41 protein-coding genes and 1 pseudogene (2 of these 42 running past the window's edge) are annotated in these 57,671 nt (G+C 69.6%); 24 read left to right on the top strand and 18 right to left on the bottom strand.

Annotation, left to right across the window (positions count from 1 at the left end; genetic code table 11):
- From HOV91_RS07640 to HOV91_RS07660, 5 genes are all read left to right on the top strand, one after another.
- Positions 1-10,967 carry the 3' portion of a non-ribosomal peptide synthetase gene (locus HOV91_RS07640; RefSeq protein ID WP_174184745.1) on the top strand. 2,332 nt of this gene lie to the left of the window's left edge, so only the last 10,967 of its 13,299 coding nucleotides appear in the window; its start codon lies beyond the left edge, outside the window; its stop codon occupies positions 10,965-10,967.
- Complete coding sequence (locus tag HOV91_RS07645; protein ID WP_174184746.1) at positions 10,964-11,950, top strand: ATP-binding cassette domain-containing protein; 987 nt, start codon at positions 10,964-10,966, stop codon at positions 11,948-11,950. Before HOV91_RS07640 ends, HOV91_RS07645 begins: the two co-directional genes overlap by 4 nt.
- Positions 11,947-12,765: an ABC transporter permease gene (locus HOV91_RS07650; RefSeq protein WP_174184747.1), complete on the top strand. Its 819-nt coding sequence runs from the start codon at positions 11,947-11,949 to the stop codon at positions 12,763-12,765. The genes HOV91_RS07645 and HOV91_RS07650 overlap by 4 nt, the downstream gene beginning before the upstream one ends.
- The gene (locus HOV91_RS07655) at positions 12,765-13,583 is read left to right on the top strand and encodes an ABC transporter permease (protein ID WP_174184791.1); all 819 of its coding nucleotides are present in this window, start codon (positions 12,765-12,767) and stop codon (positions 13,581-13,583) included. The genes HOV91_RS07650 and HOV91_RS07655 overlap by 1 nt, the downstream gene beginning before the upstream one ends.
- A gap of 159 nt (positions 13,584-13,742) precedes the next feature.
- On the top strand, positions 13,743-14,615 hold the full coding sequence (locus tag HOV91_RS07660; RefSeq protein WP_174184792.1) for a dioxygenase family protein: 873 nt from the start codon (positions 13,743-13,745) through the stop codon (positions 14,613-14,615).
- A 53-nt stretch (positions 14,616-14,668) separates the two neighbouring features.
- Here HOV91_RS07660 and HOV91_RS07665 read toward each other — a convergent pair whose 3' ends face one another.
- The gene (locus HOV91_RS07665; protein WP_174184748.1) at positions 14,669-15,061 is read right to left on the bottom strand and encodes a DUF7144 family membrane protein; all 393 of its coding nucleotides are present in this window, start codon (positions 15,059-15,061) and stop codon (positions 14,669-14,671) included.
- Positions 15,062-15,567: 506 nt separating this feature from the next.
- Between HOV91_RS07665 and nrdF the strand changes: the two genes are divergently transcribed.
- Positions 15,568-16,530, top strand: coding sequence for a class 1b ribonucleoside-diphosphate reductase subunit beta (nrdF, locus tag HOV91_RS07670; protein ID WP_174184749.1), 963 nt, complete (start codon positions 15,568-15,570; stop codon positions 16,528-16,530).
- Positions 16,531-16,647: 117 nt separating this feature from the next.
- On the opposite strand, the gene mgtE is transcribed toward nrdF, so the two are convergent.
- Entirely contained in the window at positions 16,648-18,012 is a 1,365-nt protein-coding gene (gene mgtE, locus HOV91_RS07675; RefSeq protein WP_174184750.1) for a magnesium transporter, read from the bottom strand.
- A gap of 696 nt (positions 18,013-18,708) precedes the next feature.
- Here mgtE and HOV91_RS07680 point away from each other — a divergent pair.
- From HOV91_RS07680 to HOV91_RS07695, 4 genes are all read left to right on the top strand, one after another.
- Entirely contained in the window at positions 18,709-19,791 is a 1,083-nt protein-coding gene (locus HOV91_RS07680; RefSeq protein ID WP_174184751.1) for an ABC transporter substrate-binding protein, read from the top strand.
- Positions 19,788-20,645, top strand: a complete 858-nt coding sequence (locus tag HOV91_RS07685) for an ABC transporter ATP-binding protein (protein WP_174184752.1) — start codon at positions 19,788-19,790, stop codon at positions 20,643-20,645. Before HOV91_RS07680 ends, HOV91_RS07685 begins: the two co-directional genes overlap by 4 nt.
- Entirely contained in the window at positions 20,638-21,528 is an 891-nt protein-coding gene (locus HOV91_RS07690; protein WP_174184753.1) for an ABC transporter permease, read from the top strand. The genes HOV91_RS07685 and HOV91_RS07690 overlap by 8 nt, the downstream gene beginning before the upstream one ends.
- A 177-nt stretch (positions 21,529-21,705) precedes the next feature.
- Positions 21,706-22,653 carry a TauD/TfdA dioxygenase family protein gene (locus HOV91_RS07695; protein ID WP_174184754.1) on the top strand — a complete coding sequence of 316 codons (948 nt, stop codon included), beginning with the start codon at positions 21,706-21,708 and terminating at the stop codon, positions 22,651-22,653.
- A gap of 203 nt (positions 22,654-22,856) precedes the next feature.
- Here the strand turns inward: HOV91_RS07695 and HOV91_RS07700 are convergent, their stop codons facing one another.
- Positions 22,857-23,387, bottom strand: coding sequence for a hypothetical protein (locus tag HOV91_RS07700; RefSeq protein ID WP_174184755.1), 531 nt, complete (start codon positions 23,385-23,387; stop codon positions 22,857-22,859).
- A gap of 278 nt (positions 23,388-23,665) precedes the next feature.
- Here HOV91_RS07700 and HOV91_RS07705 point away from each other — a divergent pair, with 278 nt between their 5' ends.
- Positions 23,666-24,658 carry an LLM class F420-dependent oxidoreductase gene (locus HOV91_RS07705; protein WP_174184756.1) on the top strand — a complete coding sequence of 331 codons (993 nt, stop codon included), beginning with the start codon at positions 23,666-23,668 and terminating at the stop codon, positions 24,656-24,658.
- A gap of 379 nt (positions 24,659-25,037) precedes the next feature.
- Here the strand turns inward: HOV91_RS07705 and HOV91_RS07710 are convergent, their stop codons facing one another.
- The 5 genes and pseudogenes from HOV91_RS07710 to HOV91_RS07730 all read right to left on the bottom strand — a co-directional run bounded on the left by HOV91_RS07710 (position 25,038) and on the right by HOV91_RS07730 (position 31,224).
- Entirely contained in the window at positions 25,038-25,859 is an 822-nt protein-coding gene (locus HOV91_RS07710) for an SAM-dependent methyltransferase (RefSeq protein WP_174184757.1), read from the bottom strand.
- Positions 25,860-26,079: 220 nt separating this feature from the next.
- Positions 26,080-29,418: pseudogene (nrdE, locus tag HOV91_RS41220) on the bottom strand (class 1b ribonucleoside-diphosphate reductase subunit alpha); the annotation flags it as partial.
- A gap of 32 nt (positions 29,419-29,450) precedes the next feature.
- Positions 29,451-29,912 carry a class Ib ribonucleoside-diphosphate reductase assembly flavoprotein NrdI gene (gene nrdI / locus HOV91_RS07720; protein ID WP_174184758.1) on the bottom strand — a complete coding sequence of 154 codons (462 nt, stop codon included), beginning with the start codon at positions 29,910-29,912 and terminating at the stop codon, positions 29,451-29,453.
- A 30-nt stretch (positions 29,913-29,942) separates the two neighbouring features.
- The gene (nrdH, locus tag HOV91_RS07725) at positions 29,943-30,176 is read right to left on the bottom strand and encodes a glutaredoxin-like protein NrdH (RefSeq protein WP_043729459.1); all 234 of its coding nucleotides are present in this window, start codon (positions 30,174-30,176) and stop codon (positions 29,943-29,945) included.
- A 427-nt stretch (positions 30,177-30,603) separates the two neighbouring features.
- Positions 30,604-31,224: an NAD(P)H-dependent oxidoreductase gene (locus tag HOV91_RS07730; protein ID WP_174184759.1), complete on the bottom strand. Its 621-nt coding sequence runs from the start codon at positions 31,222-31,224 to the stop codon at positions 30,604-30,606.
- 144 nt (positions 31,225-31,368) lie between these two features.
- Here HOV91_RS07730 and HOV91_RS07735 point away from each other — a divergent pair, with 144 nt between their 5' ends.
- The gene (locus HOV91_RS07735; RefSeq protein ID WP_174184794.1) at positions 31,369-31,974 is read left to right on the top strand and encodes a TetR/AcrR family transcriptional regulator; all 606 of its coding nucleotides are present in this window, start codon (positions 31,369-31,371) and stop codon (positions 31,972-31,974) included.
- A gap of 22 nt (positions 31,975-31,996) precedes the next feature.
- Positions 31,997-32,821 carry an NAD(+) synthase gene (gene nadE / locus HOV91_RS07740; RefSeq protein ID WP_174184760.1) on the top strand — a complete coding sequence of 275 codons (825 nt, stop codon included), beginning with the start codon at positions 31,997-31,999 and terminating at the stop codon, positions 32,819-32,821.
- Positions 32,822-32,825: 4 nt separating this feature from the next.
- Here nadE and HOV91_RS07745 read toward each other — a convergent pair whose 3' ends face one another.
- From HOV91_RS07745 to moaA, 5 genes are all read right to left on the bottom strand, one after another.
- Positions 32,826-34,055 (bottom strand): RNA polymerase sigma factor, encoded by a 1,230-nt coding sequence (locus HOV91_RS07745; RefSeq protein WP_174184761.1) that lies wholly within the window; start codon positions 34,053-34,055, stop codon positions 32,826-32,828.
- Positions 34,056-34,057: 2 nt separating this feature from the next.
- Complete coding sequence (locus HOV91_RS07750; RefSeq protein ID WP_174184762.1) at positions 34,058-34,771, bottom strand: YciI family protein; 714 nt, start codon at positions 34,769-34,771, stop codon at positions 34,058-34,060.
- Between the two features lie 106 nt (positions 34,772-34,877).
- Positions 34,878-35,246 (bottom strand): iron chaperone, encoded by a 369-nt coding sequence (locus HOV91_RS07755; RefSeq protein ID WP_174184763.1) that lies wholly within the window; start codon positions 35,244-35,246, stop codon positions 34,878-34,880.
- 36 nt (positions 35,247-35,282) lie between these two features.
- Positions 35,283-35,525 carry a MoaD/ThiS family protein gene (locus HOV91_RS07760; protein WP_174184764.1) on the bottom strand — a complete coding sequence of 81 codons (243 nt, stop codon included), beginning with the start codon at positions 35,523-35,525 and terminating at the stop codon, positions 35,283-35,285.
- The gene (gene moaA / locus HOV91_RS07765) at positions 35,518-36,576 is read right to left on the bottom strand and encodes a GTP 3',8-cyclase MoaA (RefSeq protein ID WP_174184765.1); all 1,059 of its coding nucleotides are present in this window, start codon (positions 36,574-36,576) and stop codon (positions 35,518-35,520) included. Before moaA ends, HOV91_RS07760 begins: the two co-directional genes overlap by 8 nt.
- Positions 36,577-36,753: 177 nt before the next feature.
- Between moaA and HOV91_RS07770 the strand changes: the two genes are divergently transcribed.
- From HOV91_RS07770 to HOV91_RS07785, 4 genes are all read left to right on the top strand, one after another.
- A complete protein-coding gene (locus HOV91_RS07770) occupies positions 36,754-37,998 on the top strand; it encodes a molybdopterin molybdotransferase MoeA (protein WP_174184766.1) in 1,245 nt (414 codons plus the stop codon).
- Positions 37,995-39,035: a bifunctional molybdenum cofactor biosynthesis protein MoaC/MoaB gene (moaCB, locus tag HOV91_RS07775; RefSeq protein ID WP_174184767.1), complete on the top strand. Its 1,041-nt coding sequence runs from the start codon at positions 37,995-37,997 to the stop codon at positions 39,033-39,035. Before HOV91_RS07770 ends, moaCB begins: the two co-directional genes overlap by 4 nt.
- A complete protein-coding gene (locus HOV91_RS07780) occupies positions 39,022-39,456 on the top strand; it encodes a molybdenum cofactor biosynthesis protein MoaE (RefSeq protein WP_174184768.1) in 435 nt (144 codons plus the stop codon). Before moaCB ends, HOV91_RS07780 begins: the two co-directional genes overlap by 14 nt.
- 169 nt (positions 39,457-39,625) lie before the next feature.
- Complete coding sequence (locus HOV91_RS07785) at positions 39,626-40,648, top strand: AraC family transcriptional regulator (protein WP_174184769.1); 1,023 nt, start codon at positions 39,626-39,628, stop codon at positions 40,646-40,648.
- Here HOV91_RS07785 and HOV91_RS07790 read toward each other — a convergent pair.
- From HOV91_RS07790 to HOV91_RS07800, 3 genes are all read right to left on the bottom strand, one after another.
- Complete coding sequence (locus tag HOV91_RS07790) at positions 40,638-40,829, bottom strand: hypothetical protein (protein WP_174184770.1); 192 nt, start codon at positions 40,827-40,829, stop codon at positions 40,638-40,640. The two genes, HOV91_RS07785 and HOV91_RS07790, sit on opposite strands and share 11 nt — an antisense overlap.
- 186 nt (positions 40,830-41,015) lie before the next feature.
- Positions 41,016-42,050 carry a CobW family GTP-binding protein gene (locus HOV91_RS07795; protein ID WP_174184771.1) on the bottom strand — a complete coding sequence of 345 codons (1,035 nt, stop codon included), beginning with the start codon at positions 42,048-42,050 and terminating at the stop codon, positions 41,016-41,018.
- A gap of 93 nt (positions 42,051-42,143) precedes the next feature.
- Positions 42,144-43,490: an N-acetylmuramoyl-L-alanine amidase gene (locus HOV91_RS07800; RefSeq protein WP_174184772.1), complete on the bottom strand. Its 1,347-nt coding sequence runs from the start codon at positions 43,488-43,490 to the stop codon at positions 42,144-42,146.
- Positions 43,491-44,046: 556 nt separating this feature from the next.
- Between HOV91_RS07800 and HOV91_RS07805 the strand changes: the two genes are divergently transcribed.
- The 3 genes from HOV91_RS07805 (at position 44,047) to HOV91_RS07815 (ending at position 45,814) form a co-directional block, all read left to right on the top strand.
- The gene (locus tag HOV91_RS07805; protein WP_174184773.1) at positions 44,047-44,418 is read left to right on the top strand and encodes an Rv1352/Rv1906c domain-containing protein; all 372 of its coding nucleotides are present in this window, start codon (positions 44,047-44,049) and stop codon (positions 44,416-44,418) included.
- Positions 44,419-44,479: 61 nt separating this feature from the next.
- Entirely contained in the window at positions 44,480-45,229 is a 750-nt protein-coding gene (locus HOV91_RS07810; RefSeq protein WP_174184774.1) for an SDR family oxidoreductase, read from the top strand.
- Positions 45,230-45,412: 183 nt separating this feature from the next.
- Positions 45,413-45,814 carry a PaaI family thioesterase gene (locus tag HOV91_RS07815; protein WP_174184775.1) on the top strand — a complete coding sequence of 134 codons (402 nt, stop codon included), beginning with the start codon at positions 45,413-45,415 and terminating at the stop codon, positions 45,812-45,814.
- Here HOV91_RS07815 and HOV91_RS07820 read toward each other — a convergent pair.
- Positions 45,811-46,932, bottom strand: a complete 1,122-nt coding sequence (locus tag HOV91_RS07820) for an MAB_1171c family putative transporter (RefSeq protein ID WP_174184776.1) — start codon at positions 46,930-46,932, stop codon at positions 45,811-45,813. The genes HOV91_RS07815 and HOV91_RS07820 overlap by 4 nt on opposite strands.
- Before the next feature lie 794 nt (positions 46,933-47,726).
- Here HOV91_RS07820 and HOV91_RS07825 point away from each other — a divergent pair.
- Positions 47,727-48,452: a TetR/AcrR family transcriptional regulator gene (locus HOV91_RS07825; RefSeq protein ID WP_174184777.1), complete on the top strand. Its 726-nt coding sequence runs from the start codon at positions 47,727-47,729 to the stop codon at positions 48,450-48,452.
- Between the two features lie 21 nt (positions 48,453-48,473).
- Here HOV91_RS07825 and HOV91_RS07830 read toward each other — a convergent pair whose 3' ends face one another.
- On the bottom strand, positions 48,474-49,022 hold the full coding sequence (locus HOV91_RS07830) for an ester cyclase (RefSeq protein WP_174184778.1): 549 nt from the start codon (positions 49,020-49,022) through the stop codon (positions 48,474-48,476).
- Positions 49,023-49,480: 458 nt separating this feature from the next.
- Between HOV91_RS07830 and HOV91_RS07835 the strand changes: the two genes are divergently transcribed.
- The 3 genes in view from HOV91_RS07835 to HOV91_RS07845 are tightly spaced (each overlapping or abutting the next) and all read left to right on the top strand, a layout consistent with a single transcriptional unit that may run on beyond the window.
- On the top strand, positions 49,481-55,807 hold the full coding sequence (locus tag HOV91_RS07835; RefSeq protein WP_174184779.1) for a type I polyketide synthase: 6,327 nt from the start codon (positions 49,481-49,483) through the stop codon (positions 55,805-55,807).
- Positions 55,804-57,231: an aminotransferase class I/II-fold pyridoxal phosphate-dependent enzyme gene (locus HOV91_RS07840; RefSeq protein ID WP_174184780.1), complete on the top strand. Its 1,428-nt coding sequence runs from the start codon at positions 55,804-55,806 to the stop codon at positions 57,229-57,231. The genes HOV91_RS07835 and HOV91_RS07840 overlap by 4 nt, the downstream gene beginning before the upstream one ends.
- Positions 57,228-57,671, top strand: the 5' portion of a protein-coding gene (locus tag HOV91_RS07845) for a CRTAC1 family protein (RefSeq protein WP_217439822.1). 1,569 nt of this gene lie beyond the right edge of the window; 444 of the gene's 2,013 nt are visible here — the first part of the coding sequence; it begins with the start codon at positions 57,228-57,230; its stop codon lies off the right edge, out of view. The genes HOV91_RS07840 and HOV91_RS07845 overlap by 4 nt, the downstream gene beginning before the upstream one ends.

Consider the following 57,671-nt stretch of genomic DNA (forward strand, 5'->3'; position numbering starts at 1 on the left):
TCGGCGGACTGGCCCGCGACGTGTCGGCCGTGGTCCTCGACCCGTGGCTGCGGCCGTTGCCGCCGGGTACCACCGGTGAGCTGTATCTCGCCGGTCCCGGCGTGTCCCGCGGTTATCACCGGCGTAACGGGCTCACCGCGGACCGGTTCGTCGCCAACCCGTACGCGACCGGCGAACGCATGTACCGCACCGGGGACCTGGTGCGCTGGGTCGAGCACGACGGACGCGTCGAACTGGAGTACCAGGGCCGCAGCGACTTCCAGGTGAAGGTGCGCGGCTTCCGCATCGAGCTCGGCGAGATCGACGCCGCCTTGCAGCGGCATCCCGACGTGGACTTCGCGCTCACCCTCGGCGTCGAAACCGGTTCGGGCGCCACCGCGCTTGTGTCGTACGTGCTGCCGAAGCCGGGAGCGGAGATCCATCCGGAGGCGCTGAAAGCGGCTGCCGGGGAATCGCTTCCGGCTTATATGGTGCCCGCGGTGGTCATGGTGCTCGACAGCCTTCCGCTCACTCCGCTGGGCAAGGTGGACCGCAAAGCGCTGCCCGCTCCGGAATTCGGCGCACGCACCACCACGAGCCGACCGCCGTCCACGCCGCGCGAGGAGACGCTCGCCGCGCTGTTCGCGCAGGTGCTCGGCGTGGAATCGGTGGGCGTCGACGAGAGCTTCTTCGCGCTCGGCGGCGACAGTATCGTCTCGATCCAGCTGGTGTCCCGGGCGAAGGCGGCCGGGCTCGGGTTCAGCGCGCGCGACGTCTTCGAGCGCAAGACCGTCGCGGCGCTGGCCGCGGTGGCCACCGACGTGCCGGTCGCGGTGGTGCACGAACTGCCCGGCGGCGGAGTCGGCGAAGTGGAGCTCACGCCGATCGTGCACGCGATGCTCGAGCCGGGTGACACCTGGCGGCGGTTCGCCCAAGCCGTGCTCATCGAGCTGCCTTCCGGCATCGAGCGCGCGAGTCTGGTCGCCGCGCTGCAGGCGCTGCTGGACCGGCACGACGTGCTGCGCTCGACGCTGCGCCGCGCAGGCGACGGCTGGAGCTGGGTGGTCGCCGAACCCGGCGCGGTGGACGCGGGCGGCTTGCTCGAGGTCGTGACGGAGGACGGGGATCTCGACGCGATCTGCGAGCGCGCCTTGCAGCGTGCCGCCGACCTGCTCGAGCCGGAGACGGGCGCGATCGCGCGCTTCGTGTGGATCGAGCGCGCCGAGTCCGCGCCGCTGCTGTGGCTGGTGCTGCACCATCTGGTCACCGACGGCGTTTCCTGGCGCATCCTGCTGCCGGATCTGGCCACCGCCGCGCTGGGCGCACCGCTCGCGCCGGTGGGCACCTCGTTCCGGCGCTGGGCCTACGGACAGCGTGCGCACGCGGCCACCCGAACCGCGGAATTGCCGCTGTGGCAGCGCATCCTGGCCACGCCCGATCCGGCGCTCGGTGCGGCGCCGATGGATCCCGCCCTCGACGTAGTGTCCACCATGGCGCACCGGACCACCGTCGTTGCGCCCGATATCGCGCGGACCGTGCTCACCGTCGCGCCGGATCGTTTCCACTGCGGCGCCGACGACGTGCTGCTGGCCGGGCTCGCGCTGGCGGTGGCCCGGTGGCGCGGGCGCACCGCGACGCTGTTCACCCTGGAGGGCCACGGCCGCTCGGAGACCGTCCTGCCCGGTGCCGACGTGGCCCGGACGGTGGGCTGGTTCACCAGCGTCTATCCCGCCGCGGTCGACCTGACCGGCATCGATCTGGCGGACGCGTTCGCGGGCGGCGCCGCGGCGGGCGCCGCGATCAAGGCGACCAAAGAGCAGTTGCGCGCCCTGCCGGACAAAGGCATCGGCTTCGGGATGCTGCGCTACCTGGTGCCGGACACCGCCGCGGCGCTGGCGGACGGGCCGACGCCGCAGATCAGCTTCAACTACCTCGGTCGCGCGTCCACCGGCGGCGAGGACCAGGCGTGGCTGCCGCGCCGGTTCGCCGCGACCCAGGACGACCGCGCGCCGCTGGCCGCCGCGGTCGACATCAACGCCGTGCTCACCGACGCGGGCCTCGAGGTGACCTGGGCCTACGCCGGACGGCTTTTCGAGGAGGCGGATGTCGCCGAACTCGCCGCGCTGTGGGAGCGGGCGCTCGGCGCGCTGGCCGAACACGCCGGAAGCCCGAGCGCGGGTGGACGCACACCGTCGGACTTCGACCTGCTCACCGTCACCCAGGCGCAGATCGACACCTGGGAGCGCGACTATCCGAACCTGGCCGACGTGTGGCCGCTCTCGCCGCTGCAATACGGCCTGCTCTTCCACGCGCTCTACGACTCCGACACCGCCGACGGTTACACGGTGCAGTCCCTGCTCACCTTGGCCGGCACCGTCGACGCGGCCCGGTTGCGCCGCGCCGCGCAGGCGTTGGTGGCCCGTCACGAGAACCTGCGCGTCGCCTTCGTCGAGACCGAGGACGGTCCGCGCCAGCTCGTCCTGGCCGACGCCGAGATCGACTGGCGCGAAGCGGATCTCACCGGCATCGCCGACGCGGACGAGCGGGCCGCAGAACTCGATCGGCTGATCGCGCTGGACGCGCGCACCCGGTTCGAACTCACCCGTCCTCCGCTGCTGCGCTGCGCGCTCATCCGGATCGACTCCGATACCTATCGTTTCGTGCTCACCAATCACCACTTGGTGCTCGACGGCTGGTCGACGCCGCTGCTCGTGCGCGAACTGCTCACCCTCTACGTCACCGACGGTGACCTCGCGGCCCTGCCGCCCGCGCACTCCTATCGCGAGTTCCTGTCCTGGCTGGCGACCAGGGACGACGCGCGATCCCTCGCGGCGTGGACCGAATCGCTGGCCGGCGTCGACACGCCGACGCGCGCCGTGCCCACCCTCGCGGGGATCGAATCGACCGAGACCGGGATGATCTCCGCCGACCTCTCCCGTGCCACCGTTGCCCAGCTGGAGACCGCGGGCCGGGAAGCGGGCGCCACGGCGAACACTCTGGTGCAGGCCGCCTGGGCGATGCTGCTGACGATGCTCACCGGCCGCACCGACGTGATCTTCGGCGGCACCGTCTCCGGACGGCCGCCGGAACTGGCCGGGGTCGAGGAGATGGTCGGCCTGTTCATCAACACGCTGCCGGTGCGGGTGCGGCTCGATCCGGCGGAGAAGGTGTCCGACCTGCTCGCGCGCCTGCAATCCGAGCAGGCGCGGCTGATGGACCACCAGCACGTCGGACTGGCCGCCATCCACCAGGCCGTCGGCCTGGCCGAATTGTTCGACACACTGACCGTGTTCGAGTCCTACCCCATCGATCGCGAGGCGCTGTCGCAGGCGCTGGACATCGCGGGCATGCGGGTGCTCGACGTGGAAGGCACCGACGCGACGCCGTATCCGCTGAATCTCATGGTGATCCCGCTGCGCGGCGACGACGGTGGCGACACCCTGCGGGTCACGCTGAAGTACCTGGCCGACCAGCTTCCGGCCCAGGCGGCGCGGCCCCTGCTGGATCGCTTCGTCCGGTTGCTCGGCCAGCTCGCGGACAACCCGCACGCGCTGGTCTCCCAGTTGCAGTACTGCGACGACGCCGAGCGCGCCGCGCTGGTCCCGGTGCGCGGTCCGGCGTCGGTGCCGCAGGCCACACTGCCCGAACTGCTCACCGCTGGCGCGCGCATCGATCCCGAGGCGATCGCGATCACCGCCGGTGAGCTCACCATGTCCTACGGCGAACTCGACGCCTGGTCCAACCGCTACGCCCGGGTGCTGCTGCGCCGCGGAGTCGGGCGCGAAGTGTTCGTCGTGCTGGCGCTCACCCGCTCGCTGGAATCGGTGATCGCCGTGTGGGCGCTGGCCAAGACCGGCGCGGCGTTCGCTCCGCTGGACCCGAACTACCCGGTGGAGCGCATCGAGCACATGCTCAGCGACTCCAAGGCGCCGATCGGCGTGACGGTCACCGCGACCGGCGAGACGCTGCCCGGCACCATCGACTGGCTGCTGCTCGACGATCTCAACACCATCCGGCGGGTGATGACCGTCTCCGAAGCGCCGATCACCGACGAGGAGCGCGGCGGCCCGATCGACCTCGACCAGACGGCGTACCTGATCTACACCTCCGGTTCCACCGGCAAGCCCAAGGCCGTGCTGCTCAGCCACCGCGGCATCGCGAATCTCGTGGACGCGCAACGGGAGACGCTCGGATTGGACCACACCGCCAGCGCGTTGCAGGTGGCGTCGCCGAGCTTCGACGCCTCGGTGTTCGAGCTGCTCATCGCGCACGGCGCGGGGGGCAGACTGGTGGTGTCGCCGCCGGACGTCTACGGCGGGACGGAACTGGAAAACCTGCTGCGCACCCAGCGCGTCACGCACGCGGTGATCACGCCGTCGGCGCTGGCGACCATGGAACCCGGCGGCCTGGAACACCTGCGCGTGCTGGCGGTCGCGGGCGAGGCGGCGACGCCGGAGCTGATCGAGCGGTGGTCGCCGGGCAGGCGCATGGTGAACCTGTACGGCCCGACCGAATTCAGCATCTGGGCGACCGGACCAGGCGAACTCGTCGCGGACGAGCCGATCACGATCGGCGGTCCCATCCGCGGGGCGGCGACCATGGTGCTGGACGCGTGGCTGCGTCCGGTGCCGGTGGGGGTGCCCGGCGAGCTGTACCTGGCCGGTCCCGCGCTGGCCCGCGGCTACTTCAACCGCTTCGAGATGACCGCGAGCAGGTTCGTCGCCGACCCCTTCGGCGAACCGGGCGAGCGGATGTACCGCACCGGCGACATGGTGCGCTGGGTCGACAACGACGGCGGCTACGAGCTGGAGTATCTGGGCCGCAGCGACTTCCAGGTCAAGATCCGCGGTCTGCGCATCGAGCTGGGCGAGATCGACGCGGTGCTCTCCCGCGACGACGAGGTGGAGTACGCGGTGACCATCGGGCGCACCGGCCCGGCCGGCACCACCGTGCTGGTCTCCTACGTGCTGCCCGCCGAGGGCGTTCGCCTGGACGTCGATCGGCTGCGCGCCCAGGTGGCCGCCGAATTGCCCGGCTACATGGTGCCGGGCTACCTCGTCGTGCTCGACTCCATCCCGCTCACCCCGGTCGGCAAACTCGACCGCAAAGCCCTTCCGGTACCGGATTTCTCGGAGAGTCACCGGCCCTACCTCGCACCGAGCACGCCGGTCGAGGAGACGGTGGCCGCGGTGTTCGGCGAGGTGCTCGACCGCGAGCGCGTCGGCGTCGACCAGTCGTTCTTCGAACTCGGCGGCAACTCGCTGAGCGCGACCAAGGTGGTGGCGCGGGTGAATGCGGCGCTCGGATCGCGGATCGCGCTGCGCGACCTGTTCGACGCGCCGACGGTCGCCCAGCTGTCGGCCCGGGTGATCCCCGCCACCGGCGCGGCGGCGGGCCGGTTCGTCCTCGCGCCGCGGCTGCGGCCGGATCGCGTTCCGCTGTCCCCCGCGCAGCAGCGCATGTGGGTGCTCAACCGGATGGATCCGGCCTCGCCCGCCTACAACATCGCGGTGGCGCTGCGGCTCACCGGTGATCTGGACGTCGAAGCGCTGCGCGGCGCCCTCGCCGACGTGGTAGAGCGGCACGAGAGCCTGCGCACGCTCTACCCGGCGGACGCGGAGGGCCCGCGCCAAGTGGTGGTCGGCGTCGACGTCGCCGTGCCCGCCATGCCGGTGGCCGACACCGAGGACGGCCCCGCGCTGCGCGAGCGGATCGGCGAGCTGGCGGGCGCCGGATTCGATCTCGCCACCCAACCGCCGCTGCGGGTGGGGCTGTTCCGGCTGCACGGCGGCCCGGAGCCGTCGGTGGGTGCCGGGCCGGTGTCGTCCGGTCCTTCCACCGGTGCCGCGCCGGTCTCCTCCGGCCCCGCGGCCGGGAACGCACCGGTGGCGTCGAGCTATGCCGCGACACCTGGCGCGATCGTGACCGCCACGCCCCCGGTGCACGTCGTCGTGCTGGTGGTGCACCACATCAGCGCGGACGGCGCGTCGATGGCTCCGCTGGCCGCCGACTTGGTCGCCGCCTACTCCGAGCGGGCCTGCGGCGGGCACGCCGCCCGCGTCCCGCTGCCGGTGCAGTACGCCGACTTCGCGCTCTGGCATCGCGAGGTGCTCGGCGACGAGGCGGACCAGCAATCGCTGGCGGCGCGCCAGATCGGGTTCTGGCGCGAGACCCTGGCGGGCGCGCCCGACGTGCTGGAACTGCCCGCCGACCGGCCGCGCCCGGCAGTGCAGACCATGCACAGCGCCGACCTCGGCTTCACCGTCGACGCCCGGACGCACCGGGCGCTGGTGGACTTCGCGGCCGCGCACGGCGTCAGCCCGTTCATGGTCGTGCACGCCGCACTCGCGGCCCTGCTCGCCCGCCTGGCCGGCACCGACGACGTGCTGATCGGCACGCCGGTCGCCGGTCGCGGCGAGGAGGCGCTCGACCAGCTCGTCGGCATGTTCGTCAACACCCTGGCACTGCGCACCCCGGTCGATCCCGGCCGAGGCTTCGCGGCGTTCCTGGACACCGTCCGGTCCGCCGACCTGGACGCCTTCGCCAACGCGGACGTGCCGTTCGAGCGGTTGGTCCAAGTGCTGGATCCGGCTCGCTCGACCGCGCACCACCCGCTGTTCCAGGTCTCGCTGTCGCTGCAGAACTTCGTCGAACCGGTGCTGGAGTTGCCCGGCCTGCGATTCGAGGTGGAGGACTTCGATCGCGACGCCTCCCAGTTCGACCTGACCCTGGATCTGCGCGAGCGTTTCGGCGACAGCGGTCCGGCGGGCATCGACGCCGTGCTGACCTACGCCACCGACCTGTTCGACGAGGCGACGATGGCCGTGTTCGCCACCCGGTGGCGGCGGGTGCTCGCCGCGGTGCTGGCTCGGCCCGACGTGCGCATCGCCGACATCGACATCCTCGACGACGCCGAACGCGCCACCCTGGTGCCGGTGCGCGGTCCCGCGGCCGCCGCGACCACGACCCTGCCGCAGCTGCTGGCCGAGACGGTGCGGCGGTACCCGGATCGCCCCGCCCTCGTGGCCGGCGGGCACGCCACCACCTACGCCGAGATCGACGCGCACGCCACTCGCCTGGCCCGGATCCTGCTCGAGTCCGGCGGCGGTCCGGAAAGCGTTGTGGCACTCGGCCTGCCGCGCTCGCCGGAATTGCTCACCGGGATGTGGGCCGCCGCGAAGGTGGGCGCGGCGTTCCTGCCGGTCGATCCGAAGCATCCGGTCGACCGCATCGACCACATGCTCACCGACTCCGGCGCGACACTCGGCCTGACCCTCGCCGCGTTCCGGCCGATGCTGCCCGACAGCACGAACTGGCTGGTGCTCGACGACCTCGCCCTGGTCGAACGCTGGAGCGCCGCGAGTGGCCGTCCGCTGAGCGAGCGCGATCTGCCCGGCCCCATCCGGCCGGACAACGCGGCGTGGATGATCTACACCTCCGGCTCGACGGGCACGCCGAAGGGCGTCGCGGTCTCGCATCGCGGCATCGCCGATCTGGTCGCTGCGCAACAGGATTCGCTCGGATTGGACGAGCGTTCCCGGGTGTTGCAGGTGGCGTCGCCGAGTTTCGACGCGTCGGTGTTCGAGGCGATCATGGCGTTCGGTTCCGGCGGCGCGTCGGTGGTCGCCCCGCCGGACGTGTTCGGCGGCAGCGCGCTCGCCGAACTGATCGACGCCGAGCAGGTCACCCACATGGTGATCACCCCCTCCGCGCTGGCCACCCTCGATCCCGCCGAGGTGACCAGCATCCGGGTGCTCGCGGTGGCCGGTGAGGCGGTCGGCGCCGAGCTGGTGGAGCGCTGGGCCACCGGCCGCGCCATGGTCAACCTGTACGGTCCGACCGAGTCCACCATCTGGGCAACGGGTTCCGCGCCGCTGGCCGTGGGCGCCCCGGTGTCCATCGGCACGCCGGTGCAGGGCGCGCGAGTGCTGGTCCTCGACGATCGGCTGCGCCCGGTTCCGTTCGGCGTAGCGGGCGAGCTGTATCTCGCCGGACCGGCGCTGGCGCGCGGGTACCACGCGCGGCCCGGCCTCACCGCGGCTCGTTTCATGGCCGACCCGTTCGGCGCGGCGGGCGAACGGATGTATCGCACCGGCGATCTGGTGCGCTGGATCCGCGGCGACGCGGGACCGGAGCTGGAATATCTGGGCCGCACCGACTTCCAGGTCAAGGTGCGCGGCCAGCGCATCGAGCTCGGCGAGATCGACGCGGTCCTCGGCCGCGCCGACGGCGTGGACTTCGCGGTGACGCTCGGCGTGCCCGGCCCCACCGGGGCGACCGCGCTGGCGGCCTACCTCGTCCGCACGCCCGGGTCCGAACTCGACGTGGCGAAGGTGCGGGCGTTCGCCGCCGACATCCTGCCCGGTTACATGGTGCCCTCGGCTTTCGTCGTGCTGGACGAGATCCCGCGCAACGCGGTCGGCAAGCTGGACCGCAGGGCGCTGCCCGCCCCGGAGTTCACCGCCGACCGCACCGAGTACCGTGCGCCGGGCACGCCGACCGAACAGCAGCTGGCCGCGATCTTCGGCGAACTGCTCGGCGTGGCGCGAGTGGGCGCCGACGATTCGTTCTTCGCGCTCGGCGGCGACAGCATCCTGGCGATCCAGCTGGTCTCGCGGGCCAAGCAGCAGGGCATCACCTGCACGCCCTTGCAGGTGTTCGAGCACCGCACGGTCGCGGCGCTGGCCGCGGCCGTGGACGCGGCCGGCGCCGCGGTGACGCTGGAGGAGTTGCCCGGCGGCGGTGTGGGCGAGCTGCCGCTCCCGCCGATCGTGCACTACATGCTGGAACGCGGCGGGAACTACGACCGCTTCGCCCAGACCGCGGTCCTGGAGCTGCCGGTCGGGATCGAGCGGTCCCAGATCGTCGCGGTGCTGGCCGCCGCGGTGGACCGGCACGACATGCTGCGCGCAAGGCTGATCACCGACGGCGACGCGCCGCGCCTGCTGGTCGGCCCGCCCGGCTCGGTCGACGTGGACGCGCTGGTGCGCCGTATCGAGTTCGCCGCCATCGACCCGATCGAACTGCACGAGTTCGCCATGACCGAGCTGGACGCCGCGGCCGATCGGCTCGATCCGGCCGACGGCGTCATGCTGCAGTTCATCTGGCTGGACCCGGTGGGCGACGCGGGCGCGCGCACCGGTTCCGGTCGGCTGATCGTGCTGGCGCATCACCTGGTGATCGACGGTGTGTCCTGGCGCATCCTGGTGCCGGATCTGGTGGCCGCGTGGGCCCAGATATCGGCAGGCAGCACCCCGGTACTCGCGGAGACCGGCACGTCGATGCGGCGGTGGGCCCACGCGCTGGCCGACGAAGCGCATTCCGAACACCGGGTCGCCGAACTGGCGTACTGGCGCGACGTGCTGGCCGGACCCGACCCGGTGATCGGCGGCCGCGAGCTGGATCCGGCCGTCGACCGAACCGGCGGTTTGCGGATGGTCGAGCGCGCGGCGTCCGCCGAGGTCACCTCGGCGTTGCTCACCACCCTGCCCGGCTTGTTCCAGGGCAGCGTCAACGACGCCCTGCTGGCCACCTTGGCGCTGGCGCTGGTGCGCTGGCGCGCCTGCGATCCGTCGACGCTGGTGCGTCTGGAAGGGCACGGCCGCCAGGAGGAAGTGGTGCCCGGCGCCGACCTGTCGCGCACCATCGGCTGGTTCACCAGCATCTACCCGGTACGTCTCGACCTGTCCGGAATCGACATCGATGAGGCGCTCGCCGGCGGGCCCGCGATGGGCACCGCGATCCGCGCCGTCAAGCATCAACTGCTCGCGGTGCCGGACAAGGGCATCGGCTTCGGCCTGCTGCGCTACCTCAACGCCGAGACCGCGCGGCAGCTCCCGCGACGCCTGCCGGGGCGAGTCGGCTTCAACTATCTCGGCAGATACTCCACCGGCGATATTCCGGCCGGACTCGAAGGGCTGGGCTGGCTGCCGACCGACGAGCTGGGCGACGTGCACGTCGCCGAAGATCCCGGCGTACCGCTGCAATCGGCGATCGATGTGAACGCCGTGGTGATCGGAGACCGGTTGCGGGCGAGCTTCGGCTTCCCGTCCACCCTGCTCGACCGGGACGAGGTCGACGAGCTGGCCGACCTCTGGCTGGCCGCGCTGGGCGCGGCGGCGCGCTTCGCCGCGTCCCCGGCGGCGCGATCCGCCGCCGAAGAGGAAGCCGCGGCGACGGCACCGGCCGTTCCCGCGGCCGGTGGGCTCGGGTTGGACGTGGTGCTGCCGATCCGGCTCGGCGGTGCGGAACCCGCGCTGTTCTGCATCCATCCGTCGTCCGGAATGGCCTGGACCTACCTCGGTTTCGCGGACGCACTCGCACCCGGCCGCCCGATCTACGGTCTGCAAGCGCCCGACCTCGGCGGACACGAGCCGCCCGCGCGCTCGATCGAGGACTTCGCCGAGCGCTACGTGCGCGAGATCCGGGCACTGCAACCGCACGGGCCCTACCACCTGCTCGGCTGGTCGTTCGGCGGCCTGATCGCCCACGCGGCGGCGGCGCGGCTGAAGGCCGAAGGCGCCGAGGTCGGCGTGGTCGCGCTGCTGGACGCCGACACCGCCGACATCGACGGCGACAGCATCGAGCGGCTCACCGCCGGGTCGTTCGTCAACAGCTTCGGCGCGGTGTTCGGCATCCACGACGTCCCCGCCGACGCGACCGCACAGCAGGCGGCGGACCTGATCCGCGAACGGCTCGGCGGCGTCTCGCTGATCGACGCCGCCACGCTGGAGCGGATGGCCGGGTCCTACAACGCCGCCGCCCGCACCAGAACCGGCTACCGCAGACCCGTGTACGACGGCGACATCGTGTACTTCAGCGCGACCGTCGACACCTCCGACATCTTCGGTCCCGACGGCTGGCGGCCGTACGTGACCGGCGAGATCATCAACCACGACATCGAAGTCACCCACGACGAATTGACGGCGCCAGCGGTGCTGCCGATCATCGCGCGCGTGCTCGATGCACATCTGGGAGGCCGAGGATGAATCCCGACCAAGGAGTCGTCGTCGAGGGGATCGAGAAATCCTTCGGCGCCGTCAAGGCACTACGCGGAGTCGATTTCACGGCCGAGCCGGGCGAGGTGCTCGGCATCCTCGGACCGAACGGCGCGGGCAAGACCACCATGGTGAACGTCCTGTCCACGCTGATCCGGCCGGACCGCGGCCGCGCCACGGTCGCCGGGTACGACGTGGTGGCCGATCCGGCGGCGGTGCGCCGCAGCATCATGCTCACCGGGCAGTACGCCGCGCTGGACGACATGCTCAGCGGCTACGAGAACCTCGTGATGTTCGGCAGGCTGATGGGCCTGCGCAAGCGGGCCGCCCGCGCCCGCGCGGACGAACTGCTCGCCGAGTTCGATCTCGAGCGCGCGGCGAGCCGCCGGGTCGGCACCTACTCCGGCGGCATGCGCAGGCGCATCGACATCGCCTGCGGTCTGGTCGTGCGCCCCGACGTGGTGTTCCTCGACGAGCCGACCACCGGGCTGGACCCGCGCAGCAGGCAGGGCGTGTGGGATCTGGTCTCCGGTTTCAAGAAGGCGGGCATCACCACCCTGCTCACCACCCAGTATCTGGAGGAGGCCGACGCGCTCAGCGACCGGATCATCGTCATCGATCACGGCGTGGTCATCGCCCAGGGCACCGCCGACGAGCTGAAGTCACGGACCGGCGGCAGCTACTGCGAGGTGGTGCCGCTGGATCTGAAGGATCTGCCCGCCATCGCCGCGGCCCTCGGTTCGCTGCTGCCGCCGGGCAACCGGGCAGCGCTGACGCCCGACTCCGATCGGATCGCCGTGCCCGCTCCGGACGGCGCGAAAACGCTCGCCGAAGCGTTGCGCCGACTGGACAGCGCGGGCGTCGAGCTGGTGGACATCGCGCTGCGCCGTCCCTCACTCGACGACGTCTTCCTCCAGCTCACCGGTCATCTGGCCACCGCGGAGGACACCGTGCGGCCGGAGGTGGTGTCGTGACGACGGCGACCTGGCTGTCCCAGACCCGGGCGGCCCCGCTGCGACCGCAACAGTGGTGGGTGCTCACCTCCCGGCTGATCGTGCCGTCGGTGCAGACCGGCGAAGTGCTCACCTCGGTGCTGGCGCCCGCGGCGTTCACCGCCAGCTTCTACATCCCGCTCAAGACCATCATGACCGTGATCGGCACCGGATTCAGCAGCTACGCGCAGTTCATGATGCCGCTGGTGATCCTGCAGGCCGCCGCGTTCACGGCCGTCTCGGCGGCCTTCCGCGCCGCCACCGATTCGGTCGCCGGGCTCAACCGGCGCTTCGGCGCCATGCCGATCGGCCCGTTGGTCCCGGTCGCGGCGCGGCTGTCCGGCAGTGTCTTCCGGTTGGCGATCGGGGTGATCACCGCGTTGATCTGCGGTCACGTCATCGGGTTCCGCTTTCACCTCGATGCCGCGCACACGCTCGGTTTCGTGCTGTTCTCGCTGCTCATCGGCCTCGCGCTGATCTGGGGCGGCGACGTGATCGGCACCGTGTCGCGCAACCCGGAGGCGACCGCCCAGGCGCTGGTGCTGCCGCCGTTGATCTTCGGGATGCTGTCCACCGGGATCGCGCCCGCCGATCAGTTCCCGGAGTGGGTGCAGCCGTTCGTGCGCAATCAGCCGGTCTCGCAGTGGGCCGTCGCCCTGCGCGCGTTCGCCGGTGACAGCGGACCGAACGCGGGCCAGGTGAGCTGGACGCTGCTGGGTCCGCCGCTGGCGTGGGCGCTCGGCATCCTGATCGTCTGCGTTCCGCTGTCGATCCGGCTCAGTTCGAGGAGGGCATGATGGTACTGCTGGCGGATCGCCCGGACCGGCAGCGCACCGGTTCGGAGATGTCGCTGTCGGCCCTGGTGATGCACACGCTGATCCAGACCCAGCGGTTGCTGCTGCGCTGGGCGCGCAATCCGGTCACGCTGCTGGAGACGCTGATCGTCCCGTGCCTGCTGCTGGTCATGCTCAATACCGTGATCGGCGGGCAGATCCGGAAGTTCACCGGCGAGAGCGCGCTGTACGGCTCGGTGCCCATGGTGGCCTTGGTCGGTGCGCTGTCCGGCGCGGTGGCCGGAGGCGTCCTGCTCGGCCGCGAACGCGACGCGGGGCTGCTCGCCCGCTTCTGGGTGCTGCCGGTGCACCGCGCCTCCGGCCTGGCCTCGCGGGTGCTCGCGGAGGGCTGCCGCATCTTCGTGTGCACCCTCGCGGTGGTCTCGGTGGGCGTCGTGCTCGGGTTCCGCTTCCACGAGGGTGTCGCGGCGTCGATCGTCTTCCTGTTCATCCCGGTGCTCTTCGGCCTCGCCTTCGCCACCATCGTCACCTCGGTCGCCGTCTTCACCGCGAAATCGACGCTGGTGGAGGGGATCACCATCCTCACCTCGCTGATGATGTTCTTCAGCACCGGATTCGTCCCGCTGATCGCCTTCCCCAAGTGGATCCAACCGGTGGTGCGAAACCAGCCCATGTCGGTGGCGGTCGACACCATGCGCGCGCTCGCTTCCGGCGGCCCGCTCGCCCGCTCGCTCACCCTCACCGTCGTGTGGTCGCTCGGCGCGATCGTCCTCTTCGCGGTGCCAGCGACCATCGGCTACCGCCGGGCCAGCAGGCGCTGAACGCCGACCGCCCGTCCACAGCCGACTCCCAGCCCGGCCCCAGCCTGCACCGAGCGCCCGTTCCTAACGTCGCGGGGGAACGACCTCCTCGACGAAAGGCAGCTAGTGGGCGCACGAAGCGGTGAGACGCACGAGCACGATCTCGGCCTCGCACACGACATGAAGGTGATGGTGTCCCGGCGCCGCGCCCTGTTCTTCCTCGGCGCGACCGCGGGGGCGGCGGCGGTGGCGGGTTGCGCGCCGGGATCGAGCGGGACGGCGTCCACCACGACCGGGACCGCGGCCGCGACCACCACGCAATCCGGCGCGACCGCGGCCGCCCCGCAGGAAACCGCGGGACCGTATCCGGGCGACGGGTCGAACGGGCCCAACGTCCTGGTCGAGTCCGGTGTGGTGCGCAGCGACATCACCACCTCGTTCGGCTCGTACTCCGGTGTCGCGCAGGGCGTCCCGATGACGCTCGACCTGACGCTGCGCGACCTGGCCGAAGGCGGCGCCGCCGGGGCGGGCATGGCGGTGTACGTGTGGCACTGCGACCGGGACGGCAATTACTCGCTCTACAGCGAGGGCGTCACCGAGCAGAACTATCTGCGCGGCGTGCAGGTGGCCGGCGCCGACGGCAAAGTGAACTTCACGTCGATCTTCCCGGCCTGCTACTCGGGCCGCTGGCCGCACATCCACTTCGAGGTCTACGACTCGCTGGAAACCGCCGTCGCGGGCCAGAACGCGCGACTGACCTCGCAGATCGCGCTCCCCCATGAATCCTGCGAGGCGGTGTTCGCCCACGACTCCGGTTACGCGCGCAGCGTCACCAACCTGAGCCAGGTCACGCTCGCCTCCGACAACGTCTTCGGCGACGGCTGGGACGCCGAACTGGCCACCGTGACGGGCGCGCCGTCGTCGGGCCTGCGGGTCTCGCTCACAGTGGGCGTCGCCGAGAAATCCAAGAACACTCAGTCGGGTAACGCCCCCGGTGCGCAGCCGGGTGGGCGACCGCCCGGCGGCGCACCCGGCGGTCGGCCGCCACGGTAGGCAACGGCTGGTTCGCGGCGTCCCTTACCCGCCGTGGGGCTGGTCCCGCGGCGTTATCCGGCGGCGAGTTGCCTGGCCAGCGCCCAGATGACCAGAACGTCGACGCCGATCAGCACCAGCGCCCAGAACGGGTAGATCGACACGAACAGGAAGTTGTCCAGAATGCTGATCGCCGCCAGGACGAGACCGGCGAGAAAGGCCAAGGGCTTTCCGGTCACGATGCCGAGGCCCGCGATCACCACCAGCACCCCGATCGACAGGTGGATCCAGCCCCATGCGGCGACGCCGACCAGGAACACCTGGTCCTCGGTCACCACGAAGACCTCGCGGCCGCCGATCGCCGCGACGGCCGTCAGCAGGTGCAGCACACCGGCGACGAGGATGAGCACGCCTGCGAAGATCGTCATGTCGCCGAGTACCGGACGGGTGGTGATCGGACTGGTCATAACCCTCACTCCTTCCAAACGCGTGGGACACCCTCGGCCCAACGTAGCCGCTCGGCAGGGCCGATCGGCGCAGGTGAGCGGGCGGGTCAGACCGGGACCGCGACCAGAACTCCCACTGGGCGCCCGGTGACTTGCGGCACTGTCCGCCGCGCGGCGCCGCCGCGAATCGGTGAATCGGCGCGTCCGGCAACGCTTTCGCGGCCAGGGAAATACACGCACCCGGACCTGTGTGCCGGGTTGCCGACCCCGCGCCCTCACCATGCGCCAACCATATGGCAAACTTTCAGCGATCAATTCGGGTCACCGGCACCGGTGTGGTGACCCACCGGGGCGTGCCGCACAATAGGGGGCCGCGCGCGGCGCGTCGCCGCCTTCTCACACCCGGCGGACGTGCGCCGCGGCGACACAAGGTGTTGTGCTACGCGGACATGTCACCCACAAGGAGTAGTGTTCCGGGGGTAGACATTCCGTGACGGCAGCGTGCTCGGGAAAGGCGTGGAGGCAGGATGAAACTGATCGATCGGGTGTCGGCCATCAACTGGAATCGGGTGCCCGACGAAAAGGACGCCGAGGTCTGGGACCGGCTGACCGGCAACTTCTGGCTGCCGGAGAAGGTGCCGGTCTCCAACGACATCCCGTCGTGGAACACCCTCACCGCCGACGAGAAGCAGCTGACCATGCGGGTCTTCACCGGCCTGACCCTGCTGGACACCATCCAGGGCACGGTCGGCGCGGTGAGCCTGATCCCCGACGCGCTGACCCCGCACGAAGAGGCGGTGCTGACCAACATCGCGTTCATGGAGTCGGTGCACGCCAAGAGCTACAGCTCGATCTTCTCCACACTGTGCTCCACCCGCGAGATCGATGAGGCGTTCCGCTGGTCGGAGGAGAACCGCAACCTGCAGCGCAAGGCCGAGATCGTGCTGTCGTACTACAACGGCGACGATCCGCTCAAGCGCAAGGTCGCCTCGACGCTGCTGGAGAGCTTCCTGTTCTACTCCGGCTTCTACCTGCCGATGCACTGGTCGTCGCGGGCCAAGCTCACCAACACCGCCGACATGATCCGGCTGATCATCCGGGACGAAGCGGTCCACGGCTACTACATCGGCTACAAGTACCAGAAGGGCCTCGAGCTGGTCACCCAGGCCGAGCGCGAGGAATTGAAGAACTACACCTTCGAGCTGCTGTTCGAGCTCTACGACAACGAGGTGGAGTACACCCAGGACCTCTACGACGAGGTGGGCCTCACCGAGGACGTCAAGAAGTTCCTCCGCTACAACGCCAACAAGGCGCTGATGAACCTCGGCTACGAGGGCCTGTTCCCCAAGGACGAAACCGAGGTGAACCCGGCCATCCTCTCGGCGCTGTCCCCCAACGCCGACGAGAACCACGACTTCTTCTCCGGTTCGGGCTCGAGCTACGTCATCGGCAAGGCCGTGAACACCGAGGACGAAGACTGGGAGTTCTGAGCGAACCCGCGTCGAGCCCGGTGCCCGCGATGCGATCGCGGGCACCGGGCTCGCGTCGTTTCTCCGGCGACCGCCCGGTGCGCTCTCGCGGCGTCACTCGGGCCGCAGCGCTGACTCTCAGATTCCGAGCACCAACTTGGCCGTCGTGAAGTAGATGATCAGGCCGGTGGCGTCGACCAGGGTGGTGACCATCGGGGCGGAGACGACCGCTGGATCGATACGCAGTTTCTTGGCCAGCAGCGGCATGGTGCCGCCGATGGTGGCCGCCCAGCCGCAGATCAGGATCAGGGTGATGCCGACGACCAAGGCGATGCGCGGTCCGACGAACAGGGCGCCGATCGCCAGGCCCACCGAGGCCAGCAGCGAGCCCAGCACCAGGCCCACCCGGCATTCCCGCCAGATCACCTTCAGCAGATCCGACGCGCGGACCTCGCCGACCGCCACCGCACGCACACAGGCGGTGGCGGCCTGCGCGCCCGCGTTGCCGCCCGCGCCGATCAGCAGCGGGATGAACAGCGCCAGGTGCGCGGCCTGCTGCAAGGTGCCCTCGAAGAAATCGGTCACGCTCACCGTGAGCGTCGCGGCGAACAGCAACAGCAGCAGCCACAGCGCGCGGTAGCGGGCCAGCTGGAACACCCCGGCGGCCATGTAGTGGCCCTCCCACGGCGCGGAACCCGCCTGCCGCGCGACGTCCTCGCTGTCGGCGGCCTCGATCACCTCGACTGCGTCATCGATGGTGAGCAGCCCGACCAACCGGTCCTCGCTGTCGACCACCGGCAGGTTGATGTCGTTGGTCTCGCGCATCAACCGGGCGGCCTTCTCCGCCGAATCGGTGGCGCGCGCGAAGGCGGGTTCGGTGACGACCAGTTCCGACACCATCGTCTCGGGCTTGCTGAGCACCAACTCCCGCAGTTCGACGATCCCGGTCAGCCGCCTGCCCGCGTCGACGACGGGCAGGGTGTACACCGTCTCGGCGTTGCCGCCCTTGGTGCGCACCATACCGAGCGCTTCGGCCACCGTGAGGTCGCGCGGCAGCGCCACCACCTCCGGCGTCATGTACTGGCCCGCCGAACCCTCCGGGTAGCCGAGCAGGCTCGCGGTCATCCGCCGCTCGCGCGGACTCAGCCCGGCCAGTGCCTTCTTGGCGACCTTGGCGGGCGCCTCGCGCAGCATGCGGGCGCGGTCGTCGGGCGCCATGCCCTCGACCAGGTCGCGGAAGCTCTGATCGCGCAGCCCCTGCAGGATCTGCTGCTGGTCCACCGGCTCGAGTTCCTCGAACACGGCAAGCGCCAGATCCTTGTCGAGCAGGCGGAACGCCATACCGGCGCGCACCGCGTCCATGCGGGCGAGCTGGTCGGCGATGACGTGCGGCGGATGGTTGCCGAGCCAGTCCAGCGCGGCGTCCACGCGACGGGTATCGACGATGTCCTGCAGGGATTCGGACAGCGTCGGACGTACTTCGATGATGTCGGTCTGCGACATGGGGGGACCTCAGCACATGCGTGAGTGAACGGAGAACGCGGAATTCACACCGCGGGCGCCGGCCCCTGCCGTCGCGACTCGATCAGGAATGCGAAGGGGCGGCGCCGCGCGGCCTTCGACTGGGAGGTTCGCTGCGCATCGCTACCCCACCTCCCTCTCGTCGTCGCCGCGGATCTCGGAATCCGCACCATTCGGCTCAACATCGCACGGACGCGAAAACGTCCTCGTGCAGCTTACCTCGCTTCGGAGACAATGATCACCTTACGACCTGCCGTTGTGACCGAAGCCGCTTTACGCCCAGCACAACCCCTCGTGCACCGAGCCCGCGACGGCACGGCCGAAAACCCTGCCGTGCCGGAATCACAGGGTTACACGCAGTCGGCGTCGAACTGTTGCTCCCATGGCTGGGAACCGGAACAGTGTTTGTCAAGCAGGCGTACAGACCTTCCCGGCCCCCGCCACACCTCAGCAACAGCTCATGGAAGTCCCGAATGTCGACAGCAACCGCATTGATCCGCCGCCGCGCGGTCGACTTCATGCGCGTTCCGCACGGAATCTGTTGCCGCTGAAGCAGCGCGGCCCAGGTCTGTGACCGAATCCCGCGCGGTCAGCCACCTCCGCATCGCTCCGCTGTGGTGTCGCCGGATGCCGGGCATCGAATCGCACGGCGTCCTCTCGTCTTCGAAAGAACGAACAATGCCTATCCCCCTACCCACCCGGCGCGTCGTCCGCGCGCTCTCCACCGCTGTCGCCGTGCTCACCGGCCTGTCAGTGCTCACCGGATGCGGCGAGTCCGCGCCCGCCAAGACCGCCGACGGCAAGACCGTGCTGCGCTACCAGGGCAGCACCGGCCAGGTGACCCCCTTCGAGCTGGCCGACGACCTCGGCTTCTTCACGAAGATCAGCCTGCACTGGGAGGGCGACACCACCAGTGGCCCCGCCAATATCCAGGCCGCGGCGACCAACCAGGTCGATTTCGGCAGCGCGTTCAACGGCGCTGTGGTGAAGCTGATCGCGGGCGGGGCGAAGGTCACCTCGGTGCTGAGTTCCTATGGCGCGGACGAGCAGTCGTTCACCGGCTACTACGTGCGTGACGACTCCCCCATCACCTCGGCCCGCGATCTGATCGGCAAGAAGGTCGCCGTCAACACCCTCGGCGCGCACCACGAATTCATCACCAGGGAGTGGCTGCACCAGCAGGGTCTCACCGCCGACGAGGTCGAGCAGGTGCAGTTGGTCGTCGTGCCGCCGGCCAACACCGAGGACGCGTTGCGCAAGGGGCAGGTCGACGTCGGCGCCTTGGGCAGCGTCTTCCGTGACACCGCCCTCCAGCGCGGCGGTCTGCACCCGCTGTACACCGACAAAGCCATTTTCGGCACGTTCGACTACGGCACCTACGTCTTCCGCAACGATTTCATCGCCGGGAACTCCGAAGCCGTGGCGGACTTCGTGCAGGGCACCGCCCGCGCGATCCGCTGGTTGCAGGTGACGCCGCGTGATCAGGTGCGCGAGCGGTTCGTCCAGATCATCGGCAAGCGCGGCCGCAACGAGAACACCAGCTTGGTGCCGTACTGGCTCAGCTCCGGCATCCCGGTGCCTGGCGCGGTGGTGGCCGAGAAGGAACTGCAGATCTGGATCGACTGGCTGGTGCGCAACGGCGAACTGCCGAACGGCAAGTTGCAGGCCAGGGATCTGTACACCAACAAGTTCAACCCGTACGCCAACGGCAAGTATCAGCCGGAGGCGGGACCGACCGGAGAGGTGGTGGCCGCGAAATGACCACGGCGACAAAACTATCGCTTACCGGAGTGCACAAGCAGTTCGCGGTGCGCGGCTCCCGGGAGCGGTTCACCGCGCTCGAGGACATCTCGCTGGAGCTGCGCGAGGGCGAGTTCCTGGTCCTGGTCGGGCCCAGCGGCTCGGGCAAGTCGACGCTGCTGGACCTGCTCGGCGGACTGAGTAAGCCGACATCCGGTGAGATCCTGCTGGACGGCAGGCCGATCACCGGGCCGGGCCTGGACCGCGGCATCGTCTTCCAGCAGTACGCGCTGCTGCCCTGGCGCACGGCCCGGGCGAATATCGAATTCGGTTTGGAAGCCAAGGGTTTGCGCCGCAAGGCGCGGCGCGAGCTCGCCGAGCACTATCTGGAACTGGTCGGCCTCTCCGGTTTCGGTGATCGCTACCCGCACGAGCTGTCCGGCGGCATGAAGCAACGGGTCGCGATCGCGCGCAGCCTCGCGTTCGATCCCGAGGTGCTGCTGATGGACGAGCCGTTCGCCGCGCTCGACGCGCAGACCAGGGAGTCGTTGCAGGACGAACTGCTGCGCATCTGGCGGGCCACCGGCAAGACCGTCCTGTTCATCACCCACGGCATCGACGAGGCGGTCTATCTCGGCCAGCGGGTCGCCGTGCTGACCTCGCGGCCCGGCCGGATCAAGGCCATCGTCGACGTCGAGATCGATCGGGACACCGACGACGACATCCGCTCGTCCGAACGCTTCCGGGACTACCGCCACGAGATCTGGACGCTGCTGCACAGCGAAGTCCAGCGGGCGGCGAGCCTGGAACTCGAGTCCCTGTCCGAGCACCCGGCCGATGCCGAATCCACCATCGAGAGGACGGCCCATGTCTAGCGCCATCCAGCTGAGCGAGCGGCCGGTGCACGCGCACACGGCCGCGCCCACCCGACCGATCCCGGTGCGACCGGCCGAGGCGGAACCCACCACCGTGGGGCAGGCGCTGCGGGCGGTGCGCCGGTTGGCCTGGCGGGTGTTCAAACCGACGGTCGTGATCGCGCTGTTCTTGCTGCTGTGGCAGGTCGCTCCGACTCTCGGGCTGGTGGACGAGGTGTTCCTGCCGCCGTTCTCCGTGGTCGCCCAGGCGTTCGCCGACCTGGTGGCCAGCGGTGAGATGTGGACCCACCTCTCCGCAAGCCTGAATCGGTCGCTGGCGGGGTATTCGCTCGCGTTGCTCGCCGGTATTCCGGTGGGCATCGCGATCGCCTGGTACAAGCCGGTGGCGGACTTCCTCAACCCGATCCTCGAGCTGTTCCGCAACACCGCGGCGCTGGCGTTGCTCCCGGTCTTCCTGCTGATCCTGGGCATCGGCGAGACCTCGAAGGTCGCCATCGTGCTCTACGCGAGCTTCTTCCCGATCCTGCTGAACACCATCACCGGTGTGCGCACCGTCGATCCGCTGCTCGTCAAATCCGCCGCTTCGCTGGGGTTCTCACCGCTGCGCCTGTTCCAGAAGGTGATTCTGCCCGCGGCGCTGCCGTCCGTCTTCACCGGACTGCGGATGGCGGCCGCCAGTTCGATCCTCGTGCTGCTGGCCGCCGAGATGTTCGGGGCCAGGGCGGGGCTGGGCTACCTGATCACCGCCGCGCAGCAGAACTTCGCGATCCCGAACATGTACGCGGGAATCCTCGCCATCTCGCTGCTCGGCCTCGGCTTCAACGGCCTGCTGGTCACCCTCGAACGCCGCCTGTCGCGGTGGCGGGCACCGGCGAACGGCTGACCATGACCGCCCCTGTCCAGGCTCGCCGCGCGCGGAACGCGGTCGTCGTCCGCGCGCTGACCAGGCGACGCGTCGTCGACTTCATGCGGACGTGCGGCAGCGCTTGTCGCCCGACCGAACACCCGCATCTCCGGCTGGAGCCGACCCTGATCCGCTATCCCGAAACGAGTTCTTCCGATGACCGCCGTACACGAAACCCCCGTCTCGAACGCCACCGATGACGCGGTGCACGTCGCACCCGTCGCCGGCTACATCGGCGCCGACATCTCCGGCGTCGACCTGCGCGAGCCGCTGACCGACCAGCAGGTCGCGGCCATCACCGACGCGCTGCACACCTACAAGGTGCTGTTCTTCCGCGACCAGCACATCGATCACGCTCAGCAGATCGCCTTCTCCCGCCGGTTCGGCGCGGTCACGCCGTCGCACCCGTACGACGACGACGCGCCGACGGAGCACCCGGAGATCCTCGCGGTCGACAGCAGGCTGTACGAGAAGCGGTTCGGTGTGCGGAAATTCAGCTACACCAATCACTGGCACACCGATGTCTCCGCGCTGATCAACCCGCCCGCGGCCTCGATCCTGCGCGCCGAGATCGCCCCGGCGCGAGGCGGCGACACCGGCTGGACGAATCTCGTCGCCGCCTACGAGAACCTGCCGGAGTCGCTGAAACGGTTCGTCGAGGGGCTGCGCGCCGAGCACCGCTTCGGCGGCAGCAGACCGGCTTGGGACGCCGACAGCGACTACGCCAAGAAGGTCGCCGCCGCGCCCCTGATCACGGAGCATCCGGTGGTCCGGGTGCACCCGGTGACCGGCGAGCGAGCGCTGTTCGTCAACCCGGGCTTCACGACCCGCATCGTCGGCCTGCGGCCGAGCCAGAGTGACGCGGTGCTGAAACTGCTGTTCGACGAGGTGACCAACCCGGCGTACACGGTCCGGTTCCGCTGGGAGACCGGCAGCCTGGCGTTCTGGGACAACCGCGCCACCGCGCATCTCGCGCCGAGCGACCTCGACCATCTCGACGTCACCCGCGTGCTGTACCGCACGACGCTGGAGGGTGACATCCCGGTCGGTGTCGACGGTGAGCCGTCGAAGTCCGTCGCCGGGACGAAGTTCACCGGCGCGTAGAACCGGACGAGCAGGGTCGGCCGGACGCCTCGCGAGCGTTCGGCCGACCTCGCGCTTTCGCAGCGGTGACCGCGAGTCGACAGAAGTCGCCACCACGCGAGATTCACCTGCCGGACCATCGGCTGGGCCACGTCGTCGATGGTGGGTGGAACGCTCGGTCAGCCCTGGGGCCGGCGGAATACCCGGTTCCGTCCCGGAGCAGGTCACGCCGCGCCGGTCGTCTCCAGCACCGCGCGCTCCACGTCGTCCCAGGTGGGGACGTGGCGCACCCATGCCGGAATCGGCTCGCGCTGCACGCCGAACAGGAGCCGGTACGGCACCAGATCGCGCAGTGCGCGGTGCACGTCGAGGCGGTCATCGATCATGTGCGTGATGCCGAGTTCGGCGCAGTGCACGGCCTTGTCCGCCCGTGCCCGGCAGAAGCGCACATTGTCGCGTGCGATGCCGCTCCGGTCGTAGAAGTCGTGGTGATCGAGCCACTGGCGGGTGCGCTGCTCGATCCGGGGTCCGCATTTGGAGATGACCCACGCGCGGCCCTCGAAGCGCCGGACCAGGCGCGGCAGGACATCGAAGGCGCCCGTGGTGGGCGGCGTGCGCAGCGCCTGCTCGAGCCCGCCGGAGAGGAACACGGTGTCCTCGTCACCCGGCGCCATGGCCGCCCCTTGGATCACGCGGCCGAAATCGACGCCGAGTCGAGGTTGTCTTTCTTCGTTCGAATGTCTTACTTCGTTCATACGGTTCCAGCGTGCGGCATTCGCCGTGTCGCGCGCCAGCAGGTTTCGCGGGGGTCTCGGGAGGTGTGCTCGACCGCCATCGGCTCGACCCTTCACTCTCGTCGGCGTGCTGGCTCGTGAAGACCTGGTGGTAGCGCGAACGAGACAGCCCGGCACGTGGCCGGAATTCGGTGCGTCGAGCGCCGAACGGTTGCCAGCCCGCGGCGGACTGGGAACAGTGAGGTAGGAAAGCCGCGGCGCTCGCCGTGGCGGTTCGGGTACACACGAGGGAGATATTCGTGCGCTTCGGCATCTTCGTTCCGCAGGGTTGGCGGCTCGACCTGGTGGGCATCGACCCGGCGGACCAGTGGGGGGTGATGCGAGACCTCGCCCAGCGCGCCGATGCGAACCCGGCGTGGGAATCGCTGTGGGTGTACGACCACTTCCACACCGTCCCGGTACCCACCGAGGAGGCGACGCACGAAGCATGGACGCTGATGTCGGCGTTCGCCGCCGCCACCGCGCGCATCCGGCTGGGCCAGATGTGTACCGCGATCAGCTACCGCAATCCGGCCTACCTGGCCAAAGTGGCCGCGACGGTCGACCTGATCTCCGGCGGCCGCACCGAGATGGGCATCGGGGGTGGCTGGTACGAACACGAGTGGCGCGCCTACGGCTACGGCTTCCCGTCCGCGGGCGAACGGCTGGGCCGCCTGGACGAAGGTGTGCAGATCTTCCGGCAGGCGTGGACCGCGGGTAAGGCCACCCTCGACGGCAAGTACTACCAGGTCGACGGCGCGATCGTCCGTCCGCTTCCGTTGCAGGAGGGCGGCATTCCGCTCTGGATCGCGGGAGGCGGTGAGAAGAAGACGCTGCGCATCGCGGCGAAATACGCGCAGTACACCAATTTCAGCGCCGACCCCGACGAGTTCACCCGCAAGTCCGAGATCCTGCGCGCGCACTGCGCCGACGTCGGCACCGACTTCGACGCGATCGTCCGCAGTTCGAATTTCAACGTCGCCATCGGCTCGAACCAGGCCGAAGTCGAGGAACGCCTCGCGGCGCTGACCGCCCGCCTGACCCCCGTCCTCGGCGCCGACCCGGCCAAGTCCTATGTCGATCAACTGCACAACGGCGGCGCCGCCATCGGCACCCCCGACCAGATCATCGAGAACCTACGCCGAGTCCGCGACCTCGGCCTCGGCTACGCCATCCTCAACTTCCCCGAAGCCGCCTACGACACCTCCGGCATCGAACTCTTCGAACGCGAAGTGATCCCAGCGCTGCGGTGATCGTGCCGGGCGAGCCTCGCAACCGCCGAGCCATCGAAACCCCGAACACTGCCCCGCTCAGCTCGGACAGCTCGGTAGCGCCCGGCAGCCCCGGCAGCACCGGTAGCCCCGGCAGCCCCGAGCCCCGGCAGCACTCGACACCTGGACAGCCTCCGGCCAGCCCAGTAACTCGATCACCACTTACCCACCCCGCCCGGAGCGAGTCTTACGAGCGACCGTTCGCGGCCGTCTCGCGGCCGAGCGATCGAAGCGCATGCGCCGCAGGCGCGAGTCTCGATCGCTCGGCCGCGAGACATACCAGGCCGCGAACACGCAGCGCCGCAGGCGCTGCCAAACTACTCAGCAGGCGCTGCCGACTACTCAGCCGGACAAACACCTCTCACCGCTTGCGGCCGACCGCGCTCCAGCAGTTCACTTGCGCGTCGAGCCATGCGGGGGATTCGGTGCCCGGACGCCACTGGTTGGAGACGACGATTCCTGGCTCCAGTAGTTCCAGATCGGTGAAGAAGCGGGCGAATTCGTCTCGCGTGCGCGCCTGGGCGTAGACCCCGCTCTGGCGATACACGTCCAGAGCGTTGGTTATGATCTCCGGTTCGAGGTCGGCGGTGATGTGCGAGACCGCGAGGAACGAACCCGGTGCGAGGGCATTCAGCAATGTCTCGACGATGCCGTAGGGGTCCTGCTCGTCGGACAGGAAATGCAGTACCGCGACCAGGCTCAGCGCCACCGGGCGCTTCAGGTCCAGGGTGTCGGCGAGTTCGGGGGCGGACAGGATCGCTTCGGGGTCCGTCAGGTCGGCGTCGATGTAGGCCGTGCGTCCCTCCGGCGTACCGGTGAGCAGAGCGCGGGCGTGGCTCAACACGATGGGGTCGTTGTCCACGTAGACCACCCGCGCTTCCGGGCACGGCGCCTGGGCTACCTGGTGCAGGTTCGGTTCGGTGGGGATGCCGGTGCCGATGTCGAGGAACTGTGTCACGCCCAGGGTGGTGAGGGTGTTCACCGCGCGGTGCATGAAGAGCCGGTTCTGCCGAGCCGCGACTCGGGCGGTGGGAAACGCCGCGATCACCTTCTCGGCCGCGTCCCGGTCCACCTGGTAGTGGTCTTTTCCGCCCAGGACGTAGTCGTATATCCGGGCGCTGCTCGGCACGCTCGGGTCGTGAATCGGCCGAAGTGGCTCGCCGTTGCTGCCGAGATGAGTCATCGTCGTTTCCTATCCCTACCGTATCGCCCTCCGCGCCAGCATATTCCAGACGCGGCCGGGCACTGGCGCCGCTGACGGGAGCCCGGCGTCGGACCGGGCAACGAGGCACTGCGGTTGGGATCCGGCTCGTGGCTCCAGCAGGGAAGCGCTTGCGATCTCGGCGGCCGGAATGCGAAACAGGGGCCCACCCAGCGGGAGGCCCCTGTTCGCTATCGCGGAACTACAGCATGCAGGACACGCAACCCTCGACTTCGGTTCCCTCCAGGGCCATCTGGCGCAGCCGGATGTAGTAGAGGGTCTTGATGCCCTTGCGCCAGGCGTAGATCTGGGCGCGGTTGAGGTCGCGGGTGGTGGCGGAGTCCTTGAAGAACAGCGTCAGCGACAGGCCCTGGTCCACGTGCTGGGTGGCCGCGGCGTAGGTGTCGATGATCTTCTCGTAGCCGATCTCGTAGGCGTCCTCGTAGTACTCGAGGTTGTCGTTGGTCATGTAGGGCGCCGGGTAGTAGACGCGCCCGATCTTGCCTTCCTTGCGGATCTCGATCTTCGACGCCACCGGGTGAATGGAGCTGGTGGAGTGGTTGATGTAGGAGATCGACCCGGTCGGTGGAACCGCTTGCAGGTTCTGGTTGTAGATGCCGTGCTCCATGACCGAGGCCTTCAGCTCACGCCAGTCGTCCTGGGTCGGGATGTGCACGCCCGCGTCGGCGAACAGCTGCCGGACGCGATCGGTCTTCGGTTCCCACGCCTGATCGGTGTACTTGTCGAAGTACTCGCCGCTGGCGTACTTCGATTCGGGGAAGCCGCCGAAGTACGCGCCGCGCTCGATCGCGATCCGGTTCGAGGCCCGGAGCGCGTGGTAGACCACGGTGTAGAAGTAGATGTTGGTGAAGTCGATGCCCTCGTCGGACCCGTAGTGGATCCGTTCGCGCGCCAGGTAGCCGTGCAGGTTCATCTGGCCGAGGCCGATGGCGTGCGAGAGGTTGTTGCCCTGCTCGATGGACGGCACCGAGTAGATGTGGGTCTGGTCGGACACCGCGGTCAGCGCCCGGATGGCCACCTCGATGGTCTGCGCGAAGTCGGGCGAGTCCATCGTCTTGGCGATGTTCAGCGACCCGAGGTTGCAGGAGATGTCCTTGCCCACCTTGGCGTAGGACAGGTCGTCGTTGAATTCCGACGGCGTGGAGACCTGCAGGATCTCCGAGCACAGGTTGGAGTGGGTGATCTTGCCCGCGATGGGATTGGCCCGGTTCACCGTGTCCTCGAACATGATGTACGGGTAGCCGGACTCGAACTGCAACTCGGCGATGGTTTGGAAGAACTCGCGCGCTTTGATCTTCGACTTGCGGATGCGCTTGTCGTCGACCATCTCGTAGTACTTCTCGGTGACGTCGATGTCGGCGAAGGGCTTGCCGTAGATCCGCTCGACGTCGTAGGGCGAGAACAGGTACATGTCCTCGTTCTTCTTGGCCAGCTCGAAGGTGATGTCCGGGATGACCACACCCAGCGAGAGGGTCTTGATGCGGATCTTCTCGTCCGCGTTCTCCCGCTTGGTGTCCAGGAACCGGTAGATGTCCGGGTGGTGCGCGTGCAGGTAGACCGCGCCCGCGCCCTGACGAGCGCCGAGCTGGTTGGCGTAGGAGAAGGAGTCCTCGAGCAGCTTCATGATCGGGATGACACCCGAACTCTGATTCTCGATCTTCTTGATCGGCGCGCCGTGCTCGCGAATGTTGCTCAGCAGCAACGCGACCCCACCGCCACGCTTGGACAGCTGCAATGCGGAGTTGATGGAGCGCCCGATGGACTCCATGTTGTCCTCGATGCGAAGGAGGAAGCAATTGTGGACGACGGCGCCGCGGATCGTGTAGGTGTGCGTACGCTCCACGTGGAGGTTGTACACCTTCTCGGGAGCGGTCTCGGCGCGCTCGATCGCTCGGACACCGTACACGTGGCGGCCGTGAACGACCTGGTACGTCGTTCGCTTCGTGCCTTTTCGCCCTGTGTAGTTGTGCAGGTTCTTGCCGATGTCGAAGATGAACTCTTCATTGGTGCCGGGCAGGCCGGGCACGAATACCTGCCCGGTCGGGTTCCCGGCCTGATTGAGGTAGGTGCGAACCACCGACACGATGCCCAGGCGCCGCAGAATCAGCTGTACCTGGTCGATCAGCTCGGGATTGACCAGATCGAGCACCATCCCACCGGCGGTGCTGCATCCGTCACCACGGAAGAGGCCGCCCACCAGGCCACGCAGGAAATCATCATCTGCGGTCATGACTTCGGGTGAAAGCCGCTTGGTCGCGTATCCCGTGCCGGCTAGCGACAGCAGCAACGATGCGACAACCTTGCTATTGCATACCATTCGGGTGGAGTGGTCGGAATGGTTGGTGTGCAGGCTCAAGTCGGCCCCGAACACTTGCTTGAAGGCCATGCCCAACTCGACGTGGTACTCGGCTTCGTGCGCGCCGAGAGTGAAGTGGACGCCATTCGGCGCAACGCCGTCGACACCCGAGCGCTTGGACACATGTCCTTCGGCGAGATACCAACCGAGGATCAGGCCCAACTCGTAGGACTCCTCGACATACCGGTTGACCGCTACGAAATTCTGGTTGTGCCGCTGCTTGTTCCGATGCTTGGCGTCCACGTTCACTTTACGAATCAGCCCGTCGACCTCTTCGTAGCGGCCCGCGCCGACGACGTCCATCAGATCGAAGACGCGACGAGCACGCGTGTCGAGCGGAGCGGTCGTCACGATGAAGTCGGACGGGTGTACATCCTGAGCCGCCAACCACACGAAGCCGTTGAACGGGTCGGCGCCGTCGCCCTCGATCAGGGTTTCGACGTCACGGGTGGTCCAGACCAGGATCGGATGCTCCGGGGTGCACCGGATCGGCTCTTTGTGCCCGAAGTGTGCAATCGAAATCAGCGGCTGATCATTCGAGTTCTCGATGAGCTTCTCGACTACCGCGTACGAACCGTCGTGTGACAGCACACGGTCACCCGGGCGCAGGCTCTCGATCGGGCGGGGGCCCTCGCTGGTGTCGACGGGGGTACCGGCGGGGAAGCACGACACCGGCTCGCCGCGCTGTTTCTTGCCCGAGTTCAGGAAGGTCGGGGTGGCCGGCTGGAAGCGGCCGTCGATGATCTCCTCGACCAGCTTGCTCGCCAGCGCCTCGTCACCGGCGGCGAGGGTGAGCGCGACCATGACCACCCGGTCCTCGAACCGTTCCAGGTAGCGCTTGCCGTCGAAGGTCTTCAGCGTGTACGAGGTGTAGTACTTGAACGCGCCGAGGAAGGTCGGGAACCGGAACTTCTTGGCGTAGGCCTGCTTGAACAGCCTCTTGATGAACTCGCGGCTGTACTGGTCGAGAACCTCTGCCTCGTAGTAATTCTCGTCGACCAGGTAGTCCAGCTTCTCGTCCAGGTTGTGGAAGAAGACGGTGTTCTGATTGACGTGCTGCAGGAAGTACTGGTTGGCGGCCTCACGGTCCTTGTCGAACTGGATCTCGCCGTCCGGGCCGTACAGGTTCAGCATGGCGTTGAGGGCGTGGTAGTCGAGAACCTCGCCCGCTTCGGCGCCGCGGACCGGGGGCTGCTCTAAGCGAGCTGTTTTTCCGGCCGGTGCTGTCGTTGCTGTTGCCAAAACAATCCCAATCCCTCTCGGACGCGTTCGACGTCCTCAGCGGTTCCCATGAGTTCGAAGCGATACAGGTACGGCACACCGCACTTGCGTGCGATCAACTCCCCCGCATAGCAGAAGGTGTCGCCGAAGTTCGTGTTCCCCGCCGCGATGACGCCACGCAGCAGCGCCCGGTTGTGCGGATCGTTGAGGAACTTCGCGACCTGCCGCGGCACGAAATCCTTGTCGGAACGGTCGCCCCCCAGCACATGCCGACCGCCCCCGTAGGTGGGGACGATCAGCACGTACGGTTGGTCTACGCGCAGCGAGTCGGCGGTGTGCAGTGGTATGCGAGCCGCCGGGAGACCCAGCTTCTCGACGAAGCGATGCGTGTTCTCCGAAGCGCTGGAGAAGTAGACCAGCGCCGTCGTCTCCGGCATGGTGGCCTTCCTCTCCAGCACTGCGGCGTCTCAGGCCGCCACGGTCGCGAGCGACTTGATCCGGTCGGGACGGAAGCCCGACCAGTGATCGTCTCCGGCCACCACGACCGGCGCCTGCAGGTACCCGAGTGCCATGACGAAGTCACGCGCCTCGTCGTTCTCCGAGATATCGATGACCTCGTAGTCCACCCCGGCCTTGTCGAGGGCCTTGTAGGTGGCGTTGCACTGGACGCAAGCGGGCTTGGTGTACACGGTGACGGTCATTGATGTCCCTCTCTCCTTGTGCCTGATCCACAGCCTGAGATCCGTATGCCGATCGTGTCGACCGACCTGCGAGCAGTCGCTAGCGAGGCAGGATCGACGTATGCTGCGCAAACTCCTGGAGCCGGACTCGAATCCCCTGATCAGCCACGGATGGCCGACTCCTGCGGGATGGGGCCTCGCACCGTCTTCCAGTAGCGAAGACACTACACCTAGTGGCCGACAGATTCCTACAACACGACATGTAGCGAGTCACATCGATGAAATTCCATCGAGAGAAGTACCAGCACGCTCGATTCACCCTAGAATCAAACAGTGGCGCAGATCACTGTTCGACGCGTCAGCATACTTCTAGCAAACTCCATGGCGAACGAAGAGGGCCACCGCTGCGCCCGCAGCGATGACCCTCGTCCGAGACCGGAGATGGAGCTTACACCGACGCCAGTTCGCCGCGCGTCGCCTCGACCAGCTCGCGCACGGTACCGGCCAGCTGGGTCAGCGCCTCGGCGTCGTCGCGCGGATGCCCGGCGCCGAACCGCTCGCCGATGACACCGAAGTGCAGGTGCGCCGACTCGACCACCCGCGCGCCCGCCACACCGAGCGCCTTGACCGTGTCGCCGTGTGCCCACTGCGCAGCGTTCGGACTGATCGACGCGCTCACCACGGCGGTGGGCTTGCCCTTGATGGCGCCCGCGCCGTACGGGCGCGAAGCCCAGTCGATCGCGTTCTTCAGCACCGCCGACAGCGTGCCGTTGTACTCCGGCGTCACCACCAGCAGGCCGTCGGCCTCGGCGACCGCGTCACGCAGTGCCTGCGCGGCCGCGGGAACGGCGCCGGGGACGTCGATGTCCTCGTTGTAGAACGGGATGTCGGCGAGTCCGTCGTAGAGAGTGACCTCGGCACCGTCCGGCGCGGTCAGCGCGGCGGCCTCGGCGAGCCGCCGGTTGACCGAGGCGGCGCGCAGGCTACCGACGAGGGCGAGGATGCGGGTCCCGGCATCGCCGGAGCCGATGGACTCTGCGTTGATGATTCGCTCGCTACGCTCGCTCATGAGGTCTCCTGGTGTACTGAATGGTGTGGTGTCCTTACGTTCACCACACACTAACCGGACCATGGTCCGATTACTTCCCGCGGAGTCTGCGTGAGCGCTGTGAACTACCCCACATCCGATGCGTCCGTATCCGGTCCGCGCCGGCTGCTGGACGTCGGCCCGCCGCTGCCCGGCACATCGGAGCCCGCCGAGCGCGCCGACGCGGCGCGCAACCGCAGGCTGCTGCTGGACGCGGCGCAGCAGCTGGTGCGCGAACAGGGCGTGGACAGTCTCACCATGGACGCGCTGGCCAAACGCGCCGGCGTCGGCAAGGGCACGGTGTTCCGCCGGTTCGGCAGCCGGTCCGGCCTGATGCTGGCCCTGCTGGACCACTCGGAGCGCAAATACCAGGAGGCGTTCATCTTCGGACCGCCGCCGCTCGGCCCCGGCGCGCCTCCGGTGGAACGGCTGGTGGCCTTCGGGCGGACCCGGCTCCTGGACATCGAAGTGGAAGGCGAACTGCACCGTGCCGCCGAGCTCGGCGAGGCCGCAGACCGCTATTCCGGCGGCCCGTACGGATTGCTGCGCGCGCACGTGGTGATGCTGTTGCGGCAGGCCGACGCGCCCGGAGATCTCACGCTCCTCGCCGACTGGCTGCTGGCGATGCTGGGCGCGGCGCTGATCCTGCACCAGATGCGGGTTCTCGGCTATACCCGCGAGCAGATCGGCGACAACTGGGAGAGCGTCGTTCGGCGCGTTGTCGTCCGGTGATCGGCCAGTAGACTCGGGCGCCATGGGGAACCTGCGCGAACAGATCATCAGTGAATTGGGCGTCCGCCCCACCATCGAACCGAAGGACGAGGTACGCCGCCGGGTCGATTTCCTCAAGGATTATCTGAATGCCACTCCCGCACGAGGTTTCGTCCTCGGTATCAGCGGTGGGCAGGACAGCGCGCTCGCCGGTCGGCTGTGCCAGCTCGCGGTCGAGGAACTGCGCGCCGACGGCGCCGACGCCACCTTCCTCGCCGTCCGCCTGCCCTACGGCGTGCAGGCCGACGAGGCCGACGCGCGGACCGCGATGGCCTTCGTCCGGCCCGATCGGCAGGTCGTGGTGAACATCCGCCCCAGCGCGAACGCGGCGGCCGCCGAGGCGGCGTCCGCGTTGCAGGTGGACAACCTGCGCGACTTCGTGCGCGGCAACCTCAAAGCGCGCGAACGCATGGTGCTCCAGTACGCGCTGGCCGGGCAGGAGAACCTGCTGGTTGTCGGCACCGACCACGCCGCGGAGGCGGTCACCGGTTTCTTCACCAAGTACGGCGACGGCGGCGTCGACCTGACCCCGCTGACCGGTCTCACCAAGCGTCAGGGCGCCGCGCTGCTACAGGAACTCGGCGCGCCCGCCAGCATCTGGTCCAAGGTGCCCACCGCCGATCTGGAGGACGACCGGCCCGCCCTGCCCGACGAGGAGGCACTCGGCCTGCGCTACAGCGAGATCGACGACTACCTCGAGGGCAAGGAGGTCACTCCCGAGGTCGCCGAGCGGCTGGAGAAGATCTTCCGCGACACCCGCCACAAGCGCACCGTCCCGGTGACTCCGCTGGACACCTGGTGGCGCTGAGCGTCTAGACCGACTCGCACTCCGCGAGGCGTCGCGCCAGAAATCGCCGCACCTGGTCGTTTCCCGCGAGTTCCAGCGCCGCCCGGTAGTGCCGCGCGGCCTCCCGCGGGCGGCCGCCGCGCCGCAGCAGGTCGGCGCGGGTCGCGGCGATCACGTGCGACCCGGCCAGTCGCGGATCGCCGGCGATCTCGTCGAGCGCGGCCAGGCCCGCCTCGAACCCACGAGAAAAGCCCACGGCCACGGCGCGATTCACCGAGACGGCGGGTGACGGGGTGAGCCGGAGCAGTTCGTCGTACCCGGCGACGATGGCGTGCCAATCGGTCTGCGCCCAGCTCGGCGCCGTGGCGTGCGCGGCGGCGATCCGCGCCTGCACCAGGTACGGGCCGGAGCCGTCGGCTTCGGCGGATCGCAGGCAGGCCAGGCCCGCCCGGATCATCGCGCGATCCCACCCGGCCCGATCCTGCTCCTCCAGCGGTACCGATTCCCCGTCGGCGCGCCGGCGCTGCTCCCGGCGGCTGTCCTGCAACAGCATCAGCGCCAGCAACGCGCGCGCCTCGGGCTCGCGCGGCAGCAACCGGCACAGCAGCCTGCCGAGCCGAATCGCCTCGTCGCACAGCTCGTCTCGCACCGCGGCGGGTCCCGAGCTGGCGGAATACCCTTCGGTGAACACCAGGTACACGCACGCCAGCACACCCGGCACCCGCTCGGGCAGCAGCTGCGCGGGCGGCACCCGCAAGGGGATGCCCGCCTGCCGGATCTTCGCCTTCGCGCGCGTCAGCCGTTGCGCCACCGTATGTTCCGGTTGCAGGAAGGCACGCGCGATCTCGGCGGTCCGCAACCCGCACACCAGGCGCAGCGTCAGCGCCACCTGCGCGGGCCGCGCCAGCGCCGGGTGGCAGCAGGCGAAGATCATTCGCAGCTGGTCGTCCGGCACCGGCGACACCTCCTCTTCGCTCGGCGCCCTGGCGCGGACCGCCTCGAATTCCCTGGCCGCTCGCACCGATTCGCGCCGCAGCCGGTCCAGCGCCCGATTGCGAGCGGCCGTGGTGATCCATGCCCCTGGGTTGGACGGCAGGCCGCGCTCGGGCCAGGTGCGCACGGCGTCGGCGAACGCCTCCTGCACAGCGTCCTCGGCCAGTCCGATGTCGCCGATCGTCCTGGCCACCGTCGCCAGGGCCCGGCCGAACTCGGCGCGGTAGACGGCGTCGATCGTCGCGGCCGGGCCCGTCCGCACCGTCAGTCGCCCAGGTCCACGACTCGGCGCAGCTCGGTGCGTCCGCGCTCGCCGAGCGGGATGACCGCCGCGATCTCCGCCGCCTGTTCGCGGTCCGGCGCGGCGAACAGGTACAGCCCGTCGACCACTTCCGCCAGTTCCGCGTACGGCCCGTCGGTGAGCAGCAGTTTCCCGTCGCGCACCCGCACCGTGGTCGCCGAGGACGGCGGTTGCAGCGCCCCGCCGCCGCGAATGGCCGCCGCGTACTTCGCGCCGAAGCGCTCGTGCTCGGCGACGGCGGCCTCCCACTCCGGAGCGTCCGGCGCGATCACCGCGTCCGGAGCCTCCCACAGCAGTGCCAGCCACCAATCCGCGCGCGGGGTGTCGTGCGGCGACCACATCACCATGGGCCGCACCTCGACCGCTCCGTCCTCGGCCGCGGGCACCTGACGCGCCAGCTGGATGGCCTCGTCCAGGTCGGCGGCCTCGAAGACGTAGAACCCGCCGACCACCTCGGCCTGCTCGGTGAACGGGCCGTCGGTGACGAGCGTCCGCCCACCCGCGCGCCTGATGTGCAGCGCGTCGGCGGAGGGGAACAGCGCCACCCCGCCCGCTACCGCGGCGCCCGCGCGCTGCTCGAACGCGGCATACCTCGCCACCTCGGCATCGAACTCCGGTGTGCCGGGCCGCACGGCCGGCTCGTCTTCGCGTCCTACCAGTGTCGCCAGGTAGTGCATAGCGTCATCCTTCCTCGCATCGAGGGGCTCGGATACCCCTTGCTACTCGGACGACGAACCGCACCCGCCGTTCTCTACACACCCGCGCGGAAAACTTCGCGAAGTCTCAGCAGACCAGCCCGCCCTCGCCCGCCGCGGTGGCGCGCAGCAGATCACGGATCAGCTCGACGTCGATCCGTTCCGGCGCGCGGAAACGCAGGCACCCTTTGCCCATGTCGTGTCCCGCCAGACGATCGGCGAAGGCCGCGCGCACGTCGGGACGCAGTAGATAGAACGAGATGTACTGCTTCTGGTTCGCGAACGCGATCTCTCCGACACCGTCGCGCTGGTAGCAGGGCATGCCGTATGCCATGACCTCCGTGAAGCCCGTCAATTCGGCACGGCACAGCTCGCGCAGACGGGTGAGCGCCTCCCGGCGCGCTTCGGGCACCTCGCCCAGATAGCCGTCGACATCGCTCGCCTTGCTCTGCACCACAGCGCGACTGTAGACCGCCGCGTGCCGGGGCGCGGCCTATCCGCCCGCGAAAGGGGGCAGGACGTCGACGCGCGGGCCGATCTCGACCGTGGGGTCGCGGGTGAGTTCGTCGCCGATCAGGTAGGCGCACACCGACAGCATCTTGTCCAGGTCGGGCCCGTAGGTCGCCGACAGGGTCGCGCGCAGATCGGCCACCGTGGCCCCGGCCGGGAAGTCCAGGGTTTCGCCGTCCTTGCCGACGGCGTCGGCGATCGCGGCGAAATAGCGGATCTCAACCACCGATGGCTCCCATCGTCCGCTCCGGGGGGACGAAGCCCTCGGCATCGATGCCGTGACCTGCCCACTTGTTCCACATCGCGCCGCGCCAGAGGTTCGCGACCTCCTCGTCGCCTGCGCCGGAACGCAGCGCCCGGCGCAGATCGAACTCCTGGTCGCTGAACAAGCAGGAGCGCAGCATGCCGTCGGCGGTGAGCCGGGTGCGGTCGCAGGTGTCGCAGAACTTGCGGGTGACCGTGGCGATGATGCCCACCGTGCCGGGGCCGCCGTCGACCAGCCACTTCTCCGCCGGAGCCGACGGATCGGCGCGGCCTGCCTCGGTGAGCTGGAACCGGGCGCCGAGCACGTCGAGCAGTTCGGCGGCGGTGACCATGTTGGTGCGGGCCCACTCGTGGTCGGCGTCGAGCGGCATCTCCTCGATGAAACGCAGTTCGCAGCCCTCGTCCAGGCACCAGCGCAGCAGATCGGCGGCGCCGGAGAGGGTTTGGCGCATCAAGACGGCGTTGACCTTGATCGGGGCCAGTCCCGCGGCGCGGGCGGCGCGGATGCCCGCGAACACCGATTCGAGGCGGTCGCGGCGCGTCAACCGGGCGAAACCGGCCCGGTCGACGGTGTCCAGCGACACGTTCACCCGGTGCAGGCCCGCCGCGGCGAGGCCGAACGCGCGGTGCTCGAGCCCGATGCCGTTGGTCGTCATGGCCAGCGGGATGTGCGGCACCTCGGCATGACAGCCGGAGATGATGTGTTCCAGGTCGCGGCGCATCAGCGGCTCGCCCCCGGTGAAGCGGACCTCGCGCACCCCGAGGTCGCGCACCGCCAGGCGCACCAGCCGCACGATCTCGTCCACCGTGAGCAGTTCGTGCCGGGGAATCTCCGGCAACCCCTCCTCCGGCATGCAATAGGTACAGCGCAGCGAGCACTTCTCGGTAATGGATACGCGTAGGTCGCGGGCGACGCGCCCGAAACGATCCAGCAAGTAGGGGGTGTCGGGACGGCCGTCGAGCGAGGGACGCCCGGAACGCACGGCGGGAATCCCGATCTCGACCAGAGTCACACGTCCATTATGACCGCCTGTCCCGATTCGGCAGCGGGCGGAATACCCAACCCGAGGCTCACCACGATCACGGACCGGCGGTGAGGCGCCTGCCCGCGACCCGAGCGACCCGCTCGCGAACGGGCGCCCGGCGGCAGCGGCGGAAAACCGCTCCGATCGGGCGTTAGGCTGACTCGCATGAACCCCCGGCCCGCCGGCCTCTCGGCCAGGCCCGTCGACGACTACCGCGACAGCATCGAACAGCTGCTGCGGCCGCTGGCCGCGCGCGCGGTCGAGTCCGTCGCGGTGCCGCGCGCGCTGGGCAGGCAGCTGGCCGAGGACGTCCGATCGCCGATCGACCTGCCGGTGTTCCGCAACTCCGCGATGGACGGATACGCGGTGCGCGCGGAATCGGTGCTGGTCGCGCCGGTCACCCTGCCCTTGACCGGCGTGGTCGCGGCGGGCGCGGCGGGGCGAGCGCCGCTGCCGGAAGGTGCGGCGATGAAGGTGATGACCGGCGCCCCGATCCCGCCCGGCGCGGACTGCGTCGTCCCGGTGGAGGACACCCGCGCGGGCGACGGCACGGTGACCATCGAACGCGGCCGCGCCGCAGGCGAATTCGTGCGGGAACCGGGCACCGACGTGCGGACCGGGGACCTGCTCGTGCACGCGGGAACCGTGCTCGCGCCCCGGCACGTCGCCGCGCTCGCCGCGGTCGGGCTGCCCGAGGTTGCGGTCTTCCGCCCGGTGTGCGGTGCCGTGATCACCACCGGCGACGAGCTGGTCGCGGCCGGGAAAACGCTGCGGCCCGGGCAGATCTACAACTCCAACGGCGTCGCCCTCGCCGCGGCGCTCGCGGCGAACGGCGTCGAGGTCGTCTCGGTCGCGCACAGCACCGACGATCCGGGGCGCTTCCGCGCGCTGCTCGCGGCCGCCACCGAGCGCGCCGACGTGGTGTTCACCTCCGGCGGGGTGTCCAAGGGCGATTTCGAGGTGGTCAAGGACGTGCTCGAGCCGATGGGCGGGCAGTTCGGCTCGGTCGCGATGCAACCGGGCGGCCCGCAGGGACTGACCGTGGTCGGCGGCGTGCCGGTGCTCAGCTTCCCCGGCAACCCGGTCAGCACGATGGTGTCGTTCGAGGTGTTCGCCCGCCCGATCCTGCGCCACCTCGCAGGGCTGCCCGAGGTGGACGCCTACGAGCTTCCGCTGCGCACCGCCGTGCCGCGTTCGCCGGAGGGGAAGCGTCAGTTCCTGCGCGGCAAGCTGGTCCGCGCGCGGCCGGGGCCCGCGCAGGCGGCCGGGCAGCCGGAAGCGGTCGAGGTGGTCTCCGGCGCGGGCTCGCATCTCGTGGCGGCCATGGCGTGGGCCGACGTGCTGATCGACGTGCCCGCCGAGGTCACCGCACTGCCCGCGGGAGCGCCTGTGCGAGTGTGGTCGTTATGAGCGAGCTGTCCCATGTCGACCACGAAGGTCGCGCCCGCATGGTCGATGTGAGCGCGAAGAGCGACACCACCCGGATCGCCGTCGCGGCAGGCGAGTTGCGCACCACGGCCGAGGTGGTCGCGCTGGTCCGGGCCGACGACCTGCCGAAGGCGGACGTGCTGTCCACCGCCCGCATCGCGGGCATCGCGGGGGCGAAGAAGACCTCCGAACTGATTCCGCTGTGCCATCAGCTGGCGCTCTCGTCGGTGCGGGTCGAGTTCGATTTCACCGACACCGCCATCACCATCGAGGCCACCGCGAAGACCAAAGGCCCCACGGGTGTCGAGATGGAAGCGCTCACCGCGGTCGCGGTCGCCGGGCTCACGCTGCACGACATGGTGAAGGCGGTCGATCCCGCGGCTACCCTCACCGACGTGCGGCTGCTCACCAAAGAAGGCGGTAAGCACGGACATTGGGAGCGCCCCGCCGAGGAGAGCGCGAGCGGGCCGTCCACCGGCGAGGACCTTGCCGCCGGGGCGGAAACGCCCGAGGCCACCGAACCGGAATTCGACGAGGCGGAACACTCGGCCGTGGTCCTGGTCGCGTCGACCGGCGTAGCGGCGGGCACCCGCGTCGACACCACCGGTCCGCTGCTCGTGGACTGGCTGACCGGTCTCGGCTTCGCGGTGCGCGGTCCGCTGGTCTACGCCGACGCCGAGATCGAGTTCGGGCTGGCCGACGCGCTGCGCTTCGAACCCCACCTCGTCGTCAGCACCGGAGGAACCGGCGCCTCTCCCACCGACGCGACCCCGGAGGCCACCCTCGCCGTGCTCGACCGTGAGCTCCCGGGCGTGGCGGAGGCGATCCGGCAGCGCGGCACCGCGAAATTCCCGCTCGCCGCACTCAGTCGCGGTGTGGCCGGACTCGCGGGACACTCGGTGATCGTGAACCTGCCGGGCTCGCCGGGCGGCGTTCGAGACGGTATCGCCGTGCTGGAACCGCTGCTGGGTCATCTGCTCGCACAAGTTGCCGGAGGTGGAAGTCATGACAACGGCTGAGGCCACGGTCCGGCTCGCCCGGATCAGCGATCAGCCGCTCGACGCGGCGGAGGTCGAGTCGGCGGTCACCGGACCGCACTACGGCGCGGTCGTGGTGTTCACCGGGAAGGTCCGCGACCACGACGGCGGGCAGTCCGTTTCGGCTCTGGAGTATTCCGCGCATCCGCAGGCGGAGCGCTTCCTGCACTCCGTCTGCGCGGAACTGGCCGCCGCGCACGGCTTGCCGGTCGCCGCCGTGCACCGCGTCGGGTCGCTCGGCATCGGCGACGACGCGATCGTCGTCGCGGTCGCGGCGGCGCATCGCGGCGAGGCGTTCGCGGCCTGCGCCGAACTGGTGGATCGGATCAAACACGAAGTCCCGATCTGGAAGCGCCAGTTGTTCGCCGACGGCCTGTCCGAATGGGTGAACGCCTGCGGGTGATCCGCCCGTCACAGGAATCTCATGACGAATCAACACGGCGGGTATAGCGTGGCCGCGTCGCGGTGTCGCGCTCGGAGCGCCCGCGGCACTGCGGACGGAACAGGCTCGGTCTCGCCGCGCCGGTAGGCCGGGGCGGCCGATCGGTCGCGGTGGGAGAAGGGAGCGCGCGATGGGGACCGACCAGGTGCTGCTCCACCGATTCGTCGTCTCGCAGCTCACCGCGGCCGGTGTCGACCGGGCCCGGCTGTTGCGGGAATCCGGGTTGCCGGAGTGGACCATGGCGGGCGACGACGCGCACCTGCCGAGCCGGACGTTCTCCCGGTTGTGGGAGATCGCCGAACACGAACTGGGCGACCCGAACGTCGCGCTCAACGTGGCGAGCCGCTACGAGCTCACCTGCCTCGGTCTCTACGACTATCTGTTCTCCTCGGCCCCCACACTGGGCGCCGGACTGGCGACCTGCGGGCCGTACGTCGCGGCGGTGACCACCAACCACCGCTTCGACCTGGTCGCGGAGAACGACCACGAGGTGACGCTGTACCTGGACATGATCGACGGGGCGGGCCGCGGCCGCGACCTGACCCAGTTGTGGGGCCTGAGCGCGGTGCTCAGCCGGGCACGGCGCGTGGTGCGCGGACCGCTGGCCCCGCTGCGGGTCGCGCTGCGCCAGCGCGCGCCCGCCAGGACCGACACCTTCGTCGAGGTATTCGGCACCACCGCGATCGAGTTCGACGCGCCGGTGGATGCCATGACCTTCCGCGCCTCGGACATGGACCTGCCGCTGACCACGAGCGATCCGGTGCTGGCCGGCATACTCCAGCCCTTGGCCGCCGCCCTTCCACCACCGCCGCCGCTGGCCACCGCCTGGCCCGAGCGCGTCGCGGCGGCCCTGGCGGACTGCCTGCACGACGGTGACGCGTCCCTGGAGCGGGTGGCGCGCAAGCTGGCCATCAGCCCGCGCACGCTCCAGCGCCGGTTGCGGGAGGCGGGCACCACCTGGCGCACGGAACTGGATCGGGCCCGCGGCGCCCGACTGGTCGCCGCGAGCGCCGCCGGGCCGTTGAGTCCGTCGCGCCAGGCCGAGATCCTCGGCTACTCCGACCCGGCTTCGATGCGGCGAGCCGCTCGGCGGTGGTCGCTGGCCACCGCCGCACACCGCGCGGAGCGGGTCGAGCGCACGTTCACGGCCTGAGGTAACGCGCCGCGATCGACCAGAACGTCGCGTCCTCGATCGCCCGGAAATCCCAGCTGTTGGTGAGTGCGTGGGTCTCGGCCACGATCGCGGGCACGTCGAAGTCGTCGCGGGTGGCGGTGCCCTTGGCTTCCAGCGCCTCGATGACGTACGCGGTGGCGCTCTCCATGGAATCTGACACGGGAAACTCCCATCGGTCGCAGGACGATCGGGTCGGTCACGGATCGGCTGCCGAGCGGCGCCGTTCGCGGCAGTTCGCTCCCGGCGCCCGCCGACCGGCGGACACCGCATTCAGTCTCATGAGAAGACCGCTCTGTCACCAGCACCGAACGCGACAGGTCGCGACCGAACGCGCCAATCTGACGTCTCAGTGCGGTGTATAGCGCCACACGCCGAGCATGCTCTGCGTGTCGAGCGGATCGGCGGCGTCGTGCACCGTCTCGCGCAGCCGGGCCAGTGCGGAGTCGGTGTGCAGCCCCGCACCGATGAGCACCAGCCGCGCGCCCCGCGCTTCGCCCCGCGACCAGTGCCCCGGCTCGAAGACGATGTGGCGGCCGACCATGTGCAGGACGAACTTCCTGCGTTCGTCCGCCACCCCGAACGCGGCGAAACCCTTGGCCCGGAACAATCCCGGTGGCGGGTCCTCCAGGAAGCCGATCAGCTTGCGCGGATCGAGCGCTCGGCCGCTGGCGAACGACACGCTGGTGTAGTCGTCGTGCAGATGGCGGTGCCCGGCGTGGTCATCGTGGTCGTGCTCGGCGAGGAGTTCGTCGAAGCTCAGTTGCTCGGCCACCAGCGGGCCTCGGCGCGCAGGCTCGTCGAACAGCAGTCCGGGATCGATCCGGCCGTAGGTGGTCGCGTACACCGGGACCGAACCGACGAGCGCCGCGATGTCCGCCCGCAGCCGCGCCAGCTGCTCGGACGGAACCCGATCCGCCTTGTTGACCACGACGAGATCGGCCAGCCGCAGATGGGTGCGCAGCTCGGGGTGACGGGCGCTGCTGCGCGGGAACTCGTCGGCGTCGACCACCTCGACCAAGCCGCCGTAGCGCAGTCGCGGGTTGTCGCTGCCGACCACCATCCGGATGAGGTTGCGCGGCTCGGCCAAGCCGCTGGCCTCGACCACGATCACGTCGATCCCGGCGCGGGGCTGGGTGAGCCGGGTGAACAGCTCGTCCAGTTCGGTGACGTCGACCGCGCAGCACACGCAGCCGTTGCCGAGCGAGACCATCGCGTCGACCTGCCCGGCGACCAGCATCGAATCGATGTTGATCGCCCCGAAGTCGTTGACGACGACCCCGATCCGCGTTCCCCGGTTGTCCTTCAGCAGGTGATTGAGCAGCGTGGTCTTCCCGGAACCGAGAAACCCCGCGACCAGCACAACTGGAATCCGGTCAGCCATTCCGCTCACCCTAGTGCGCCGCGCGGCCCGCCGAGGAAGCCGGACGCCACCCGCGCACCGGCGGGATGGCGTCCGGTGGGTTCGGTGTGCGGACTATTTCGACGACCCCAGCAGCATGGCCGCCAGGCTGTAGCCGAGGTTGATCAGCTCCGTGGTGATGGCGTTGTCGTCGAGGCCGAGCATCTTCGCCAACGGCATCAACAACTCCATGATCGACGCGTTGCCGCCCGCGGTCCCGGGCGACTGCTGGGCATACGGCGCGCCCGGCGACTGGTTTCCGGACGTGCCCGGCGAACTCGGCGCCGCCGACGTACCCGGGGACTGCGGTGTGGCCGTACCCGGCGGCGTGGTGCCCGGCGCGGACTGCGCCTGCGGCACAGCGGGAGCCGCCGGACTCTGCGGCACCGCCGGAATCGTCTGAGCCTGCGGAACCGCCGGGTTCGTCTGCGCCTGTGGCGTACCCGGGCTGGTCTGCGCTTGCGGCGTACCGGGGTTGGTCTGCGCTTGCGGAGTACCCGGGCTGGTTTGTGCTTGCGGTGCCGCCGGGTTCGTCTGCCCCTGCGGCGTCTCCGGATTCGCCGCGGGGCGATCGAACGACGCGCCCTGCGGAACGGACTGCGCCGCCTGCTGATCCGACGACGCCCCCGGCGGTACGCCGAGCAGGTGGCCGACCACGCCGGTGGTGAGCGCGATCGCGTGCTTGAGCTGCCCATCGGGTGATTCCAGCAGCGCCGCGTCCTCGGGGTTGGCGCCGTTGCCCATCTCGAGGAAGACGACCGGAACGGTGGTCAGCGCGGGCCCGGCGACATCCTTGCGGGTCTGCAGGCCGTCCACCACGCCGCCGTAGTTCGCGGGCGGGAATCCCGCCTCGCGATACGCGTCGCGCACCGATTTCGACGCGGCCAGACCCGCTCCCGACTGGACCTGATCGACGATCAGATTCGGGATGGGCAGTTCCGGGACGATCAGATGGAACCCGCGATACTGCGCGGGCGCGCTGTCGGCGTGGATACTCACGGCGACATCGGCGCCCGACTGGCTCGCCGCGCGGGCCCGGTCGTCGACGCAGCCGCCCCAGTTCATATCGTCCTGGCGGCTCAGCACCACGCGGGCGCCGAGCGTCTCCAGCGACGTCTTGACCACCTGCGCGACGTTCCAGGTGATGGTGTGCTCGGGAACGCCGTTCATCGTGGTCATCCCGGTGGTCTGGCAGTCCTTGGTGCCGCCGCGACCATCGCTGACCTGCCTGGCCAGATCTTGCGAGTGGTTCGACCCCTGGTGTCCGGGATCGAGGAAAACGGTCTTGCCCGCGAGCTTTTTCGACATGTCCAGCGCCGACGGCGCCGCATGCGCGCTGACCGGAAGCAACCCGGACAACGTCACCGTCACCGCGGCCGTGACGGCGGTACAGATACCGGCTTTGACGATGCTTGGCTTCATAGTGCGGTCGGCGCCCCGGAATGGAGCGCCCCTCCCTTCCCACTTGTAACACCAAACCCAGTAATTAACTCTGGCAACGTGTGTATCAGCAAAGCAAGGAGCGTTATCGAAGTGTTACCGCATGTCCAGCGTCCGGCCGTACGACCGGCCTCGATGGTTTGCACAGAGATAGCAGAGCGTAGTGCACTCCGACCGGCGCCATGCCGATCGGCGCGCTGAATTTTTCGGCGAGTCGGCAAAGTCCTGATAGCGAGTGCCGCGCAAGGTTACCGCAGCGATATCGGCGCGGGAAACGGAGACAAAGAAACAAGTAGCTGAGCCGCCCGAAATCCATCCACAATCCGACGGACGAATCCGCGTGCGGGGAACGGACTCGGCCTTCACGCCGGCTTCGGCACAGCCGGCACAGACCGCCGGGATCGCGGATTTCCGGCACACCACCCGGTCGGTTCTGGTATTTCTGGCCGCGGAGATGCGGGGATCTCCGGAATCGGCCGCGACCACGAACGAACAATGCCCGTGCGCGCGGCGGTAGCACAAGTCGAGGAGAACCGGTATGCGTGCAAGCACGCTCCTACTCGCTGGGGCCATGACCTCCGCGCTGACCCTGCTCGCCACGGGAACGGCGGCGGCCGAACCGGCGAACACCATCGCGCACGACGGCGTCTATTTGGTCGGCGTCGACATCGCCCCCGGGGTCTGGGAGGCGCCCGGCACACCCGACCCCGCCTACGCCTGCGATTGGGCCAGGCTGTGGAAGGTCGAGGGCGACAACACGAATATGCAGAACATCATCGCGAACAACCACACCCGGCTGAGTCCGGTGCGGGTGGTGATCAAGCCGACCGACGTCGGATTCAAGACCGCGAACTGCGGTCCGTGGCGGTTACTGCCGACACCGCCGCCCACCGGGTCCTTCGGCGGCTGAACCGGGCGGCGCGCGCCGGGCGACTATTGACTGGCGTTCAACAGAAGCTAGGGTCGGCCGCATGACGAGGAGCAAGATTCTGATCACCGGCGCGAGCGCCGGCCTCGGGGCCGCCATGGCGCGGGACTTCGCGGCCAAGGGCCGCGATCTCGCGCTGTGCGCCCGCAGGCTCGACGCGCTCACCGCGTTGCGCGACGAACTGGCGGCCGCCCATCCCGGCGTCACCGTCGCGGTCCGCGCACTGGACGTGGACGACCACGCGGCGGTGGCGCCGGTGTTCGGCGAATTGCGCGACGAGCTCGGTGGACTGGACCGCGTGATCGTCAATGCCGGGATCGGCAAGGGAGCGCGCGTGGGCAGCGGCCGGGCCGACGCGAACCTCGCGACCGCGACGACGAACTTCGTCAGCGCGCTGGCTCAGGCGGAAGCGGCGCTGAAGATCTTCCGCGCCGGGAACGCCGGACATCTGGTCCTCGTCTCATCGATGAGCGCGGTGCGCGGTCTGCCCGGCAAGAAGGCGGCCTACTCGGCGAGCAAGGCGGGCCTGGCCGCACTCGGCGAGGGGCTGGCCACCGAGCTGGCAGGCACGCCGATCGCGGTCACCACGCTGCTGCCGGGATTCATCGCCACCGACATGGCCGCCAAAGCGGGTGACGCGCGGATGGTCGCGCCTCTGGACAAGGGTGTCGCGGCGATGGTCGCCGCCATCGAGAAGGAGCGCCGCCGGGCCTGCGTGCCGGGGTGGCCGTGGCGCCTGATCGACCTCGCCCTCCCCCATCTACCCGACGCCCTCGTGGCACGGATGAGCTGAACGGGCCACCGCCCGAGCTCGGCCCGGCGACCTCCGCCGTACGTGGTGGCGGCACGGACATGGTCGAGCCGCGACCGCTTCCGATGTCCGGCGGAGGCATTCGCCGCAGGTCCAGCGCTGCCCAGCCGATGATTACCCGTGCGGTAATAGACGCGACGACCGGCGGCGGGCAGGATCGCGGCCATGATCGATGAGACGGGCACCAAGCTGTTCCACCAGAGCATGCCGTTCACCGAACGCCTCGGCGTCGAGGTCCTCGCCCACGGACCCGAACTGGTGCGCAGCCGCCTGGCCTGGGACGAATCACTGTGCACGCTCGGCGGCGTGCTGCACGGCGGGGTGCTGATGTCGCTCGCCGACGCCACCGGCGCGGTCTGCGCGTTCCTCAATCTGCCCGAAGGCAAGCAGGGCACCACCACGGTGGAGTCGAAGACCAATTTCCTGCGCGGGGTCCGCTCGGGGCACGCCATCGCCGAGGCGACGCCGCTGCACGCCGGACGTTCGTTCATCGTGATCGAGACGGTGCTCCGGGACGACGCCGACAGGCTGGTCGCGAAGGTGACCCAGACCCAAGCGGTGCTCTAGCCGACGCCGACGGCCACCCGCTCGCCCGCCGCCGCGCGGGCCGCGGGCCAGACCCGGGCCAGATCGAGCAGTTGCCGCAGTTCGGCGTCGAAATCCGCCGCAGGGACCGGCAACCGGGCCGGGTTCGATCCGATCGGCTCCGTCCCCGCCTTCCGCGCCGCCGCCGCGCACGCCACTCGGCGCGCGTAGTCGGTCATCGGGCATCCGGAGCCGGCCGGTGCGGCCGACACCGGGGCGTAGCGGCCGAGATGCAGCAGCGCGTCCTGGATCTCCACGGTCATCCGCAGCAGCTGGGTCCCCGGGTCGGCCCGCTCGCCCGCGGCGGGCCGCAGCACGATCTCGGGAACGGCGGTGGTGAGATCCCGCCACAGCGGACGCAGCCTGCGGCAGAATCGTCCGGCCCGGTCGAGTTCCGCCGCGGCCAGCAGTGACCGGATCAGTGGGATGGCGACCACCGCCGCGTCGAGCACCAGACAGATGGTGACCGTCGCCTCGATCCTGATCAGATGCCCGCCCCAGCCCTGCCACCCGGTGCAGGCCCGCACCGTCGACAGCACCAGGTTCACTCCGAAAAGTGTTGCGGCCCAGATCATCAGGCCGCATACCAGCTTTTCCGCCAGGCCGATACCACCGGCCCGCAGCTCCCGGACGCACATGCGGGCCAGCAGCGAGACGTTCACCAGCAGCGGGAGACCGAAGGCGGTCCACACCACCAATCCCTCGGCGTCCAGGGTCAGGTCGACCACTCTGCCTTCCTGCCGCGCCGAGGCGCCGGCCAGCAGGATCGCGGCGGTGGACGCGGCCGCCAGCCCGCCGCAGACGCGGTGCCTGCGCCGGACCGCGACCGGGTCCGCGTCGAAGGCCCAGATGCGGACGATCCCCTGCAGGCACATCGACGCCATCACCGTGCAGCCCAGCGAGAGTTGATGAGCGAGGCTCGCGACGCCGGGCGTCATGGTGCAGCGATACAGCAGCAGACTCAGTAAGCCCCAGCCGAACAGCTGATTCAGCAGTCTGTCGACGGTGGTGTCGCGAACCAGCAACCACCGGCCCGCCAGCACGGCCGCGACGAAGCCGATTACCGGCCACGCGACGATTCCCGGAATCGATGACGACATCGGCCGACCTCCCACCCACGAAACTGTCCCATGCGAACGATAACGTTGCCGCGTGTTCATGACCGCGCGGATCGAGAAACGGCAGCAGCCGATTGCCGAGGCGCGTCATCCTCTCGCCGGTGATGCGGTGATGCCACCTTCCCGGACCGTTTCCAGGGCCGGCGAGTCGCCGCTTCCGCAGTTTCGAGGTCGATCTTGACAAATACGCGATACGCTCACTCGTTCACCGAGCCGACATCCCATTTGTCCAGTTTTCGACAGCATATGCCGAACACCGGGCGGACGGCCATTGTCATCGCGCCCAAAACTCCGGCGTCCCCGCCGTCCGATGTCACAGCACGGCGTGGCGCGACGAATTCGAAGAGCGCGCAAACCATTTGGCGGATCGGGCGTCGATGTTACGCTGAATCACATAGAGTTTCAGTGACGACACTCACCTCCGACACGCACCGCCCGGCGGGTGCGCCTACTCTTCGTAGTCCGCGAACGCGGCCCCACCTCATGCTCTGCCCGCCCGTTCGTGCGGCAAGAACGGAGATATCTGTGCGCGATGAACCACGATCAGCTTTCCGGACCGAGCGAGTCGATGGTGCATCGATGGGGAGAGATGTCGTTCCCCCGGCACTGCCAGGGCATGGCCGGGCACTCCGGCCACGAACGGCCCCGATACCGGCGGCCTTCGCGGTGGGGACGATCGGGGGGTACTCGGCCGCGCCGCGATACCGCATTCCCGAAGACAGCGTGCCGGCGAACCTATGCGTCACCGCTTGACCGTGTTTGGGGAAACGGAACCGATGAGCAAGCAGACTGCCGGAACAACCGAATTAGCCGTGCGCCCTGCCGGGACGGACTCGATGAACACCGCTCTGCGCGATCGCCTGATCGACGCGACCGTCGAGGTGGTGTCGACCGAGGGTTTGCACGCGCTCACCGTCCGCCGCGTCTCGCGCATGTGCGGTGTCTCCACGATGGCCGTGTACTCGAATTTCGGGGGAATGCCCGGCCTGATCCGGGCGGCGGGTTCCGCCGGCTTCGCCCAACTGGCCGAGCGCATGACCGCCGCCGGGGTGAGCGAGGAGCCGATCACCGATCTGCTCGTGCTCGGCCTGGTCTTCCGGGACGAGGCCCAGCGCAGGCCGGAACTGTTCCAGCTGATGTTCGGCACCGGCACGCGGATCGACATGAAGATCAACCGCGGCAACGTGCTGGTGGCCGGGCACGATTCGGAGTTCGAGCACTACGCGGAGACCTTCGACCACGTGGTCGGCGCGGTGCGGCGCGCACAGGAAGCCGGGCTGATCGACACCCCCGATGTCCGCTCGGCCGCAGCGCAGCTGTGGATGGGACTGTTCGGCTTCGTCCAATTGGAGATGGCCGGACATCTAGGTGACGACGGCCTGCTGGAAGTGCTGGTGCCCGCGATCGTGAATCTTCTCGTGGGCATGGGCGCCGAGCTGGAGACCGTCGGCACCTCGGTCCTGCTGGCGGTGGAGCGCTTCGCCGACAAGTTCGGCGACTGACTTCCGCGCGCCGGGTTCCGGTCAGAACGGCAGCCGGGACCGCAACCGCTGGGCGCGTGCCATCGCGCGCTCCGCGGCGCTTCCGCGCGGCGGCATCAGACCCAATTGCAGCAACATCTCCGTCAGGTCCCAGGTGGCCTGGCTACGCCAGATCAGCCCCGAGCGGAACTGCCATACGTCGATGACCAGCAGGTCGATCCGCTTGCCGGTCGGCCCGAAGCCGGGCGGGTCGATCGGGCCGAGATGGGTCCCGGTCATCCGCCACGGCACCAGGGCGATCCGATCGTCGGCGGCCAGCACCGGCGGAAACGGGTTGGTGTAGGCGACATCCGGGAACGAGCGCACCGTGTCCGCGACGAATTTCGCCACGCCCGCCCGCCCGTGCGCGGGCGCGTCCAGCGAGGGGTCGTGCCAGATCGTGTCCTCGGTGACGCATTTCGCGACCGCCGCGCCGTCCCCGCTGTTCCAGCCGGCGATGTATTGCTCGGTGAATCCCAGCAGCCAGGCGAGGCTTTCGATGGGCTCGGCCTCCGCCTCGATACGGAACTGCCCGGTGTTGTACGGATCCACGCCCATCGCCTTTCGCCCAGTGCGTATTCGACGAGTCATCGTAGCCACGAAACGTAGGCGTACTCAACAGCTTCCGGCGGCCCGGTCCCAGAAGACGCGGAATAACACCGGAATAACGGTGTAATTGCTCGGCGATCGGGCCGCCATAACCATGTAATAACAGCAGAATAATACCGTCATACCCACCCTGAACTGCACAGATGACGAAGGCGGCATTATCTCCGGCGCAATACTTTTCACTCCGCGACCGCCCAGTTCCGTATTGACCTTCGCGAATCGGTCCTCCTACCATGGGTGGACACTGACCTCCTACCGCGGAACCACTTCACTCCGGACGACGCTCACGGCCGAACAGGTTTACCGGCGTCGCGATTCCGGTTGTCTCCACGCTGATTCGAAGACGCCGACGGAAAACGCGCCTGCGATTTTTCGAATACCCGAGCACCAGGGGATTTTGCATGCCCAATGTAGCAATTGTCGGTATCGGCTGCCGTTTTCCGGGCGGCATCGACGGGCCGGACTCTTTCTGGGATCTCGTCGTGCGCAAGGGCGACGGAATCGTGGAAGTGCCGGCGGATCGCTGGAACCTCGCGAAGTTCTACGATCCGGATCCGGACGCGCCGGGCCGGATGTACACCAGGCACGGTGGCTTCCTGACCCAGTCGCTGTGGGAGTTCGACGCCGAGTTCTTCGGCATCTCCCAGCGCGAGGCGTCGATCATGGACCCGCAGCAGCGGTTGCTGCTCGAAGTCGCCTGGGAGGCGCTGGACGACGCCGGGATGGCGGGCCGGGTCGGCGGGCGCGAGGTCGGCGTGTTCGTCGGCGGCTTCATGAACGACAACGCGCTGGTGCGCAGCGGCTCGATGTCCCGTGCCTCGATCAACAGCCACAGCCCCACCAGCTCGTCGCACACGCTGCTGTCGGCCCGCATCGCGTTCCTGCTCGATCTGCTCGGGCCCACCATGACCATCGACACCGCCTGCTCGTCCTCCCTGGTCGCGCTGCACCAAGCGGTGCTCGCGCTGGAGTCGGGCGAGTGCGAATCGGCGATCGTCGGTGGCGCCAACGCGATGCTGCGGCCCGAGGCGTTCATCTCCATGTGCAAAGGCCGGTTCCTGGCGGTCGACGGCCGGTGCAAGTCCTTCGACGCGGCCGCCGACGGCTACGGGCGCGGCGAGGGCGCCGGCGCGGTCGTGTTGAAGACCTTGGACGCGGCGGTCCGGGACCGCGACCGGATCTACGCGGTGGTGCGCGGCAGCGGCGTCAATCAGGACGGCCGCACGCTGGCGATCCCGGTGCCCAACCCGGTCGCGCAGGAGGCGCTGGCCCGGCGGGTGCACCGGCTGGCGGGCATCGACGCGCGCGACATCCGTTTCGTGGAGGCGCACGGCACCGGGACACCGGTCGGCGACCCGCTCGAATTGGCCGCCCTCGGGGCGGTGTACGGCGCGGTGGACGGCCGCGACGAGCCGCTGCCGGTCGGCTCGGTGAAGAACAACATCGGGCACACCGAGGCCGCCGCCGGCGTCGCGGGCGTCATCAAGGCCGCGCTGACCCTGCACCACGGCGTCATCGCCCCGCAGCTGCGCCTGGACAACCCGAACCCGGAGATCCGGTTCGAGGAATTGCGGGTACGCATTCCGCTGGCGACCGAACCGCTGCCGAACGAGGACGGCCGGGCCGCGGTGGCCGTCAACAGCTTCGGCTACGGCGGCACCAACGCCCACGCGATCCTGACCCGTGCGCCGCAGCTTCCGGCTCCCGCACAGGCCGCGCCGGCGCCGATCACCGTGCTGCCGCTGTCGGCCCGCAACGAGACCGCGTTGCGCACCATGGCCACCCAGCTGCGCGACCTGACCGAGACCGCCCCGGTGGACGCGGTGACCGAAGCGGCATGGACCCAGCGCGCACACCATCCCCTCCGCGCCGCGTTCGGCTACCGGGACTCCGACGACCTGCGGGCCCAGCTCGCCGATTTCGCCACGGGAGCGGGCAAGTCACCGGTCCGCGCGCTCACCGACGGCTCCACCCAGCCGGTGTTCGTGTTCAGCGGCATGGGCCCGCAGTGGTGGGGCATGGCCCGCGGCCTGCTCGAGGCCGACGGGCCGTTCGCGGCGGTCGCGCGCTCGATCGACGAGATCTTCCGCGAGATCGCGGGATGGTCGATCGTGGAGGAACTGCTGCGCCCGGAAGAGCAGTCGCGAATCACCGGAACGGCGTACGCGCAACCGGCGAATTTCCTGGTCCAGGCCGCCCTGATGGCCGAACTCGCCGAACTCGGCATTCATCCCGCCGCGGTGGTCGGCCACAGCGTCGGCGAGGTGGCCTCGGCCTACGCCTCCGGCTCGCTGTCGCTGCGCGACGCGCTGCTGGTGAGCTATCACCGCGCCCGGTTGCAGGCCACCACCGCGGGCACCGGTGGCATGCTGGCCGTCGGACTGGCGGAGGAGCAGTTGCGCGAGCGCCTCGCGGGCGTGGCGGGCGTCTGCGTCGCGGCGGTCAACAGCCACTCGGCGGCGACGCTGTCGGGCGACCTGGCCGAATTGGACCGCATCCGCGACGAACTCATCGCCGAAGGCGTCTTCGCCAAAGCGCTGCGCGTCGAGGTGCCCTACCACAGCCACCTGATGGACCCCATCCTCGGCGACCTCACGACGGTGCTGGCCGGTCTCACACCGCGACCGGCGCGGGTGCCGATCTGGTCCACCGTCACCGGCGGCGAACTGTCCGGCCCGGACTGGGACGCCGAGTACTGGTGCCGCAACGTGCGCGAGCCGGTGCGGTTCGGCGCGGCCGTGGACAGCCTGCTCGACGCGGGCCATCGGGTCTTCCTGGAGGTGGGGCCGCACCCGGTGCTCAGCGGCAACATCAAGGAGGCGTTCGTGCGCCGCGGCCTCGACGGCGCGGCGATCAGCACTCTGTCGCGCGACGCCGACGACCGTGACAACCTGCTGCGCACCGTGGGCGAGCTGTACCAGGTGGGCGGGCTCGACATCACGCACGCCCCCGGCGCGCCGGAAACGCGTGCCGCGCACCTGGATCTGCCCCGCTACCCGTGGCAGCGCCGCCTGCTGTGGACCGAGGACCCCGCGATCGAGGCCGACCGGGTCGGCGCCGTCGACGGGTACGTCATGCTCGGCCAGCGCACAGCGGCGTCCGCGCCGGAATGGGAGGTCGAGCTGTCGGTGGCCGCGCTGCCGTGGCTGCCCGATCACGTGGTGGACGGGTCGGTGGTGCTGCCGGGCGCGGCCTATCTGGACGCCGCGCTCAGCGCCATCGCCGTCCGCACCGGCCGCAGCAGCTTCGGCCTCGAATCGGTCCAGTTCGTCGCGCCCCTGGTGATCGCGCAGCACGACGTGCCGGTGTTGCGCCTCACCGTCGAGGAGACCACCCACCGGTTCACCCTGCGCTCGCGCGCCGCCACCGCGGCCACCTGGACGGTCAACGCGCACGGCAGGCTGATCGAGGCGGACGTCGACGCGCGCACGATCGACCTCGCGCCCGCGGCGGACGCGGTGGAGGTGGCCGCGGCGACGCTCTACGACGGCCTGGCCGCCCACGGCCTGGCCTACGGGCCGAGCTTCCGGCTGATCACCGCTGCGCGAGTCGGCGCGGACTCCGTGCTGGCCCGGCTCGATCTCGCGCCGCTGGCGGGCAGCGCGCCGAGCCTGCCGCACCTGGCCCACCCGGCGGCGGTCGACGCGGCGTTGCAGTGCTTCGCCGCCCTCTATGCCCAGACCGCGCACGGGGCGAGCGTCGTGGTGCCGTCCTCGGTCGCCGGAGTCCGCTGGACCGGGCCGCTGCCCGAACAGGCGGTGGTGCTGGTGCGCCGGGTGGACGGTGACCCGCTGTGCGCCGACATCACCGTCGCCACCCCGGAAGGCGCTGTGGTACTGGCCCTTTCGGGCGTGCGGTTCACCGGCCTCGCGGCAGAGCCGGATCTGCACGACCACCTCGACGGCCTTTTCTACGAGCCGGTGTGGTCCATCGTCGACGACACCGCGACCACCGACGAGCCCGCGGGCGGGGCGGAGTTCCTGCTCGTGGTCAGCCTGGGCAGCACCGTCTCCCAGCGCGCGAAGGAGATCGCCAGCGCCCGTGCCGCTTCGGAGATCCTCACGTTGGCGCCGGAGGAGGCGGGCGCCGCGGATCGCGTCCTCGCCGCCCTGCGCGCCGCGCGCGAGCGGCCCGGCGTGACGCGCAGCCGCCTCGTCGTGGTGTCCGGCGCCGAGCTGGACGCGGTGCCCAACGCCTACGGCCTCGCACTGGTCGCCAAGGCGGTCGGCGAGCTGGTGGTCGGCACGGAGGAAGACGACGCCGCGACGGCCGAGGTGCGCGCGGTGGTGGTCACCGAGCAGGCGTTCTGCCTGCCCATCGACGCGTTCGCGCATCCCGCGCAGGCCGCGCTCACCGGCGCCCGGCGCACCCTGCGCAACGAGCAACCCGCGGTGCAGTGGCGGCTGGTGGACATCGAACCGGCCACGCGCGCCGCCGACCTCGTGGAGCAGGTGCTCGGCGACGGACGCGCCGACGAGGTCGCCCTGCGCGCGGGCGCGTGCTGGGCGCTGCACCTGCGCAAGTCGTTGCGCGAGCATCTCGCCGCCTGGGACGAGGCCGCCCCGCTGACCGACCCGCAGGCATCCTTCCGCCTGGAGATTCCGCGCTCGCGGCTGCTGTCGGACCTGGCCTGGCGCGCGGTCGAGCGCGTGGCGCCCGGTCCGGGCGAGGTCGAGATCCGGATGGACGCGGTGGGCCTCAATTTCAAGGACGCGCTCAAGGTGCTCGGCGTGCTCACCGAAAAGGAGCTGGCCGGCACGTATTTCGGCACCGAACTGGGTATGGACGGGTTCGGCGTGGTCGAGCGGGTCGGTCCCGGCGTGACCGAGGTCGCCGTGGGGGATCAGATGTCGGTGTGCGCCAGGGACCTGGTCCGCCGCCACGTCACCCTCCGGCCCGACGAGGGCGCCACCATGCCCCTCGATTACCCGGACTCGGTGCTCGACCCCTGCCACTCCAGCTCGGTGCTGCCCTTCCTCACCGCCGAATTCGCCTTCGGCGAGCTGGCGCACCTGCAGCCGGGTGAGACGGTGCTGGTGCACGGCGCGGCGGGCGGCATGGGCATGGCCGCGGTCCAGGTGGCGGCGCGCCTCGGCGCACGGGTCATCGCGACGGCGGGTTCGGACGAGCGCCGCGCGGTGGCCGCGGCCGCGGGCGCGCACGAGGTGGTCAACTCGCGCTCGATCAGCTTCGTCGACGACGTGCTCGCGCTGACCGGCGGACGCGGCGTCGACGTGGTCTACAACTCCTCCCCCGGCGAGATCCTCCAGCAGAATCTGCGGGCGGCCGCCGAATTCGGCCGGATCGTCGAGATCGGCAAGGCCGACATCTACGGCGGCGGCACTATCGACCTGCGCCCGTTCGACCGGAACCTGTCGTTCTTCGCCGTGGACATGGACCGCGCCCTGGCCGTGCGCCCCGAACTGGTCCGTCGCGCGGCACGGCGGGCGATGGACGCCTTGAACGACGGCACCTACGACTACCTCCCCTACACCGCGTTCACCCTCGATTCCACCGCTGAGGCATTCGAAACCGTGGTGCGGTCCAAGCAGATCGGCCGAGTCGTGCTCGACCTGCGCGAACCGGAGCCGACGGTGCTGGCCGCACGGCCGGGCCTGCCGATCGACCCGGCGGCCAGCTATCTGGTCACCGGCGGTTTCGGCGCGTTCGGCCTGGCCACCGCGCGCTGGCTGGTCCGGATCGGCGCGCGGCGTCTGGTGCTGGCCGGACGCAGCGGCGCCACCACGGACGCGGCTCGCGCCGGGATCGCCGAATTCACCTCCGCCGGAGCCGAAGTCGTCGAGGAACGCCTCGACATGGCCGATTACGACGCCGTCGCCGCGCTGGTCGAACGCATCCAGGCCAGCGGTCGGCCGCTGCGCGGGGTGTTCCACGCGGCCGGTGTGGTGAACAACCTCGAGGTTCCGCAAATCACCGCCGAATCGCTGGCGGAGATCTTCGGGCCCAAGGTCGCGGGCGCGGTCAACCTGGACACCGCCGTCACCGCCGCCGACATCGACCTCGACATGTTCGTGCTGTTCTCCTCGGCCAGCAGCATCGTCGGCATCTCCCCGCAATTCGGTTACGCGGCCGCCAATTCCGTGCTGGACATGATCGCCGCCGCCCGCCGCGCCCGCGGCGCCGCCGCGCTGGCGGTGAACTGGGGCTTCATGAGCGGTGGCGGCGGGATGGCCGACTACGAGGCGGTCAGCCGGTACGCGGAGATGACCGGTTACCGCTCGGTGGACATGGACGTGGCCACCGATCTGCTCGGCGAGTGCCTGCGGCTGGATCTGCCGCAGATCGTGCTGTTCGACGTGGACTGGAGCCAGTGGGCACTGGCGCACCGCCCGTCCACCCGCACGCCGCGCTTCGCCGAGCAGGTGGCGGCCGCGGGCGGCGGGGCGGCGGGCGCGGGCGCGCTGCGGGCGGAGATCCTCCAGCTGGGTATCGAGCAGCGCGGAGAGGTGGTGGCCTACCTGCTCGCCGAACAGCTCGCCGCGGTGCTCGGCGTCGACGCCGAGACGGTGGACCTGAACACCCCGCTGCCCGAACTCGGCATGGACTCGCTGATGGGCATGGAGTTCGGCGCCCGGGTGGTGCAGGTGCTCGGCACCCAGCTGTCGGTGCTCGCCGTGATCGGACTGACGTTGCGCGGGCTCGGCGCGCGGATTGCCGAGCAGATTGCCCAGGAAGAAGAGCGCGCGGCGAGGAGCGAGGACGAATGACGGACAACAACCCCAGGGAACTGGCCCGCGCACTGCTGGCCAGGCACGCGGGCGGCGAGACAGGCGCCGCCCCGGCGACGACCAACGGCGCGCGGCAGGCGAATGGTTCCGCCACCCCCGCGACCGGCACCAACGGCAACAGCGCGCCCCGCGGAGTCGCGCACACGTCCTTCCGGGACCACCCCGGCGTGCTCGAAGCCGCGCAGCGGTTCGGCCGGTTCGACGCCTGGGTCGAACAGGTCGGCCTGGTCAACCCGTACTACCTGCCGCACGAGGGCATCAGCGGCGCGGTGACCAGGATGGCCGACCGGGACGTGGTGAACTTCAGCAGCTTCGGCTACCTGGACCTGGCCGCCGACCCGCGGGTGCGGCAGGCCGCCAAGGACGCGATCGATCAGTACGGCACCTCCGCCGCCGCGGTGCGCATCGTGGCGGGCGAGCTGCCGATCTATCGTGAGCTGGAAGCCGAGATCGCCCGCACCTACGACACCGAGGCCGCGCTGGTGACCGCCAGTGGCTACCTCACCAATGCCGCCGCGGTCGGATTCCTGCTCGGCAAGCGCGATCTCGCGGTCTGCGACGCGCTGATCCACCACAGCGTGGTCTCCGGCACCGAGTGGTCGCGCTGTAAGCGGGTCTCGTTCCGGCACAACGATCCCGAGTCGCTGGAGACCATCCTGAAGATGTCGCGGCGCAGTTTCGACCGGGCCATGGTGATCATCGAGGGCCTCTACAGCATGGACGGCGACGTGGTCCGGCTGCCCGAGATCATCGAGGTGGCCCGGCGCTACGACTGCTCGATCATGATCGACGAGGCGCACTCGTTCGGCACGCTCGGCGCCACCGGGCACGGGGTGCGGGAACTGTTCGACCTGCCCGGTGACGCCGTCGACGTCTGGATGGGCACCCTGTCCAAGGCGCTCGGCAGCGTCGGCGGCTATCTCGCGGGCAACCGGGAGCTGGTCGACGGGTTCAAGTACGTCGCGGGCGGCTTGAGCATGTACACCGCCGCGCCCGCCCCCTCGGCCATCGGCGCGGCGCTGGCCGGGCTCGAGGTGCTGCGCGACGAGCCGGAGCGCGTGACCCGGCTGCGGCACAACAGCGAGTACTTCCACCGCCGCGCCGGGGAATACGGCTTCGACATCGGCACATCGGAGCGTTCGCCGATCATCCCCGTCATGACCGGCGCCGACGAACCCGCCGTGCTGGCGGCACTTGCCATGCTGCAACGCGGTTTCAGCGTGAACGCCATCACCCACCCGGTCGTCCCGGCCGGGGAGGCCAGGCTGCGGTTCTTCGTCAACTGCAGGCACACCGAGCAGCACATGGACCAGGCACTGGCCACGCTGCGCGAGGTGCTCGACGGACTCGCGGACACCGCGGGACAGCAATTCACTCTCGCCCATGAGGAGCAGCACTCGTGAAAATTCCCATCAACCGATCCCTCCTCCGAAAAGCGGTGGTGCCCGGCGTGGCCCTGCTGCTGATGGGCTCGCTGTTCATTCCGGCGCGATCGACGCTGCTGCCCACCTACGACGAGGCCGGCGGGCCGATCGCGAGCAAGTTCGACTTCACCCCGATGCCGATCGCGCTGCCCAAGGGCCTGCCGACCGATCGCAAGATCCGCGAGCTGCGCGAGCCGTACAAGCACCTGTCGGCCTGGATCTCCTCGGTCGGCGCGGCCATCGCGATGAACGACTTCGACGGCAACCGGCTGGCCGACGACCTGTGCGTGGTGGACCCGCGCTCCGACACGGCCTTCCTCACGCCGACGCCGGACAGCAACACCGGCCGGTACGAGCCGTTCGTGCTCGATCCCGCGCCGCTGCCCGCCGACTCGTCCACCGTGCCGTCGGGCTGCGTT

Origin of the sequence: Nocardia barduliensis, assembly GCF_013315795.1 — a bacterium.
Lineage (GTDB): Bacteria > Actinomycetota > Actinomycetes > Mycobacteriales > Mycobacteriaceae > Nocardia > Nocardia barduliensis.

What these genes read in the sequence shown, in the direction of transcription:
- HOV91_RS07645 (WP_174184746.1), top strand. Translation starts at nt 10,964, where the DNA reads ATGAATCCCGACCAAGGAGTCGTCGTCGAGGGGATCGAGAAATCCTTC.
- HOV91_RS07655 (WP_174184791.1), top strand. Translation starts at nt 12,765, where the DNA reads ATGGTACTGCTGGCGGATCGCCCGGACCGGCAGCGCACCGGTTCGGAG.
- HOV91_RS07660 (WP_174184792.1), top strand. Translation starts at nt 13,743, where the DNA reads ATGAAGGTGATGGTGTCCCGGCGCCGCGCCCTGTTCTTCCTCGGCGCG.
- HOV91_RS07665 (WP_174184748.1), bottom strand. Translation starts at nt 15,061, where the DNA reads ATGACCAGTCCGATCACCACCCGTCCGGTACTCGGCGACATGACGATC.
- nrdF (WP_174184749.1), top strand. Translation starts at nt 15,568, where the DNA reads ATGAAACTGATCGATCGGGTGTCGGCCATCAACTGGAATCGGGTGCCC.
- mgtE (WP_174184750.1), bottom strand. Translation starts at nt 18,012, where the DNA reads ATGTCGCAGACCGACATCATCGAAGTACGTCCGACGCTGTCCGAATCC.
- HOV91_RS07680 (WP_174184751.1), top strand. Translation starts at nt 18,709, where the DNA reads ATGCCTATCCCCCTACCCACCCGGCGCGTCGTCCGCGCGCTCTCCACC.
- HOV91_RS07685 (WP_174184752.1), top strand. Translation starts at nt 19,788, where the DNA reads ATGACCACGGCGACAAAACTATCGCTTACCGGAGTGCACAAGCAGTTC.
- HOV91_RS07690 (WP_174184753.1), top strand. Translation starts at nt 20,638, where the DNA reads ATGTCTAGCGCCATCCAGCTGAGCGAGCGGCCGGTGCACGCGCACACG.
- HOV91_RS07695 (WP_174184754.1), top strand. Translation starts at nt 21,706, where the DNA reads ATGACCGCCGTACACGAAACCCCCGTCTCGAACGCCACCGATGACGCG.
- HOV91_RS07700 (WP_174184755.1), bottom strand. Translation starts at nt 23,387, where the DNA reads ATGAACGAAGTAAGACATTCGAACGAAGAAAGACAACCTCGACTCGGC.
- HOV91_RS07710 (WP_174184757.1), bottom strand. Translation starts at nt 25,859, where the DNA reads ATGACTCATCTCGGCAGCAACGGCGAGCCACTTCGGCCGATTCACGAC.
- nrdI (WP_174184758.1), bottom strand. Translation starts at nt 29,912, where the DNA reads ATGCCGGAGACGACGGCGCTGGTCTACTTCTCCAGCGCTTCGGAGAAC.
- nrdH (WP_043729459.1), bottom strand. Translation starts at nt 30,176, where the DNA reads ATGACCGTCACCGTGTACACCAAGCCCGCTTGCGTCCAGTGCAACGCC.
- HOV91_RS07730 (WP_174184759.1), bottom strand. Translation starts at nt 31,224, where the DNA reads ATGAGCGAGCGTAGCGAGCGAATCATCAACGCAGAGTCCATCGGCTCC.
- nadE (WP_174184760.1), top strand. Translation starts at nt 31,997, where the DNA reads ATGGGGAACCTGCGCGAACAGATCATCAGTGAATTGGGCGTCCGCCCC.
- HOV91_RS07750 (WP_174184762.1), bottom strand. Translation starts at nt 34,771, where the DNA reads ATGCACTACCTGGCGACACTGGTAGGACGCGAAGACGAGCCGGCCGTG.
- HOV91_RS07770 (WP_174184766.1), top strand. Translation starts at nt 36,754, where the DNA reads ATGAACCCCCGGCCCGCCGGCCTCTCGGCCAGGCCCGTCGACGACTAC.
- moaCB (WP_174184767.1), top strand. Translation starts at nt 37,995, where the DNA reads ATGAGCGAGCTGTCCCATGTCGACCACGAAGGTCGCGCCCGCATGGTC.
- HOV91_RS07780 (WP_174184768.1), top strand. Translation starts at nt 39,022, where the DNA reads ATGACAACGGCTGAGGCCACGGTCCGGCTCGCCCGGATCAGCGATCAG.
- HOV91_RS07785 (WP_174184769.1), top strand. Translation starts at nt 39,626, where the DNA reads ATGGGGACCGACCAGGTGCTGCTCCACCGATTCGTCGTCTCGCAGCTC.
- HOV91_RS07795 (WP_174184771.1), bottom strand. Translation starts at nt 42,050, where the DNA reads ATGGCTGACCGGATTCCAGTTGTGCTGGTCGCGGGGTTTCTCGGTTCC.
- HOV91_RS07800 (WP_174184772.1), bottom strand. Translation starts at nt 43,490, where the DNA reads ATGAAGCCAAGCATCGTCAAAGCCGGTATCTGTACCGCCGTCACGGCC.
- HOV91_RS07805 (WP_174184773.1), top strand. Translation starts at nt 44,047, where the DNA reads ATGCGTGCAAGCACGCTCCTACTCGCTGGGGCCATGACCTCCGCGCTG.
- HOV91_RS07810 (WP_174184774.1), top strand. Translation starts at nt 44,480, where the DNA reads ATGACGAGGAGCAAGATTCTGATCACCGGCGCGAGCGCCGGCCTCGGG.
- HOV91_RS07815 (WP_174184775.1), top strand. Translation starts at nt 45,413, where the DNA reads ATGATCGATGAGACGGGCACCAAGCTGTTCCACCAGAGCATGCCGTTC.
- HOV91_RS07820 (WP_174184776.1), bottom strand. Translation starts at nt 46,932, where the DNA reads ATGTCGTCATCGATTCCGGGAATCGTCGCGTGGCCGGTAATCGGCTTC.
- HOV91_RS07825 (WP_174184777.1), top strand. Translation starts at nt 47,727, where the DNA reads ATGAGCAAGCAGACTGCCGGAACAACCGAATTAGCCGTGCGCCCTGCC.
- HOV91_RS07835 (WP_174184779.1), top strand. Translation starts at nt 49,481, where the DNA reads ATGCCCAATGTAGCAATTGTCGGTATCGGCTGCCGTTTTCCGGGCGGC.
- HOV91_RS07840 (WP_174184780.1), top strand. Translation starts at nt 55,804, where the DNA reads ATGACGGACAACAACCCCAGGGAACTGGCCCGCGCACTGCTGGCCAGG.